Annotated in this window: 48 protein-coding genes (1 of these 48 running past the window's edge); 28 read left to right on the top strand and 20 right to left on the bottom strand. The window is 44.8% G+C overall.

The window, feature by feature from the left end:
• The 10 genes in view from fliD to GWI56_RS12885 are tightly spaced (at most 34 nt apart) and all read left to right on the top strand, a layout consistent with a single transcriptional unit that may run on beyond the window.
• A protein-coding gene (gene fliD, locus GWI56_RS12930; protein WP_198573112.1) for a flagellar filament capping protein FliD crosses the window boundary here: on the top strand, window positions 1–278 show its end. It extends 1,069 nt beyond the left edge of the window; only the last 278 of its 1,347 coding nucleotides appear in the window; its start codon lies off the left edge, out of view; its stop codon occupies window positions 276–278.
• A gap of 13 nt (window positions 279–291) precedes the next feature.
• Window positions 292–672 carry a flagellar export chaperone FliS gene (gene fliS / locus GWI56_RS12925; RefSeq protein WP_113940812.1) on the top strand — a complete coding sequence of 127 codons (381 nt, stop codon included), beginning with the start codon at window positions 292–294 and terminating at the stop codon, window positions 670–672.
• Entirely contained in the window at window positions 641–967 is a 327-nt protein-coding gene (locus GWI56_RS12920; RefSeq protein ID WP_113940811.1) for a hypothetical protein, read from the top strand. Before fliS ends, GWI56_RS12920 begins: the two co-directional genes overlap by 32 nt.
• On the top strand, window positions 957–2,132 hold the full coding sequence (locus tag GWI56_RS12915; RefSeq protein ID WP_198573111.1) for a flagellar hook-length control protein FliK: 1,176 nt from the start codon (window positions 957–959) through the stop codon (window positions 2,130–2,132). The genes GWI56_RS12920 and GWI56_RS12915 overlap by 11 nt, the downstream gene beginning before the upstream one ends.
• A 16-nt stretch (window positions 2,133–2,148) precedes the next feature.
• Window positions 2,149–2,616 (top strand): flagellar basal body-associated FliL family protein, encoded by a 468-nt coding sequence (locus tag GWI56_RS12910; RefSeq protein ID WP_198573110.1) that lies wholly within the window; start codon window positions 2,149–2,151, stop codon window positions 2,614–2,616.
• Window positions 2,617–2,627: 11 nt separating this feature from the next.
• Window positions 2,628–3,344 (top strand): RNA polymerase sigma factor FliA, encoded by a 717-nt coding sequence (locus tag GWI56_RS12905; RefSeq protein WP_113940808.1) that lies wholly within the window; start codon window positions 2,628–2,630, stop codon window positions 3,342–3,344.
• Window positions 3,345–3,367: 23 nt separating this feature from the next.
• A complete protein-coding gene (gene motA / locus GWI56_RS12900; protein WP_113940807.1) occupies window positions 3,368–4,225 on the top strand; it encodes a flagellar motor stator protein MotA in 858 nt (285 codons plus the stop codon).
• Window positions 4,225–5,145, top strand: coding sequence for a flagellar motor protein MotB (locus GWI56_RS12895; RefSeq protein WP_168825863.1), 921 nt, complete (start codon window positions 4,225–4,227; stop codon window positions 5,143–5,145). Before motA ends, GWI56_RS12895 begins: the two co-directional genes overlap by 1 nt.
• Window positions 5,146–5,179: 34 nt before the next feature.
• Window positions 5,180–5,614: a pilus assembly protein PilZ gene (locus tag GWI56_RS12890; protein WP_113940805.1), complete on the top strand. Its 435-nt coding sequence runs from the start codon at window positions 5,180–5,182 to the stop codon at window positions 5,612–5,614.
• Between the two features lie 8 nt (window positions 5,615–5,622).
• A complete protein-coding gene (locus GWI56_RS12885) occupies window positions 5,623–5,910 on the top strand; it encodes a hypothetical protein (RefSeq protein ID WP_113940804.1) in 288 nt (95 codons plus the stop codon).
• A 64-nt stretch (window positions 5,911–5,974) separates the two neighbouring features.
• Here the strand turns inward: GWI56_RS12885 and GWI56_RS12880 are convergent, their stop codons facing one another.
• The 4 genes from GWI56_RS12880 to prmA all read right to left on the bottom strand — a co-directional run bounded on the left by GWI56_RS12880 (window position 5,975) and on the right by prmA (window position 11,676).
• Window positions 5,975–8,989: a UvrD-helicase domain-containing protein gene (locus tag GWI56_RS12880; RefSeq protein WP_198573109.1), complete on the bottom strand. Its 3,015-nt coding sequence runs from the start codon at window positions 8,987–8,989 to the stop codon at window positions 5,975–5,977.
• A 340-nt stretch (window positions 8,990–9,329) separates the two neighbouring features.
• On the bottom strand, window positions 9,330–9,635 hold the full coding sequence (gene fis, locus GWI56_RS12875) for a DNA-binding transcriptional regulator Fis (protein ID WP_006083371.1): 306 nt from the start codon (window positions 9,633–9,635) through the stop codon (window positions 9,330–9,332).
• A gap of 16 nt (window positions 9,636–9,651) precedes the next feature.
• Complete coding sequence (dusB, locus tag GWI56_RS12870; protein WP_105250428.1) at window positions 9,652–10,620, bottom strand: tRNA dihydrouridine synthase DusB; 969 nt, start codon at window positions 10,618–10,620, stop codon at window positions 9,652–9,654.
• 174 nt (window positions 10,621–10,794) lie between these two features.
• Entirely contained in the window at window positions 10,795–11,676 is an 882-nt protein-coding gene (gene prmA, locus GWI56_RS12865; protein ID WP_105250427.1) for a 50S ribosomal protein L11 methyltransferase, read from the bottom strand.
• Between the two features lie 454 nt (window positions 11,677–12,130).
• On the opposite strand from prmA, the gene GWI56_RS12860 reads away from it, so the two are divergent.
• The 4 genes from GWI56_RS12860 (at window position 12,131) to GWI56_RS12845 (ending at window position 16,527) form a co-directional block, all read left to right on the top strand.
• Window positions 12,131–12,853, top strand: coding sequence for a fumarate reductase cytochrome b subunit (locus tag GWI56_RS12860; protein ID WP_198573108.1), 723 nt, complete (start codon window positions 12,131–12,133; stop codon window positions 12,851–12,853).
• 171 nt (window positions 12,854–13,024) lie between these two features.
• Window positions 13,025–13,696, top strand: a complete 672-nt coding sequence (locus GWI56_RS12855) for a fumarate reductase cytochrome b subunit (RefSeq protein ID WP_198573107.1) — start codon at window positions 13,025–13,027, stop codon at window positions 13,694–13,696.
• A 93-nt stretch (window positions 13,697–13,789) separates the two neighbouring features.
• Entirely contained in the window at window positions 13,790–15,796 is a 2,007-nt protein-coding gene (locus GWI56_RS12850) for a fumarate reductase flavoprotein subunit (RefSeq protein ID WP_198573106.1), read from the top strand.
• Window positions 15,796–16,527, top strand: a complete 732-nt coding sequence (locus GWI56_RS12845; RefSeq protein ID WP_113940800.1) for a fumarate reductase iron-sulfur subunit — start codon at window positions 15,796–15,798, stop codon at window positions 16,525–16,527. The genes GWI56_RS12850 and GWI56_RS12845 overlap by 1 nt, the downstream gene beginning before the upstream one ends.
• 50 nt (window positions 16,528–16,577) lie before the next feature.
• Here GWI56_RS12845 and GWI56_RS12840 read toward each other — a convergent pair whose 3' ends face one another.
• Both GWI56_RS12840 and GWI56_RS12835 read right to left on the bottom strand, forming a co-directional pair.
• Window positions 16,578–16,862: a putative quinol monooxygenase gene (locus tag GWI56_RS12840; protein WP_198573105.1), complete on the bottom strand. Its 285-nt coding sequence runs from the start codon at window positions 16,860–16,862 to the stop codon at window positions 16,578–16,580.
• Window positions 16,859–17,881, bottom strand: a complete 1,023-nt coding sequence (locus tag GWI56_RS12835; RefSeq protein WP_198573104.1) for a zinc-binding alcohol dehydrogenase family protein — start codon at window positions 17,879–17,881, stop codon at window positions 16,859–16,861. The genes GWI56_RS12840 and GWI56_RS12835 overlap by 4 nt, the downstream gene beginning before the upstream one ends.
• 134 nt (window positions 17,882–18,015) lie before the next feature.
• On the opposite strand from GWI56_RS12835, the gene GWI56_RS12830 reads away from it, so the two are divergent.
• Window positions 18,016–18,942 (top strand): LysR family transcriptional regulator, encoded by a 927-nt coding sequence (locus GWI56_RS12830; RefSeq protein ID WP_198573103.1) that lies wholly within the window; start codon window positions 18,016–18,018, stop codon window positions 18,940–18,942.
• Window positions 18,943–18,993: 51 nt separating this feature from the next.
• Here the strand turns inward: GWI56_RS12830 and rho are convergent, their stop codons facing one another.
• Window positions 18,994–20,259, bottom strand: a complete 1,266-nt coding sequence (gene rho, locus GWI56_RS12825) for a transcription termination factor Rho (RefSeq protein ID WP_011787892.1) — start codon at window positions 20,257–20,259, stop codon at window positions 18,994–18,996.
• Window positions 20,260–20,468: 209 nt separating this feature from the next.
• Window positions 20,469–20,795 carry a thioredoxin TrxA gene (trxA, locus tag GWI56_RS12820; protein ID WP_105250415.1) on the bottom strand — a complete coding sequence of 109 codons (327 nt, stop codon included), beginning with the start codon at window positions 20,793–20,795 and terminating at the stop codon, window positions 20,469–20,471.
• A 152-nt stretch (window positions 20,796–20,947) separates the two neighbouring features.
• Between trxA and rhlB the strand changes: the two genes are divergently transcribed.
• Together rhlB and GWI56_RS12810 are read left to right on the top strand one after the other, a co-directional pair.
• Window positions 20,948–22,264, top strand: a complete 1,317-nt coding sequence (gene rhlB, locus GWI56_RS12815; RefSeq protein ID WP_063884693.1) for an ATP-dependent RNA helicase RhlB — start codon at window positions 20,948–20,950, stop codon at window positions 22,262–22,264.
• Window positions 22,265–23,191, top strand: coding sequence for an exopolyphosphatase (locus GWI56_RS12810; protein WP_198573102.1), 927 nt, complete (start codon window positions 22,265–22,267; stop codon window positions 23,189–23,191). It begins immediately after the preceding gene.
• Between the two features lie 77 nt (window positions 23,192–23,268).
• Here the strand turns inward: GWI56_RS12810 and GWI56_RS12805 are convergent, their stop codons facing one another.
• The 8 genes from GWI56_RS12805 to pilB form a co-directional block, all read right to left on the bottom strand.
• Window positions 23,269–23,805: a thioredoxin family protein gene (locus tag GWI56_RS12805; RefSeq protein WP_198573101.1), complete on the bottom strand. Its 537-nt coding sequence runs from the start codon at window positions 23,803–23,805 to the stop codon at window positions 23,269–23,271.
• A 230-nt stretch (window positions 23,806–24,035) separates the two neighbouring features.
• Window positions 24,036–24,428 carry an 8-oxo-dGTP diphosphatase MutT gene (gene mutT, locus GWI56_RS12800; protein WP_198573100.1) on the bottom strand — a complete coding sequence of 131 codons (393 nt, stop codon included), beginning with the start codon at window positions 24,426–24,428 and terminating at the stop codon, window positions 24,036–24,038.
• Between the two features lie 79 nt (window positions 24,429–24,507).
• Window positions 24,508–24,717 (bottom strand): DNA gyrase inhibitor YacG, encoded by a 210-nt coding sequence (gene yacG / locus GWI56_RS12795; RefSeq protein WP_006083355.1) that lies wholly within the window; start codon window positions 24,715–24,717, stop codon window positions 24,508–24,510.
• 73 nt (window positions 24,718–24,790) lie between these two features.
• Window positions 24,791–25,525: a cell division protein ZapD gene (zapD, locus tag GWI56_RS12790; RefSeq protein ID WP_198573099.1), complete on the bottom strand. Its 735-nt coding sequence runs from the start codon at window positions 25,523–25,525 to the stop codon at window positions 24,791–24,793.
• Window positions 25,518–26,135 carry a dephospho-CoA kinase gene (coaE, locus tag GWI56_RS12785; RefSeq protein WP_198573098.1) on the bottom strand — a complete coding sequence of 206 codons (618 nt, stop codon included), beginning with the start codon at window positions 26,133–26,135 and terminating at the stop codon, window positions 25,518–25,520. Before coaE ends, zapD begins: the two co-directional genes overlap by 8 nt.
• Window positions 26,136–26,174: 39 nt before the next feature.
• Complete coding sequence (locus GWI56_RS12780; protein WP_198573097.1) at window positions 26,175–27,101, bottom strand: A24 family peptidase; 927 nt, start codon at window positions 27,099–27,101, stop codon at window positions 26,175–26,177.
• A gap of 41 nt (window positions 27,102–27,142) precedes the next feature.
• Window positions 27,143–28,414 carry a type II secretion system F family protein gene (locus GWI56_RS12775; RefSeq protein WP_198573096.1) on the bottom strand — a complete coding sequence of 424 codons (1,272 nt, stop codon included), beginning with the start codon at window positions 28,412–28,414 and terminating at the stop codon, window positions 27,143–27,145.
• A gap of 137 nt (window positions 28,415–28,551) precedes the next feature.
• Window positions 28,552–30,264: a type IV-A pilus assembly ATPase PilB gene (gene pilB / locus GWI56_RS12770; RefSeq protein WP_105250407.1), complete on the bottom strand. Its 1,713-nt coding sequence runs from the start codon at window positions 30,262–30,264 to the stop codon at window positions 28,552–28,554.
• Window positions 30,265–30,693: 429 nt separating this feature from the next.
• On the opposite strand from pilB, the gene GWI56_RS12765 reads away from it, so the two are divergent.
• The gene (locus tag GWI56_RS12765; protein ID WP_198573095.1) at window positions 30,694–32,052 is read left to right on the top strand and encodes an O-antigen ligase family protein; all 1,359 of its coding nucleotides are present in this window, start codon (window positions 30,694–30,696) and stop codon (window positions 32,050–32,052) included.
• A gap of 149 nt (window positions 32,053–32,201) precedes the next feature.
• Here the strand turns inward: GWI56_RS12765 and GWI56_RS21835 are convergent, their stop codons facing one another.
• Entirely contained in the window at window positions 32,202–32,564 is a 363-nt protein-coding gene (locus GWI56_RS21835) for a prepilin-type N-terminal cleavage/methylation domain-containing protein (RefSeq protein WP_198573094.1), read from the bottom strand.
• A gap of 750 nt (window positions 32,565–33,314) precedes the next feature.
• Window positions 33,315–34,196: a carboxylating nicotinate-nucleotide diphosphorylase gene (gene nadC, locus GWI56_RS12755; RefSeq protein ID WP_105250404.1), complete on the bottom strand. Its 882-nt coding sequence runs from the start codon at window positions 34,194–34,196 to the stop codon at window positions 33,315–33,317.
• Window positions 34,197–34,454: 258 nt separating this feature from the next.
• Here nadC and ampD point away from each other — a divergent pair, with 258 nt between their 5' ends.
• The 9 genes from ampD (at window position 34,455) to GWI56_RS12710 (ending at window position 52,722) form a co-directional block, all read left to right on the top strand.
• Window positions 34,455–35,018, top strand: coding sequence for a 1,6-anhydro-N-acetylmuramyl-L-alanine amidase AmpD (gene ampD / locus GWI56_RS12750; protein WP_198573093.1), 564 nt, complete (start codon window positions 34,455–34,457; stop codon window positions 35,016–35,018).
• An 81-nt stretch (window positions 35,019–35,099) separates the two neighbouring features.
• Window positions 35,100–35,951 carry a beta-lactamase regulator AmpE gene (gene ampE, locus GWI56_RS12745; protein ID WP_198573092.1) on the top strand — a complete coding sequence of 284 codons (852 nt, stop codon included), beginning with the start codon at window positions 35,100–35,102 and terminating at the stop codon, window positions 35,949–35,951.
• Between the two features lie 310 nt (window positions 35,952–36,261).
• Window positions 36,262–37,014 carry a pyruvate dehydrogenase complex transcriptional repressor PdhR gene (pdhR, locus tag GWI56_RS12740; RefSeq protein WP_105250401.1) on the top strand — a complete coding sequence of 251 codons (753 nt, stop codon included), beginning with the start codon at window positions 36,262–36,264 and terminating at the stop codon, window positions 37,012–37,014.
• Between the two features lie 81 nt (window positions 37,015–37,095).
• The gene (gene aceE / locus GWI56_RS12735; RefSeq protein ID WP_198573091.1) at window positions 37,096–39,762 is read left to right on the top strand and encodes a pyruvate dehydrogenase (acetyl-transferring), homodimeric type; all 2,667 of its coding nucleotides are present in this window, start codon (window positions 37,096–37,098) and stop codon (window positions 39,760–39,762) included.
• Window positions 39,763–39,774: 12 nt separating this feature from the next.
• The gene (aceF, locus tag GWI56_RS12730) at window positions 39,775–41,766 is read left to right on the top strand and encodes a dihydrolipoyllysine-residue acetyltransferase (protein ID WP_198573090.1); all 1,992 of its coding nucleotides are present in this window, start codon (window positions 39,775–39,777) and stop codon (window positions 41,764–41,766) included.
• A 147-nt stretch (window positions 41,767–41,913) separates the two neighbouring features.
• Complete coding sequence (gene lpdA / locus GWI56_RS12725; RefSeq protein WP_105250398.1) at window positions 41,914–43,341, top strand: dihydrolipoyl dehydrogenase; 1,428 nt, start codon at window positions 41,914–41,916, stop codon at window positions 43,339–43,341.
• 139 nt (window positions 43,342–43,480) lie between these two features.
• Window positions 43,481–47,953 (top strand): EAL domain-containing protein, encoded by a 4,473-nt coding sequence (locus GWI56_RS12720; RefSeq protein ID WP_198573089.1) that lies wholly within the window; start codon window positions 43,481–43,483, stop codon window positions 47,951–47,953.
• 281 nt (window positions 47,954–48,234) lie between these two features.
• A complete protein-coding gene (locus GWI56_RS12715) occupies window positions 48,235–50,451 on the top strand; it encodes a patatin-like phospholipase family protein (protein ID WP_173913156.1) in 2,217 nt (738 codons plus the stop codon).
• Between the two features lie 228 nt (window positions 50,452–50,679).
• Window positions 50,680–52,722: a M13-type metalloendopeptidase gene (locus tag GWI56_RS12710; RefSeq protein ID WP_198573088.1), complete on the top strand. Its 2,043-nt coding sequence runs from the start codon at window positions 50,680–50,682 to the stop codon at window positions 52,720–52,722.
• Window positions 52,723–52,801: 79 nt separating this feature from the next.
• Here GWI56_RS12710 and GWI56_RS12705 read toward each other — a convergent pair whose 3' ends face one another.
• Window positions 52,802–53,143, bottom strand: a complete 342-nt coding sequence (locus GWI56_RS12705; protein ID WP_198573087.1) for a DUF2845 domain-containing protein — start codon at window positions 53,141–53,143, stop codon at window positions 52,802–52,804.
• Between the two features lie 95 nt (window positions 53,144–53,238).
• Window positions 53,239–53,898, bottom strand: a complete 660-nt coding sequence (gene hxpB, locus GWI56_RS12700; RefSeq protein WP_198573086.1) for a hexitol phosphatase HxpB — start codon at window positions 53,896–53,898, stop codon at window positions 53,239–53,241.
• 434 nt (window positions 53,899–54,332) lie between these two features.
• Between hxpB and acnB the strand changes: the two genes are divergently transcribed.
• Window positions 54,333–56,930 carry a bifunctional aconitate hydratase 2/2-methylisocitrate dehydratase gene (acnB, locus tag GWI56_RS12695; protein WP_173496220.1) on the top strand — a complete coding sequence of 866 codons (2,598 nt, stop codon included), beginning with the start codon at window positions 54,333–54,335 and terminating at the stop codon, window positions 56,928–56,930.
• Window positions 56,931–57,671: the final 741 nt, after the last annotated feature.

Here is a 57,671-nt window from a genome sequence, read left to right as displayed (position 1 = left end):
ATAGCTTTAAAAGTGATCCAGAAAAAGTACAAGCCATGTTTACTGGTCCTGACAGTTATATCAAAAGCATAGAAAAGACCCTAAAACCTTTTACACAGTTTAATGGCTATATCGATCAAAAGCAGGAAGCGCTAAATAAGCAGATTAAAAGTGTGAATGACAGTATGGCGCGCCATGATTATCAAATGAATCAAAAGTATCAGATTTATTTAACCCAGTTTACGGCAATGGAATCCACCATTAATCAGTTTAATTCCGCAAGTCAGTTGTTTTCATAGGAAGCAGTAAAAAATGTTAAATGAGTACGATCCATTTAATGCCTACAAGCAAACCGCTTTAGATGCACAAGTAGCGGCAGCAACAACCCATGACATGGTGCGTATGTTACTTGATGGTTTATTGGAAGAACTAGAGCGGACCGCTGGCCATATGGAATACCAAAGGTTTGAGGCGAAAGGAATGAGTATCCATAAGTGCCTTAATATCGTGCATGGCTTGGACTCTATGCTTGACCTTGAAAATGGTGGTGAGGTTGCCGTGAGTTTACATCGTCTCTATGACTTTTGTAGCCGTCAGCTTGTCAGCGCCAGTGTCGAAAACAGTGCTGAAGCGCTAGTTCCAGTGACTCAGGTGATTACTAATGTCAGAGAAGGATGGACAAATCTCAATTAAGCAGTGGGCGCGTTTTGCGAATGCTTTACGCCAATATGCAGATGCTCAGGATTGGGAAAGCGTCCGAAAAGTGAACATCGCTTTGATTAAAGCACTGCAACAGGCTGGTGAGGCTCATGATATTGAGCAGAAATTAGCACGTGCAGAATTAAAGCGGGTTCATTCCCAAGTGCTACAAGAGTTGATCTTGGCTCGTGATGAATTAGCCGCTGAAATGGGCCGCTTTAAGGCGCAACAACCAGGTTTAGCCGCCTATCAATTAACACAAGTAAGTGGAGCTTTGGATGATCTCTGATCTTCTTTCAACTCGTCCTGTTGGCACAAATACCAGCTTGACGACTAAAGTGGCAAGTGCAGTTGATCAAGATAAATCAGAGTCATTTACCCTGTTGGGGTTGCCAGTCGGATTGTCTGCAGCACCTCTCCCGTTAGAGGGAACTCTGTGGACTCAGAATGCCGAACATACTTTAGAAAGAGATACTGATACTCTTTCAAATCAATATGTTAATAGCAATTTATCTGACTCAGTATCTTTTGTTCCTGTTGTACCAGTATTGTCTCAGCCACTGTTAAATACTGAGATTAACTCAGTGCCTATTATTCAAGATGGCTTAGCCGCCACGCCTCAGGCTAGTCTCGTTTCACCGACTGCTGTAGCGCCGTTTGTTCCTGTGATTTTTCCCGCAGAAACGGTTAAAGCGGATCCGATAGGTCGAACTCCTGCGTCTTTAATTGGGCTTTCAGCCACAGATCAAAGAGGAACCCTATTTAGCTCAGGGATGACCTCATCTATGGCTCTTACAGGAAGCCGGACTCAGCCTGCGGGTATGAGTGGTGAACCCTTGAAAATGAGCGGCGCATTTATGCAGGATTCAACGCTGGCACCTTTCTCTGCGAATCTTGACCATTTGAAATCTGACTCGTCAGTGTTTCAGCGTGTGTTGGCAGAACTTAGGGGGCATGAAGTTAAAGATATTAATGCGATAGGATCTCAGCAGGTTGCGGGTACGCAGGCTGCAAGTGTTACTCAATGGGGCCCTGTATCTCTCACTCCCATGGCTTCTTTAGCACAGCACTCTCAGGAGATCCTTACTCCCTTAAGAGAGCATCTTCGTTTCCAAGTCGATCAACATATTAAGAAAGCCGAATTAAGGTTAGATCCGCCAGAACTCGGCAAGATTGAGCTCAATATTCGTTTAGAGGGCGATCGTTTACAGGTGCAAATGCATGCAGTAAATCCGGCAATTCGAGATGCATTACTCAATGGTTTAGATCGTTTGAGAGTGGATTTAGCAATGGATCATGGCGGTCAAATTGATGTTGATATTGGCCAAGGAGAATCGCAACAGCATCAACAGGAAACTGCATTATTCTCCTCGTCGATAGCGGCTGAAACTACAACGGATAATGTAGTCGATGTGATGGCGAGAGAGAAATCCCAATTAGATTTATTGGCTTAAGTGCCGGAGTCGTTTCATGGCAATTTTAAAATCTCGTTTAGTAAAGGTAATTTTAGCGTTACTTGTGCTCATTAGTTCGACCGCAGGTGCATTTTGGATTGGGACAAGTAGTGGAGATTGGAAGCTAGCAGAGCTTTTTGCATCGGAACCTGAAGTCGAACCTGTACCAGTTGCCAAGTTTTACCCGTTAGAAAAGTTTGTGATATCGATTCCTGGGGATAAGTATCCCCATTACATGCTGCTTGAAATGTCATTAAAAAGCCGTAATCCCAATATGAAAACGGTGTTGCTGGAGTCAGATCCACTTATACGAAACGCTATGATGAAGATGTTCTCACGTAAAACATTTGAGCAGTTGAACCACTTAGATCAGCTTGACAGTTTACAATCAGAGGCGTTGATATTGATGGTTAAAGTGCTGTCAGATAACCAATTACCTTCAGATATTGATGAAGTACTCTTTACTCGCATGGTGATCCAGTAAGAGGCCTTATCATGACAGCAGCGGGCCAACTCGCATATCAACAAACCTGTGATTATCCAGTCGAAGAGCGTCAATCTGAACAACAGATTATTCGACAATACTTGCCATTAATCAAACGTATAGTCTCGCAGATGCGCAGTCACTGCGGCGTGATGTTATCCCTCGAGGATATGGAGCAAATTGGCATGATGGCCTTGCTTGAGTCATCACGTCGGTATCCTGGCGAGCTGGATAATGGATTTATTTCCTTCGCTGGGCAACGGATTCGCGGTGCAATACTCGATGAGCTGAGGCGGCAGGATTGGCGTCCTAGACCTGTTCGACAGCAGGCCCATGAGCTTAATGACGTGGTGAGACGTTTGAGTCGAGAGATGGGACGTGAACCAAGCGATCTTGAAGTGGCCAGTGCGCTTGGGCTGAGCGCGGAGGATTATCGGGAACGTTTATACTCGACGCAAGCAGAGTCGATGAAAAGCTTAGATGAGTTGCTATTGGGCGGTGATCATCCAGTAGATAGAAGCAATGATGTTGAGCGGTTAATGCTGAAGCAAACTTTGATCAAAGTTATTTCAAAATTAAATGAAAGAGAACAGCTAATTCTGTCGCTTTACTATCATCATGAGCTGAATTTAAAAGAGATAGCTATGGCATTGGGATTGACTGAAACGCGTATTTGCCAGCTGCATAAATCAGCTATTTCACAGTTAAAAACAATATTGCAGCGCTAAAGTTTAAAAGTGAGAAGATCGTAATGAGTAAACTAGTTGGGCTGTTAATCATTTTAGCTTCTGTGTTTGGTGGATATGTTTGGGCGGGTGGAGCTTTGTCTGCATTATGGCAGCCTGCTGAAATTTTAATCATTATGGGGGCCGGAGTTGGAGCGCTCATTATTGCTAACCCACAATCAGTATTAAAAGAAATGCTTGAGCAGTTAAAAGAATTATTTAATAAGGGCAAGGAAGATCCTGAATTATATCCGCAGCTATTTCCTTTGATGGGCACTTTAATGGCTCAGATCCAATCTCAAGGCTTAAAAGTGCTCGATGAGCATTTAGAAAATCCTCATCAAAGCTCTATTTTCCTAATGTACCCAGCCGTGCTTAATCACCCGAATGTTTTACAGTTCTTAATTGATAACTTACGAGTGCAATCTATTGGGAAAATATCTCCCCATGACTTAGAGCATATCCTAGAAGAAGAAATTCATCGTATAGAAGAGGACAGATTACGGCCATCGGAAGCTTTTAGTAAAGTGGGTGAGGCTATGCCTGGCTTTGGTATTCTAGCTGCTGTACTCGGTATTATCATTACTATGTCTAATATTGATGGCCCAATTACTATGATTGGTGTCAAAGTTGCCGCGGCATTAGTCGGTACATTTATTGGTATTTTCGCGTGTTATTGTTTCTTCGACCCAATGTCAAAGGCATTAGAACATCTGGTTGATCGTAAATCGGCACAGCTTCGGTGCATAGCCGCTATTTTAGTGACCTTTTCAAAAGGTAAACCACCAATGATGGCTATTGATGCGGGACGGAAACAAATACAAAGTGAAAATCGTCCTTCATTTATCGAGTTAGAACGTTGGATGGAAGGGCAGAGAAGCTAATGCTCCATAAAAATGAGCCGATTATTATCAAGCGGCGAAAGCGAGGAAAGCGTAATCATGGTCATGGTGGTGCGTGGAAAGTCGCTTTTGCTGATTTCACGCTTGCTATGATGGCGCTCTTTATGGTGCTGTGGATCATGCAAATCGCTGATCAAAAAGAGCGAACCATGATAGTGCAGTATTTACGTGGAGATATGAATCCCACTGGTCCAATGAATCCATTTGAGCTAAGTCAGTCATCTTCGATTATTGATTTAGAAGGCAATATGTCTATTGCTCCTCCAATAATACCTTCCAATTCTATGCCTAGAGGTTCAGAGTCTGAAGGATTAGAGGAAGGTGCGCTCATCCCCGGGCAATTTGACACACAGGCGCAATTAACTGTGCTCGCCAGAGAATTGAATCGAGTCGTGCAAAGCTCGAGCATGGCTGAAAATATTGCAGTGACAATTGTGCCTCAAGGCATACGCATCTTAATTCACGATAATGTGAATCAATTTATGTTTACGCGGGGCAGTGCACAGATGCAGCCCTATTTTGAAGAATTACTTTTATCTTTAGGGCCGATTTTAAAAAATGTCACCAACAGCATGGTCATTTCGGGTCATACGGATTCAACACCTTATGCGGGCAATTTATTTACCAATTGGGAATTATCGAGTGAAAGAGCACTATTAGCACGTAGAGTTTTAGAGCGTGGCGGGGTTAAACGTGACCAAGTTATCCAAGTTACTGGGATGGCAGATCAGGTTCCTTACATTACTTCGGATACTGCGGCGGCGGCTAATCGTCGGATTGAGGCGCTTATTTTAACCTCCTCTGCTGAACAGTTATTAAGAGGCATGATTGGCGCTCCGATCGATACAGTCCCAAGTGGCGTTACAATCAACGAAATTAAGCGCCAAGCAAACACTCGCTAGTGTTAATACCTGCTCTCATTTGTTAGGGATGACTATGAATCTGTATGAAGAGTTTGTACATTCTGAGGATGAAGTTGAAGCGACTCCTGAGTATCAGATTATTGAATTTGATAATCGTCGAACTCATCAAAGATTTAGCCTGAGAAGAAATAAAAGAGCGCCACTCGCATTTGCATGCGATGGCCTGACAGTAAATTTATCAACAACTCGCTGGTTTGTTATTACGCCGATTGGAACTGCAAATATAAAAGATATTAGCATTGGCGGTGTTGGGATTTTGTGCAATGAACCACTGCCAGTAGGGAGGAGATTCTATATTGAACTTGAGCAAACACGAGTCTTATGTGAGGTAACTCGAGAACACACGATTAAAGGTCGATTGAAGTTCTTAGGCGCTCGCTGGATTTATCGTGATAAAGCTGAAGTCCAGAACTTGATTGATGCAATTAGACTACGGGCGAAAATATAGGATATGCAATGGCTGCATCTTTTCATCGAAACGGCTCGGATAAATTACAGAAGGTCTTTCTGTATCTTATTCTGCTGAATTGGCTATTGCTTATTATTGTTGCACTCAATATGAATACATTACGCTTTAGTCATGGTGTGATGATTTCAATTATGATTTTTATCTATAATTATTTTCTGGCTCATTTATGTTTTATTCGTGCTGCCAGAGCGCAAGATGCTTATCTCATTTACCCAGTGGTTATTGGCGCACTCAGCTCCTTTTTCCTCGTTGTTTATTTCTTCTTTTTACTTTAAATCCCCTGCCTATAAAAATGAGTTGCGACTCATTGTTATAGGCTTTTGTTGAGCATTCTTGCATCTAGCTCACATGCTTTGTGGGCCGCTCGCATGGGAGCGACAACTTGGCCTTGTTTAGAATATTCATGCAGCTGGGTAGGTTTTGCCCGCGGTAATTGCGGCAAGCCCAAAAGGGGCCAAATCGCCCATCCTTTAACAGCATATCGCCACCACAGAGGCTACAAAGTGGCGCTATATGACCACAGTTCTCATTCAAACATACCTTAAAGCCAGCAAAGCGTGTGCGGGTCATTGGGCTAGCACAGAGCTCACAACCTTCTTCCTTGTGATCGCAAAGGGGAAAATGTGAGCAGGAATAAAACGATTTAAATTTTCCCGTTCTAGGCTTAAGCGTTCCCGTGCTACAACGCACGCATTTTATGTCTTCAAATAACCTTTGTACTAAAGAGGTGCTGAACTCATCTTGTTCAATTGCGTAGCCTTTTGTAAGCAGTTCGGTGACGAATGGGCTCACGTCTGTCATATCGGCAATCACAAAGGCGCGGTGTTTTGCCCGCGTTAACGCGACATAAAACAGTCGACGTTCTTCTGCAAATTCAAACGCTTCTGTTTTTGGTAAAAATGCATCTAGTATCGGAGGAGTGACTTTCATTGAAGGGAAGCCATGCATTCCCGTCTTCATCCCCATGATCACCACATAATCGGCTTCTTTCCCTTTCGAAGCATGAAAAGATTGGCACTCGATTTTCAAGTTAGGGTACTTAGCCTCGAGTTGGTTTACTTGGGTTTTATCGGGTAGCTGAAACCAAAAACGTGCCAGTAAATAGACGCTTGCCACGCTGTTAAGTTTGTCACTTCTAGCGCTTATCCTTGCACTAATGGCCATTAATGATTGTTCCAGTGCATTTGGGCTTGGTTCATTTAGGTTTGACTGCTCGTTTTCTCCGCGGCGTAATATTGAGACTGCAGGGTAGGCGACCTGCATGAGGGAGCGAATGTCCTTCCTCAATTGCGTGGGATTCTGGGTGACAAACTGAGTGGCAACTTGCCCAATACTACTGTTAAACCTAAAAGTCAGATCCAAGTAGCTTTGGGCTGTTGGGCCAAAATATTGGCTAAATTGCGTGGTTAAACTTACATCTGCACCGCTAAAACGATAAATTGCCTGCCAGTCATCCCCGACACAAAATAAAGACGCCAACGCTTTAGAATGGGGCGCACAGGAATCCCTCAAGGCACGTACTAAGCGGGCACGTGGTTCTGAAATATCTTGGAACTCATCCACCATAATGAAACGCCACGGGCTAATAAATTGCCCGCGTTGCAGATACGTCAGCGCTTTGCCAATCATGTCCTCAAAATCAATGTCGCCATTTATTGCTAAATGTTGCTCATAGCGCGTGATTATGGGCTCAAGCAGTTCGAATGCCTTGCGGGTCTGCCGAGCATCGGCGGCGCGAGCAAATACCCCCTCAAGTCCATGTTCATCAAGGCAAGCCGCTTTATACAGCCCTATCAGCTGACTAAACATTTTTGCCAATTCGGTCACGCGGCCAAGTTCATGTAGGGTTGCTAGTATGGCTTCATCGGGTAAGGGCGCATATTGTACTTTAAAGACCTGTAAAGCTTGCTCAAGCTTACTGATTAACAAACCTTTTTTATGTTGGTAATAAAATAGCTCAACACACTTAGTGCCATGCTGTTGATGTAGCTGGCGTTTCCATACCATCGATTCCAAGTATTTCTGGTTATCGATATAAGGAGCGGTATGCTGGTGTTCATCAATACCATAGTATTCAAGATAAATTTGGTATTCGGGTAGATAGAAATCGGGTTGATACTGACGAAAATCAATACTGCGCACATCATGCTCGTACTTAGCTTCATAGACATATTCGATGCCATTGCTAAATAGCCAGTTGGCAATGTAGAGCTCACCAAAGCTTTTGACTCGCTCACCTTTAAGACTGCGAATATCGTTATCATTCAAGTATTGAAAATACTCGCCTTCCATATCGAACTCGAACGGGCTTTTTTCAACATAATAGAAACGGCTGAAATATTCGAAAAGTTGTTTACGGTAAGCCTCATCTTCAATCAAAGTCTCAAGGGTATTGTGCACCCACAGCTCTTTGGCTTTGTCATCCTCCGCTAAAGGGGACAAACTCGGTTTTGCTCGCTCAACGTCGGCGATAATTTTTGAGCCTAAACTGTGGAAGGTGCTCGCCTTGATATCATCCGTACCGAGCCTGTTTTTAATCCGCTCATCCATCTCGTCAGCCGCTTTACGGCCATAGGCTAATAGCAATATTTCATCGGCTTTTGCTTGACCACTCTTAAGCAAATATCCTGCTCGACCAACCATCACACTGGTCTTTCCCGTGCCTGCGCCTGCTAATAACAAGTTATTGTTATCATCGATAATACAAGCTCGGCGCTGTTTTTCGGTTAAGGGATTAGATTCTACATGCTCAAAATAGTCAGCAAATTTAATGAGCTGCGACTGAATATAATCTTCACGCAGTTGCTTTATATCGGCGCGAGTCCAGCGGTGGATTTGCTTAAGTCTCGCTAACACTGTGTGTAAATGTGCAGACAATGGCAGGTTTTCACACCAAGGGAACCAACGCTGATATTCGCGCGCGACTCTGGCTTGTATCATTTCTAAACGTGATTCACGTAAATAAGTGTGTGTCAGTGTCTTATCCACTTTCGCCATTAACTCAGCAACGCGCGGCCCATTGGCATTTGCCCAATACTGTGCGATTTGATAGCTAAATTGATGTTGTGCAAAATAGCTGAGAAACGGCAGTTGATAGGCTTTGCCTAATACCGTGAAACCGAGTAGATAACCTAGTGGACTTAAGGTAAAAAATGGTGGGGAATCGAGCTGTTGCCAGGTAAAACATTCGTCAGCTTCTACTTTGTTAGCGCTGCGAGAGTGAGCAAAAAAGCCGCCTTTAGTGCGATTAATGCTAATACCACTCGTGGTGAGTTTTACCGCATCAGCTTTGCCAATAAAGAAACGGCCAAACCAACTGTGTTTGATATCTTGTTCAGAGTGATTCAATGACAATGTAAAACCTACGGCTAAAAAGTTTTAGAATTAACAGACTGATTTTTAAATTCATTATAACTTAAAACCCGATGGCTCGTGTCAAGGTTGTGCTATGGGCTGTATGGATTATTTATTGATTTTGGTCGCTAGAGCAGCTAAGTGCATTGTATTGGTGAATGATGTCTTAGTTGGTGTGAGAGGCGTGGCAAACCAAGCATGATGGTGACTGTGTAACTATGTGCATAAGAAGGGCGCGCATTAGAAAGGTTTACATTAGAAAATGGTGTATCAGAAAGCAAAAAAGCCCGAATCTCTTCAGGCCTTTTCTTTTTCAATACAACAGCTTAATCCTTGCGGATTAATTCATGCCGTATTTTTTCAATTTTTTACGCAGAGTACCACGGTTGATACCTAGCATGTTTGCTGCGCGGGTTTGGTTGCCACGAGTGTGTTGCATGATGATGTCAAGCAGAGGCGCTTCAACTTCGCTTAGCACCATTTCATAAACTTCTTGTGCTTCCTGACCGTCCAACTGTGCGAAGAAGTTAGTTACGGCACGCTTGACGGCGTCACGTAATAACTGGGGCTTGATAGTGCCGTTTGCGGTTTCGATTTTGCCAACGGTAAGCTGGTGAACTTCTGTGTTAGTTGTCTGATCAAACATTCTATTCTGCTCTTTATTAATTCTGTACTAATTCATCAAAATAACATTCCACGAGGGAATACTGTTCTGCAGCGGTTTCCAGCCGATTAAAGTCAGCCCTAAATTGGCGCTGAGCTTCTTGGTCTAGGTACCATCCCATATGTTTTCTGGCGAAGCGGATACCCTTGTATTCACCATATAAGTCATACAGTTTGGTGAGGTGTTCCAGCATCACTTGACGCTGTTCGGCAACCTCAATGGGCGCTAGCTTATTACCCGTTTCCAAGTAGTGCTGGATTTCTCTGAAAATCCAAGGCCGTCCTTGAGCACCCCGTCCTATCATCAAGGCATCGGCACCGGTGTATTCCAGCACAAAGCGGGCTTTCTCCGGACTGTCGATGTCCCCATTGGCGACAACAGGAATCGAGACATTCTGTTTGATTGCTTTGATCGTGTCGTACTCGGCGTTGCCTCTGTACATACATTGTCTCGTGCGGCCGTGAACGGCGAGCGAGGCTATGCCACAATCCTCTGCAATCTGGGCGATTTGAACACCATTCTTGTGCTCTGGCTCCCAGCCGGTGCGAATCTTTAACGTGACAGGCACGTTCACTGCGGCGACCACGGCTTGTAAAATCTCTTTTACCAGCGGTGGATTTTGCATTAGCGCCGAGCCTGCCAGCTTTTTATTCACTTTTTTCGCCGGGCAACCCATGTTGATATCAATGATGTGAGCACCTTGTTCGACATTGAACAAGGCGGCTTGCGCCATTAAATCAGGATCAGCCCCTGCAATTTGCACTGAGCGGATGCCTTCCTCGCCAGAATGCGTCATGCGCTGGCGGCTTTTATCTGTATCCCAAACCTCGGGATTGGATGAAAGCATCTCGGAAACCGCTAAGGCTGCGCCATAACGAAGACAAAGATTGCGGAAGGCTTGATCGGTGACACCTGCCATTGGTGCCACGATCAGCTGATTGTTCAGTTGATAGGGTCCAATCTGCATTTTATGTTTCACCTTAGCTCTTCAAAGGGGCGCTATAGTAGCCCTTTTTGTTGGCCGTGAAAAGGTCAATAAATGACCTAGAGGTAATTTTTTTTCTTGACTTTTAATTGACGAGAAGTCAGAGGCTAAATTGTTGGAAGCCAGCGGTGGCGCATGTTGCGCCACCCTTTAGCGCTATTTACGCTTACCTGTCAAGCGGCTCCAATCTTCTTTGTGAGCCGCTGCGTCCATATCGAACCATTGGCTATAAAAGTCAGAGATTTCTTGGGCTTGTTCTTTGAGGAGGCCGGAAAGGGCAAGTTTGCCACCGGTTTTTACGCGTTCTGCGATTAAAGGCGCTAATTCACGCAGTGGACCGGCAAGAATATTGGCGACCAGTACGTCGGCTTTGAGATCGGCGGGTTGGTCTTCTGGCAAGTACAAGGCTAGCTTGTCGGCGACATCATTGCGCTCGGCGTTGGCACGCGAGGCGTCGATGGCTTGATAGTCGATATCGATACCTGTGACTTTTTTCGCGCCCAGTTTCAGTGCGGCTACGGCTAAGATACCTGAACCACAGCCAAAATCGATCACTTCTTCATCGCTTAAATCTAAGCTGTCTAGCCACTCTAAACACAGTGCTGTCGTGGGATGAGTGCCAGTACCGAAGGCAAGACCCGGATCTAAGATCACATTGACTGCGGTTGGATCAGGGATTTCGCGCCAGCTTGGGCAGATCCATAAACGCGTGCCAAATTGGATGGGGTGGAAGTTATCCATCCATTCGCGTACCCAGTCTTTATCTTCAATTTGTTCGACTTTATGGCTGAAGTTCTCACCGAGGAAAGGCAAGGTTTTCAGCATGGCGATGGTCGGTGTCAGATCGGTTTCTGCATCGAATAAGGCCACTACCACGGTATCGCGCCACAGTGGGGTTTCGCCTAATTTAGGTTCAAAAATAGGGGTATCTTTACCGTCTTCGAAGGTGATAGAGACTGAACCTTCTTCCATGAGCAAGTCGCTGATGGTTTCAGCGTCATCGCTATTGGTGTTTATACGGAGTTGGATCCAAGGCATGGGAGCATCCTGTGACTGAGTGTTCATAAACTAAGGGTTCAAAATATCGCGGTATTGTATACCCAAACTATCCCAAAATGCAGGATGTAGGGGGAATTTAAAGCGCTTTAGGTAAGGTCGTTTGGTTATCACTAGGCTTTAGGTTCGACGACTGGCTATCCTGGTATTACGCTTTTGTCTATACAGACAAGGGGTTAGCTGGCGGGTATGGATTGGTGTTAAAAAACGAATTGTCAGTTTCATTATTTGATATAACACTATGAAAAGTATTGGTTAATTGGTTTTACCTTTGTTTGGTTTTGATACGTTTTTTGTGATCATCTTCTAAGAGTTTAACTCCGTCAGGTGAGTTGGCTCACGCTTTAAATCTGTGACACTCAAGCCTGATTTGAGTTGCTGCTATGGTGTAGTTTGCCAAGAGGTGCCAACGATAAACGACATAGGTTAATTCAAGATGACAAGCATAACTCGAGTTCACAATAGGGTGAGTACACCGCTAGGTCATCCTTGGTCGGCTAAGGCTGATAGGCTGCAGAGTGCGACAGGGATTATGCTTGGCAGCTTTTTACTATTACACATGCATTTTGAATCGAGTATTTTGCTGGGTAAAGAGGCTTTTTATCGGGTCGTTCAGTTGCTTGAAGGTGGAATGTTTAGCTGCACAGGACATGGCTTTCCTATAGTCACTAAAGTGTTTTCAGTGTTTATGCTATTGGTGGTGATAGTACATGCCGCGGTGGCGCTACGGCGTTTTCCGGCGCAGCTAGGGCAATGGCGAGCCCTGCGTTCGCACATGGGGAATATCAAGCATAAGGATACCCATGCGTGGTTTTGGCAACTGATCACTGGCTTTATCTTATTTTTCCTCGTTCCTGTTCACCTCTTCACTATGATTTTGAATCCTGAAATTGGCCCGCATTTATCGGCTGAGCGGGTTTATCACGATAACGCTTGGTTGCTGTATGCGTTGTTACTTCCCGCTGTAGTGGTACACGCCATGATTGGTCTCTATCGCGTAGCGGTAAAGTGGGGCTTAACCACTCAGCGCTCAGGCCTGCGAAAACTTGCTAAGGTGCTGATTATTTATTTGCTATGTCTTGGTACTGCGAGCCTTGTTTCATATCTATTTATCGGTAGCGAACTCGGTATTCCTGTGCAGCCCTTCGTACCTGAGTAGGCTTTAAGCCAGCAGCAGGATTTTGTTTCACTGCTATTATTAAGCATTAGGTTAATTATTCAGCACTCAATTGATCTGGCTCACGTTTTCGTGTGGATGTGTGAGCGATATTAGTTTGCGATAAGACTTAATGAGATTGGCTCGATAAGGTCAACGGCGTGAGGCGATAGGATGGCGATCAAATTAAATATTAAAAAATGGAGTGCTTGGCTGGATTTAAGCCAGAGTTTGTCAGGGGTAATACTCGCAGTCTTTTTGTGGACCCACTTAGTGTTAGTGTCATCGATTTTATTGGGTGCGGATGCCATGAGTTGGGTGGCTCGCACTATGGAGCTGAGTTTTCTGTCGGCTGATGGACACGGTTATCCTTGGGTTGTGACTTGTATTGCCATTGGTATTGCCATTTTGGCGTTAGTGCACGTGTTAGTGGCATTGCAAAAATTACCAATGAGTCTGCGTCAGCAAAGGGCTCTGCACCAACAAATGCAAGTGATCGACCACAGCGATACTCGCTTGTGGCGCTTGCAAGCCATTACCGGTGTAGTGATTTTACTGCTGTTGCCTGTGCATTTGTGGCTTATTGGCTCGTCTCCCGAAACCATTGGCCCTCAGGGAAGCGCCGATCGTATTTGGAATCAAGGTGTCTGGATGGTGTATCTGCCTTTACTGCTCACTGTGGAGTTACATGCAGCAATTGGCATTTACCGTGTGGCTTTGAAATGGGGCGCGGCGCGGGATCTCAACAACCGCAGTCGATTACGTAAGATCAAGACCATAGTGAGTGTGCTATTTGTCACTGTTGGTGTCGCCTCACTTCTGGCATTTTTACCCTACGCGAGTTAATTCCGCTTTTAATCAATGATTAAGTTAATCAGTGAATAGAATGTCGAACATAAAAAAACAGCACAAAACAATAGACCCCATTAAGGAGCAGGCGTGAAACTGATTTATACCGATTCATTGGTGGTAGGAGCTGGGCTCGCGGGCTTAAGGGTCGCTATCGCTTCGAAAGAGCGTGGGCTTGACACTTTAGTTCTGTCACTCATTCCTGCAAAACGTTCCCACTCTGCTGCCGCTCAAGGGGGGATGCAGGCGAGTTTAGGCAATGCCGTTAAGGGAATGGGCGATGATGAGGATGTGCATTTTCAAGATACGGTAAAAGGTTCTGACTGGGGCTGCGATCAAGATGTTGCACGAATGTTTGCCCATTGTGCACCTAAGGCAGTACGTGAGCTGGCCAATTGGGGCGTGCCTTGGTCTCGGGTGACTGCTGGCCCAAGAGAAGTAATAGTCAATGCGCAAAAAGTCACGCTACATGAGGCGCAGGAAGCTCATGGATTGATTAATGCGCGGGACTTTGGCGGGACTAAAAAATGGCGCACTTGTTATACCGCCGACGGTACGGGTCATTCGCTGTTATACGCTATGGATAACAAAGCGATTTCCATGGATATTCCCGTCCATGAACGTATCGAAGCCTTGGCACTTATTCACGATGGTAAGCGTTGCCATGGCGTGATTGCTCGTTGTTTGATTACGGGTGAACTTAGAGCCTATGTGGCTAAGTCCACTACGATAGCCACTGGTGGTTATGGCCGAATTTATGAAGTGTCGACCAATGCGATTATCTGCGAAGGTATTGGCCAAGCGTTGGCATTGGAAACGGGCGTGGCAAGGCTTGGCAATATGGAGGCGGTACAATTCCATCCCACTGCCATTGTTCCCGTGGGCATTTTAACAACGGAAGGGTGTCGTGGTGATGGCGGCTTATTGCGCGATAAAGACGGTTACCGCTTTATGCCTGACTATGAGCCCGATAAAAAGGAGTTGGCATCGCGGGATGTCGTATCGCGTCGCATGACCGAACATATACGTAAAGGTAAGGGCGTCGATAGCCCTTATGGCCCGCATTTGTGGCTAGATATTACCCTTTTAGGTCGCAAGCATATTGAAACGAATCTTAGGGAAGTACAGGAAATTTGTGAGAATTTCCTTGGCATCGATCCCGCTAAAGATTGGATCCCTGTACGCCCAACTCAGCATTATTCTATGGGTGGTATTCGGACTAATGCCACAGGTGAAAGTCCGCAGCTTAAAGGCTTATTTAGCGTAGGTGAGGCGGCTTGTTGGGACATGCACGGCTTTAACCGTTTAGGCGGTAATTCGTTGGCCGAAACCGTGGTTGGCGGCATGATTATTGGTAAATATGTCGCCGATTTTTGTGAGAACAATAGCCTTGAGATCGACACTCAGCTTGCTGAACGGTTTATGCAGCAGGTGCAGAGTGAAATCGATGTGCTGGTCGAGGGTGATGGTCACGAGAGCGCCTTTGAGCTCAAGCGCGAAATGCAGCGCATCATGATGGATTATGTGGGGATTTTCCGTAATGGCCCCGAGCTTGAAAAAGCGGTTGCCGAGCTAAAAGTGTTGCTCGAGCGTTCGCGTAAACTCGGACTTAAGTGTAAAAAGCGTCACGCCAATCCTGAGTTAGTTGAAGCCCTGCGGGTCAAGCGTATGCTAAAAGTGGCGCTAACCGTAGCCTGCGGCGCAGCGGCGCGAACAGAGAGTCGTGGTGCCCATGCTCGCGAGGATTATCCGCAGCGAAATGATCGAGACTGGCTGAATCGCACCTTGGCCAGCTGGCCGGATCCCGATGCACTCGAACCTGTGCTTAACTACGAAGCACTCGATGTGATGAAGATGGAACTCCCGCCGGGTTATCGTGGTTATGGCATCAACAACGCCATAGTGCATCCTGATACCGAAAAGCGTGAACAGCAAATTGCCGAGATTTTAGCTGAGCTAGGTGATGATGCTGACCGTTATCAAAGGCAGCGGGCTCTTATGCCCTTTGAATTACCAGAGAGCTTACAACCTAATAACGAACGTTTAAGTGATACTTTAAAAAGTCCATCTGCCAATGCGTTAGGAGAAAAATCATAATGAGCCAAGGTCGTCAGTTAACCTTTAATATCTTTCGTTATGATCCGCAGGAGCCAAACGATAAGCCGAAAATGGTGCGTTATCAGCTCACCGAAACGCCGGGGATGACGGTATTTATCGCCCTTAATAAACTCAGGGAAGAACAAGACACTTCATTGCAGTTCGACTTTGTCTGTCGTGCTGGTATCTGTGGTAGCTGCGCTATGGTGATCAACGGTTTCCCGACGCTAGCTTGCCGCACCTTAACGGCCAAATATCCTAAGGGCGAAATCACCTTAATGCCGCTGCCAGGTTTTGAGTTGATTGGTGATCTCTCGGTTAACACTGGTAAGTTTATGCGGGAACTGGCCGAACGCTTAAAGCTGTGGTTACACCCTAAGGCCAATGATATAAGCGTGCATCGGCTTGAAGATCCTATGGATCCAGATGAAGCTGCGCGTTTGTATGAGCTAGAGCGCTGCGTTGAATGTGGCGTGTGTGTTTCTGCCTGTGCGACTAAACAAATGCGTGAAACTTTTGTCGGCGCTGTGGGTATGATGAAAATAGCTCGTTTTGAGATGGACAGCCGTGACGCTCGTACTGCCGAGGATTTTTACCATGTGATTGGCAATCAGGATGGTGTGTTTGGCTGCATGACTTTACTCGGCTGCCAAGATAACTGCCCTAAGGATTTGCCACACATGCAGCAAATTGCGTATTTACGCCGTAAGATGGCCATGACTTTGATTTGATAAGTGATAAATGATGAAAAGCGCCAACGTGTTTGGCGCTTTTTTGTTGATTAGCAGGCGTAGCTTTTGTGAATGTTAGCTCGATTGATTATGTCTGCGGTTTGAGCGACGAATGCTTGAAAGTGCGTACTCGCCATATGTTCATCCAGTGCGGCTTGGGATTGCCAAATTTCGTACATCCAGAAGATATTTTCATCATCTAATGAGTGATGTAGTTTGTATTCGATGCAGCCAGCCTCGGTATGAGTGTCTGTCACGAGTTGCTTGAGTATCTTAAATAGCGTATCGCTTTGGCCTTGATTCGCTATGATTTGGGCAAATACTGTTATTTTCATTGGTTAAAACCTTCTAAAACAATTTTACCGATCGCTTTGCCAGACTCTATCTGAGCGTGAGCTTTGATTAAGTTTTGGGCATTAATGGTGCCGTAGTGCTCACCGAACGTACTCTGTAACTCGCCTGTATCGATAAGGGCGCTTAAGCGGTTGAGTAAGTGATGTTGCGCAATCATATCCTCGGTCTGATATAGGCTGCGGGTAAACATCAGTTCCCAGTGTAAGGATAAGCTTTTACGCTTAAGTTTCATCACATCTAATGGCCCCTTAGGATCATCGATTAATGCTAGTTTTCCTTGTGGCTTAAGCACTTGTACTATTTCATCAAAATGCTGATCGGTTTGGGTTAAGCTAATCACATGGGTCACATTAGTAATGCCAATATTGGCAAGTTCCTGTGAAAGTGGCTTGGTGTGGTCGATAACAGCATCGGCACCAAGCTTATGCACCCAAGCGGCGGATTCTGGACGAGATGCAGTGCCTATCACTTCTGCACCTGTGAGTTTTACTGCAAGTTGAGTGATGATTGAACCCACACCGCCGGCCGCACCGATAATTAAAATACGGGCGTCAGTTGCCGAACCATCTTGGGGTAAAGCTAAACGGTCGAATAAAATCTCCCATGCCGTAATCCCCGTTAAAGGTAATGCCGCGGCTTGGGTATAGGTTAAACTTTTAGGTTTATGGCCGACAATTCGCTCATCAACCAATTGATATTCTGCATAACTTCCGCTGCGACTGATATCGCCCGCATACCACACTTCATCGCCAACGTTGAAAAGACTGACTTTCTCACCAACGGCTTTGACGACACCGACCGCATCCCAGCCAATAATTTTGTATTCGCCTGCAGGTGCAGAGCTAGATGCACGGATTTTTGTATCAACCGGATTGACAGAAATGGCTTTGATTTCCACTAAAAGGTCAAAACCTGTCGCAGTTGGCTCGGCTAGCGTGATGTTTTCTAATGCATTGGGCGCTGTGATTGCACCTGCTGTCTGGTAACCAATGGCTTTCATGTTTATTCCTCTGGGTGTACTTGCTGGAGTCGACTTATTTGAGTGTACTTGTATCGTGTAGCCATTGTGTGGAATATTAGCCAAGAGATAAACAGGATAAAGTTTGTAATTTTTTCAAAGGATTTTTGATAATCATGCTAATTAATGATTTAGCTTTGTTCGTGCGAGTCGCTGATTGCGGCAATATATCCGCCGCAGCAGCCGAGATGGATATCTCGGCTGCTTCTGCCAGCGCTGCAATAAAACGGCTTGAGAAACAGCTTGATACTAGTTTATTTATCCGCACGACACGCAGCTTACGTTTGACTGTGCAAGGTGAACGTTATCTTATTCATTGCCGACGTGCGCTAAGCGATTTAGCGCTTGGCGAACAGGCTATCGCCAGTGATAAAGGTAAAATATCTGGCACCTTAAGCCTTTCGGTTTCTTCAGACTTTGGCCGTAATCTGTTTGTGCCTTGGCTCGATGAGTTTTTGCTCGATTTTCCTCAACTGCAAGTGCGCTTGCACCTTGGCGACAATATCAGCAGTTTTTACCACGATAAAATTGATGTCGCCGTGCGCTATGGAAAACCGCAGGATTCTAACCAAGTGGCTTTTCCTATCTGCAGTGTTGATCGTGTCTTGTGCGCCTCACCTGAATATCTCGCCAAGTTTGGTGTGCTTGATTCGTTAGAACAATTAGTTGAGCATAATTGCTTGTTTTATAAGTTAGATGATCGCACCCACGATCAATGGCTATTTAGGCGTGATGGTCAAGAATTCAAAGTGCGTGTCACGGGAAATCGTAGTGCTAATGATGCCGAGATTGCCCGCCGTTGGGCTGTGGCTGGCAAAGGGTTGGTATTTAAGTCGAGTCTAGATCTGGCCGATGACTTAATCTCAGGGCGATTAGTACGTTTGTTGCCTGAGTATAAGGGGGAACCCGTCGATTTATACTTAGTGTGCCCAGGGCGCGAACATGTCACGCCTGTCGTGCTCTTACTGCGGGAAATGCTCCGGCAGCGAACACAGGCTTTGAGTAAAAACTTGAGTAAAATATTAGCAGTGAAAAAATCTTAGATAACAAAAAAGCCGCATAATGCGGCTTTTAGTTTAGAGACTCACTGAGATTTAAGACTTAGTGCGTTTCATGGCGGTAAAGAACTCTTCGTTAGTCTTGGTCATCGCCAATTTATCGATTAAGAATTCCATTGCGCTGACTTCATCCATAGGATTGAGGATCTTACGCAGGATCCACATTTTTTGCAGTTCTTCTTGAGTCGTGAGTTTTTCTTCACGACGGGTACCGCTGCGGTTGAAGTCAATGGCTGGGAACACACGCTTTTCTGCCGCTTTACGTGACAAATGTAGCTCTTGGTTACCTGTACCTTTAAATTCTTCGTAGATCACTTCGTCCATCTTAGAACCCGTATCAACCAAGGCTGTGGCGATAATGGTCAAGCTGCCGCCGTGTTCGATGTTACGTGCCGCACCGAAGAAGCGTTTTGGACGGTGCAGGGCGTTGGCATCTACACCACCAGTTAACACTTTGCCCGATGACGGGATAACAGTGTTATAAGCACGGGCTAAACGAGTAATCGAATCGAGTAAGATAACGACGTCTTTCTTGTGCTCAACCAAACGTTTTGCTTTTTCAATCACCATTTCGGCAACTTGAACGTGGCGGCTGGCTGGCTCATCGAAGGTTGATGCGATAACTTCGCCTTTAACGAGGCGCTGCATCTCTGTTACTTCTTCTGGGCGTTCGTCGATCAGCAGAACCATCAACACCACTTCTGGGTTGTTGTAGCTGATGCTTTGAGCAATACCTTGGAGTAATAGCGTTTTACCGGCCTTTGGTGGTGCAACGATCAAACCACGTTGACCTTTACCAATCGGTGAGCATAAATCTAGAATACGCGCGGTAATATCTTCAGTTGAGCCGTTGCCGCGCTCCATACGCATACGTTCTTCTGCGTGGAGTGGGGTTAAGTTTTCAAAGAGGATTTTATTACGGGAGTTTTCTGGTTTATCGAAGTTAACTTCGTTGACTTTCAATAGAGCAAAATAACGCTCGCCTTCTTTTGGTGGGCGAATTTTACCAAAAATGGTATCACCCGTTCGCATGTTGAAGCGGCGAATTTGGCTTGGTGAGACATAGATGTCATCTGGACCAGCTAAATAAGAACCGTCTGAGCTGCGTAAGAAGCCGAAACCGTCTTGGAGTATTTCTAATACCCCACCACCGAAAATGTCTTCTCCACTTTTTGCGTGGGCTTTAAGGATTGAGAAAATAATGTCCTGCTTGCGAGCGCGGGCCATATTTTCGAGCTTCATATTTTCAGCTAGCGAGACTAGGTCAGAAATCGGCGTGTCTTTTAATTCAGTTAAGTTCATTTTGGGGGTCTTGTGTTACGCGACAAAGCTTACCGCGATCAATCAGTAAGGATGTAATTCAGGATAGTGATTGACGAGCGAGAAGAGGTTATTAGAAAGAATCTGGTTATTAAAGTAGCACTAACAAAGCGGGGCGTCCAGAAATTTAGGGAAATTCCGGCACAATTAATTTATAGCTTGTGCCGGAGGTCACTCATTACGACGTCAAATTAGATTTGAGCGTCGATAAACTCTTTCAATTGCGTTTTTGAGAGTGCGCCAACTTTAGTCGCGGCTAATTCGCCGTTCTTGAATAGCAGTAAAGTTGGGATGCCACGAACGCCATATTTCGCTGGAGAAACATTGTTTTGGTCAACGTTTAATTTAGCGATAGTCAAGCGACCTGCATATTCTTCAGACACATCGTCTAAAATTGGAGCGATCATTTTACAAGGACCACACCACTCGGCCCAGAAGTCTACCAATACTGGCAAATCAGACTTTAATACGTCGTTTTCGAAGCTGTCGTCACTCAGGTATATAATTTTATCGCTCATGATGTTCTCCAGTTTGGGTGCCATTGCTGGTTTGTTAATGGCTTACCATGTATATTGGGGCTGAAAAATAGCTTTTCAAGTTACCTTTTTACAATGTGGCTATTTCAAACGATCGAGTATCTTATTGCAACCTCAACAGGTAAGCTTGCGCTATGAGCGAAACACATCTATCTACCCAAAGGTTTGCCGACCTACCTCTACATCCTGAGGTTAAACAGGCCCTTGCCGAGAACGGCTTCGAATTTTGTACGCCGATCCAGGCGTTATCACTGCCTGTATTACTCCAATCAAAAGATATCGCAGGCCAAGCACAAACGGGCACTGGTAAGACAATGGCCTTTTTGGTCGCCACGTTTAATCATTTATTATCGACTCCCATACCTGAAGGTCGACTGATTAATCAGCCCCGCGCCATCATTATGGCCCCGACTCGCGAACTGGCGATTCAGATTGCCAAAGATGCGATTTTACTCGCCAAGCACACACACTTAAAGGTGGGTATTGTTTATGGCGGTGAAAGTTACGATGTGCAGCGTAAAGTATTAGATCAAGGTGTTGATATCTTGATTGGTACAACGGGTCGAATTATCGACTACGTTCGCCAAGGTATTATTGGCTTGAATTCAATTCAGGCTGTGGTACTTGATGAAGCCGATCGTATGTTTGATCTTGGTTTTATTAAAGATATTCGCTTCTTATTTAGACGTATGCCTGAGGCAAATCAACGTCTTAATATGTTATTTTCGGCAACCTTGTCCATGAAAGTACAAGAGCTGGCTTATGATCATATGAATGAGCCCGTTAAAGTCGAAATCGCCCCCGAAGAAAAAACCTCCAAAAACATCAAAGAAGAAATCTTCTATCCTTCCCAAGAAGAGAAGATGCGTTTGCTGTTGACCTTGATTGAAGAAGATTGGCCAGAAAAAGCCATCGTTTTCTCCAACACTAAGCACAGCTGTGAAACGCTTTGGTCTTGGCTTGAAGGTGATGGACATCGTGTGGGTTTATTAACGGGTGATGTGCCACAGAAAAAGCGTATTCGTATCCTTGAGCAATTTACCAGTGGCCAGCTAGATATATTGGTTGCTACTGATGTTGCGGCTCGTGGTTTACATATTTCTGACGTTTCACACGTGTATAACTATGATTTACCTGATGATTGCGAAGACTATGTTCACCGAATCGGTCGTACGGGTCGTGCGGGTAACAAAGGCATGTCGATAAGCTTTGCCTGTGAAGAGTACGCATTGAACTTGCCTGCAATCGAAAGCTACATCAACCATTCGATTCCAGTAAGTAACTACGATAGTGAAGCTTTACTGGCCGATATTCCTACGCCAGCGAAGATCCACCGTAAACACCCTAGCGGCACTCGAAACTTGCGTGATCGTTCAGGGGCAAGCCGCCCTGGTGCGCAACGCAGTGGTGCTCGCCCTCCTCGTCATGATAGGACACGTAGACATTCGTAAATGCCAACACCCGCTTATGCCGCTATAACATTAGGCTCAAATAGTTTTAATATGCTGATCGCCAAAACGCGTGGTGGTCAGCCGCATATTATTGCGAAATATAAACGCAAGGTGAGGCTCGCCGAAGGCATAGGCAACGATGGCAAATTAAGCCCCGATGTCATGCAGCGCGGCCTCGACTGTTTGAGTATGTTTGCCCAGATGTTGGTGCAACATAAGATTGAAGCAAACCATGTTGCTGTGATTGCAACTGCAACTCTTCGCAGTATTAGCAATGCTGATGAGTTTAATCAGCGTGCATTGCGACTCTTAGGTCATCCGATCGAAATTATCTCTGGAATGCGTGAAGCAGAGCTTATCTATCAAGGTATGGTGGCGACCACTTGTGGTCAAGGCCGTCGCTTGGTTATTGATATCGGTGGGGCGAGTACAGAGTTTATCATTGGCGATGGGCATCAAGTGCTGTTCAAAATCAGTTTACCCTTTGGTAGCGTGACTTATAATCGCCAATTTTTCAGCAGTTTGCCGCTGCAGCAGTTAGATTTCGATGATGCTAAGCAGCAAGTGCTAATCGCATTAGCAGAGCATAGACAAACCCTACGTGATCTTGGTTGGCATTGTGTCGTTGGTGCCTCCGGGGCTGTACAGTCCGTGGTAGAAGTGTTACTACACCGAGGGTTATCTGAAACTATCACACTCGATGTGCTTACTCAGTTGAAGGCTGAGATCCTCGCTCAAGAAGATATTAGCTTAATGGGGATTGTTGGGCTTTGCAGTGAGCGAGCACCGACTTTTGCTGCGGGTGTCGCTATTCTATTGGCTTTGTTTGAGTTGCTGGGGATCGAGCATTTAGCCTTATCTGGCGGCGCATTACGTGAAGGTGTTTTAGTGATGTTAGCTCAGCGGATTATTGACGAAGTCGGCTAATATTTTATTAAAACATGATAAAAACTAAAGGCCGCGATGCGGCCTTTATTGTTTGTATATTCTTTGTACTGTGTCGATTATTTCAATAAATCGGCGAGATCTTTTTCTAAGGAAACTGTTGGGCGCTCTACGATGCGGCCAACTTCTTTACCTTGCTGCAGTACAATAAAGGTTGGAATGCGGATAAAGTCGTATTTTGCGGCTAAGCCTTCGGGATCTTTTTTCGTTCGGTCGACACCAATATAGGTCACTTTAATATTGGGATTAGCGACTTCTTCCATAATACGGATAAATCGCGGCGTTTCCCGGTGACAATCTGGGCACCAAGTACCAATGATCACTACAATTTCTGTTGGTTCAGTGATGCTTTTAAGCGGGGTGATTGCAGTGGTATCGACTTGATAGGTTTTATACCCTTCGGCAAACTCATTGAGATCTGTGACTAAATGTTGTGCATCTACTATGCCAGTTAAAATCACTTCTTGTTTCTCCTCACTGCAGGTCGCAATTAAACCCTGTTGTTGTTCTTCAAATCCACAGCCACCATTGGCTAGTACCTGACAACTAAAAAATAAGGCGGTAGTGGCTAGGAATGCCTTAACGTTATTGTGCATGATGCGCCCTCGAAATCGAAGAGAAAGAATGAAATTCGATTCAAACATTATTCTGGATACGATTAAAGCGATTAATTGATTTGCTGCAAGCAAGATCACGCATTGCTAATATCTATAAGCTTAACGATCACAGAATTGCTTAGTTTGTGGAGTTAAGGCATTGAAAAATTTCATCCCCGAATCGTGATTCGGGGACAGAACACATTGAGAGGATAAGGTAAATTGCTGGATTACTGATCCAGAATTTTTTCAAGAATAGGCTTATTAGCTTCTGGGAAGTCGTAATTGGTTAAGTCGGTTTTAGTGACCCAAGCGATAAGCTGACCTTCAAGGCCTTGAGCTGTGCCGTTAAATTCTGTGACTGAATGGATATCGAGTAGCACTTGTTTATCGGGATAGTCGAAACTCAACGCCATAAATGGCTGACTATCAGTGACATTGAGCGCGACTTCCTCTTTGAGTTCACGGATCAATGCCTGAGTGACAGTTTCGCCTGTCTCAACTTTACCACCAGGAAATTCCCATTTCCCACCTTGATGTAAATGATCTGGGCGTTTTGCCAACAGAATTTCACCGGCCGAGTTAGTAATAATGCCGACGGCAACATGGATGCGTTTAGTCATAATATTTATCGATTAATGAGTGGGTAAAAGTAAGTGCATTAAAGGCTTGAGCTGACTGATTTGTGTATAAACCCACAAATTACTCTTTAAAAAAATCGCCTTCATCGAGATCAAATTCATCAAATGCTTCTGGATCAAATTCGGCTTTGACTGGGATTACGTGTTTTTCTGAAGCCCAATCGCCGAGGTCGATCAACTTACAGCGCTCGCTGCAAAAAGGTTTAAATGCAGATTGTGGCACCCACTCGACAGGGGCTTTGCAGATAGGGCAGTTAACGGTCAATGGCATAATTGTTCTCTTGGTTAACGGCGATAAAGCGGCCGCCAATACGAATGTCTTTCAGGCCATTAGTGTAAAGGCTTCATGCACAGGTAGCCAGTAAGAAATCAATTGAACGGTCGGAGTGGCGTTGTTGTTCAAACTGCACAAAATGGATAGCGAAACGGTTTTTATGGCCGCTAATCGTAGGATAACACCCGTGGGAAGCATCGACTTTAACCCTTACCAAAGCAAGTGCTTGGGCACTATCGCCCTGATAAAAGCCAGCATGGGCAATGGCATTGTCGTAATGGGACGTGCTACGAGTCAGTTGGAGTAATAACGTGATCGGGGTAAGTAAAGGTTCGAAATGTGCTATCCAAGAGCGATAATCGTGCTGTTTTTCTTCCCAAGGTTTAGATAACCAATAATGCAGTTGCGGTAGGTCGAAGTTACAGCAAGCACCTGGCATGCCGAAACGTTGTCGTAGCGCGGAAATAAATTTGTCTTGTTTTAATTGGCTGCCGAAGCGTTCAGGCTTTTGTAACGGTTCGCGGGCTTGGGTGAGGGCGTTGATATAGATATTGATTTGCTGGTGGTCGACGTGATCTAATTCTTGCCATTTGTTCAGTTGCAGCAAGTGCCGCTCAATATCTTTTAATACTTCATTGCGATAATCGCAGCGTTCAGACAATTCACAGAGGGAAAACAGCGGATAAAAACATCTATGTTGGTGGTCATTGCTTAGGTTACTTTGCAGCTGTTTATCGAGGTATTCGAGCCGCAAGTAGCTGCGAATTTTCTCGTTTAGGGGCTGTTCGTAAACTAATTCAGTCATGGGCGTTATGAGTACCAGATAGTTGTAAATAGCGTTGGTGCAATGCTAGCACCTCTCGTTTTAAGGCTGATATCTCTCCCTGATTATCAATAATGTCGTCGGCTCGGGCGAGTTTTTCGCTGCGGCTCAATTGGCTGTTAATGATGTTATTTACTTGAGATGCATCAACATTGTCCCTTTTTATGGTGCGGCTGATTTGCAACTCAGGCGAAATATCCACCACTAAAGTCCGATTGACTAACCTATCTAACCCGTTCTCAAATAGCAAGGGTACGACCATAATTACATAGGCTGAGGTTGCTTTTTCTACCCGCGCTAGCATTTCTTGGCGGATCATGGGGTGCAATAGCTGGTTTAACCATTCACGTTCTTCAGGGTGGCTAAATATCCGTTGCCGCAGTTTGGCGCGATCGAGTTCACCTTCTGGCGTTAACATCTCAATGCCAAAATGGCTAACGATGACCTCAAGCCCTTTTGAACCCTGAGCGACAACGTCGCGGGCAACGATATCGGCGTCGACTAAGGTAATGCCTTCTGCGGCGAATAAATTGGCGACAGTCGTTTTACCGCTACCTATGCCGCCAGTAAGGCCGACGATAAACTTTGACATAACATACTCCGGATAACTCAGTGCTTAATTTGCCTGCTTTTACAGTGTTGATAGGTACCAATCAACAATCTGTTGTCCAAATAGTAAGGCTATCCAGCCTGCGGCAGCAATATAAGGCCCAAATGGGATGGGATTACCTTGCTTGAGGCGTTTACTGACAATCATGGCGATGCCAACCACTGCGCCAACGAGGGACGAAAGTAAAATCACCAGCGGCAGCATTTGCCAGCCGAGCCAAGCACCGAAAACGGCGAGTAGTTTAAAGTCCCCATAGCCCATGCCTTCCTTGCCAGTGAGGACCTTAAATAGCCAAAAAATGGACCACAAGCTTAAATAGCCTGCTGCCGCACCGATAATGGCATCGGTTGGACTCGCAAAGGTATGATTTAGATTGATGATCAAGCCGAGCCAAAGTAACGGTAACGTCATTTGGTCAGGCAGCAGCATCTCATCAAGATCGATACCAGTAAGGGCAATAAGTACAAATGTCAGTATGCTCGCAAAGACAAATTGCCAGCTTGGACCAAAGTGCCACGCTAAAGTCGCAACAAGTAGCCCTGTGATGAATTCAATTATTGGGTAGCGGGCGGAAATGGGAGCGTGACAGGCAGCGCATTTTCCCTTGAGCATTAACCAGCCGAATACAGGTAAATTATGCCAAGGTTTAATCGCCGTTTTGCACTTAGGGCAAGCAGAGCCCGGCACCACAAGATTATATTTTTCGGGGAAGCTATCTATAGGTTTATTGAGTTTATCAATACCGATTTGTGTGACTATCTCTGAGTGGTATTCCTGCAAATACTGATTACATTCTTGCTGCCATTCCCGCTTCATCATCACAGGAAATCTGTGGATCACCACATTTAAAAAACTGCCTATGGTAGCGGCAAAAATAAAGCTTAGCGTAATAAAGAGCCAAGGACTCTGATCAAAAGAGTGGCCCAAAAGAGAGATAAATTCAGTCATTCAATTTCTTATATATTATTTGTGGAAGTGAGGCGTAATAATTAGCCGCCAACAATATTACCCATCTGGAAGATAGGTAAATACATGGCAACAATCAAACCACCCACAACAGTACCGATAACCACCATCATAATAGGTTCTATCAGGCTTGATAAGCCATCAACTGCATCGTCGACCTGCATTTCATAGATGGTTGAGACTTTATTGAGCATGTTATCTAATGAGCCGGATTCTTCACCTATCATTACCATTTGCACTAACATATCAGGGAAGAGCCCAGTGGTTTGCATCGCGACATTCATTTGCATCCCCGCCATCACCTCTTGGCGAATCTTTAAAATGGCTTTGCGATAGACCGCATTACCCGATGCGCCAGCGGCGGACTCTAAGCCATCAATTAACGGCACACCTGCGGCAAAGGTGGTGGCTAAGGTGCGGGCGAAACGTGCCATGGCGCCTTTGTGTAAAATCGGTCCAATGGCTGGGATTTTAAGCACGGCTTCATCGACTCTATCCCGTAAAATTTGCGAGTTTCGGTGCGCCCGTACAAATAAAAATACACCGCCGACAATGGCAGCTAAAAAGATATACCAAGAAGATTGTAAGCCGCGGGAAATATGCAGTACCAGTTGCGTAAAGGCGGGCAGTTCTGCACCAAAGCCTTTAAAAATATCTTCAAACTGTGGCACCACAAAAAGAAGTAACAAAACCGTAACTAAAATAGCGACAATTACAACTGCAGCAGGATAAAACATGGCCTTCTTAATTTTTGATTTGAGCGCTTCCGTTTTTTCTCTGTAGGTTGCGACTCGATCGAAAACCAAATCGAGTGAACCTGAATGCTCACCCGCGGCGACTAAGTCTACATATAGTTCGTCGAAGTAACGTCTATGGGGGCGCATAGCATCGGATAAGGGAATACCCGATTGAATTTCGGTTAAAATAGTACCCAGTAATTCCCGCATTTTAGCTTTTTCATGGCCACGGCCGAGTAGTTCAAATGTCGTTACCAAAGGAACGCCTGCCGCCAACATAGTCGCGACTTGACGGGTCATCATGGCAATATCCATAGGGGTGATATTGGCTTCACCTAACTTAAATAGCGGAGAGGACTGCTTACGAACGCTCTTAGGGTTTACTCCTTGTGATTTAAGCTGGCTACGGATTTCGGCTGCGGTAGCACCTCTAAGCTCTCCTGCCGTTTTTTTTCCATCGCGGTTAACGCCTTTCCATTCGAAGGTATAGATTTTGGGCTGGCTTTTTTGCTCGGCTTTCTTAGTTCGAGACTTTCTTGTTGTCGTTGCCGTAGCCATAAATTATCCCTGTAAATAAATCATTCTAGATTTCTAGTTAACTGAACGCTGTGCTTGCGAAATAGTTTGGACTCTAAGATTCAAATATACGAGTAGTAATACGGTATTGCCTAAATTTTAGATATAAAAGATTGGATTTAGCCAAAACTGGTTACGCGATTGACTTCTGCAATACTAGTTACGCCATGAATTACTTTCAATAATCCTGACTGACGCAAATCCCGCATCCCTTGCGCTTTAGCTTGGGAGGCGATTTGTAAGGAGTTACCGCCTTCCATGATAGTACGCGCTATCTCATCGGACATCTTCATCACTTCGTAAATACCAACCCGGCCTTTGTAGCCAGCAGAGCAATGTTCACAGCCTACAGGTTTAAAGGTGGTAAAACCTTGGGTAATTTGTGTTTGAGAAAAACCTAAACGTAATAGTTCATGCTCAGGGATGATTTCAGCTTGCTTACATTCGGGGCAAAGTCGACGCGCCAAACGCTGGGCAATAATCAGGTTAACTGAGCTGGCGATATTATAACCGGGCACGCCCATATTGATTAAACGGGTCAAGGTTTCGGCGGCCGAGTTTGTGTGTAGGGTCGATAACACTAAGTGACCCGTTTGTGCCGCTTTAATGGCAATTTCGGCGGTTTCAAGATCACGGATTTCACCCACCATCACTACATCGGGGTCTTGGCGCAGGAATGAGCGTAAAGCAGAGGCGAAAGTGAGACCGGCTTTTAAGTTAATGTGAACTTGGTTTACACCCTCAAGGTTTATTTCTACCGGATCTTCGGCGGTAGAAATATTACGCTCTTCAGTATTGAGAATATTTAACCCAGTATAGAGTGAGACGGTTTTACCTGAGCCTGTTGGGCCGGTCACTAAAATCATCCCTTGGGGTTTTGCTAACATCTCAAGGTAAAGTTTTTCTTGGTCGGGCTCGTAGCCGAGCTTTTCAATGCCCAATTGTGCGGAGGAAGAATCCAAGATCCGCATTACAATTTTTTCGCCCCATAAGGTCGGCAGGGTACTTACCCGAAAGTCGATGGACTTAGTGCGGGAAAGTTTCATCTTGATTCGACCGTCTTGCGGCACGCGGCGTTCGGCGATATCAAGTTTCGACATTACTTTTAGGCGCGCAGATAAACGACCTGCAAGGCTTATAGGGGGTTCAGAGACTTCGTGTAAAATACCGTCGATGCGAAAACGAATGCGGTAGCGCTTCTCATAGGGTTCAAAGTGTAAATCCGAGGCTCCTTTACGAATGGCATCGGTTAGAATTTTATTGATATAGATAACAATAGGTGCATCATCGCTGGCCTCGCCTGCGGACTCTTCATTACGTCTGTCAGTGTCGGTAATTTCAATGCTCGCCAGTGCCGCTTCATCCATGCCGCCTAAATCTAGGCCGCTGATGTCTTCTTCGAGGATTTTTTCTAGCGCTTTAGCCAATTTATCTTCTTCAACCAGAATCGCTTCGGCGTGCAGGCCTGCACTAAATTGGAAATCTTCGAGGGCGGCAATATTGGTCGGGTCGGATGTGCCTATATAGAGGCGATTACCCCGTTTAAACAGCGGTAAGCAGCGGTGTTTTTCAATGAGTTTTTTGTTGAGGAAGTCCTCAGGAATGGAAGCAAGATCAAACTCATTGAGATCGAGTAGTGGCGTGCCATATTCCTCATAGCACATCTCTGCAATGGCACGTGCTGAAACCAGTTTACTTTGAACTAAAGTGCTGACTAACGCTTGCTTATTTTGACGGGATTTTGTGATGGCGTTCGCCATCTGCTCTTCATTTAGCAGACCTTTACGGATAAACAGGGTCGATAAACCCAAATGCAGGCCTGTAGATGGCATAGAGACTCCAGTTGTAAACAAGTGTTGAAATAATAACGTCTTTATAGCATTTTGTCATATTTAGTCTAATGAAAAAGCTATCCTTGGAACAAACAAATTTATGTGTGCGGAAGTTCATTGATATAGTGAGGTTTAAAACATTATTTACTTAATTTTCAATTATTTGTTGTTGGTTTTGAACGTTGTGGTCATCGTAAGTCTAGGAGCATACGTATAGCAAGGAACTTCCGAGATGTACCGTATGAAATCAATTTTTATTTTTAGCAGAAAAACATTAAAAATTTTGGATTTTTAAAGTTTTAATAAAAAGAAGAAGTTGCAAACTTTTATAGTCTTAGGTGAACGTTATGGAGGTGACTTAACATAAATTTGTATGATAATTAGTAAATTATAACGTTATAGCCATTAATTATTTGAGGAAGTCTGTATATGCAATTGGGAGCTTATTCTTGGGGACTATTAATTACATTTGCATGTATTTTCCTGCTTGGGACTGTATTTTCTTTTAATTTTTCTTATCTTGTTGGTATCGACAGTGAGTATGATCTAAAGCGTTTTCTTGTTATTGGTTTTATTTGGCTTGCTTCGTTGGGGTTATGTTTTGTTAAGGATGCTGAGTTCATAAGGCTTTCAAGGTTGACCAAGGTGTCTTTAACGATTTTTTTTGTATTGGCTATTGTATCTGCTTTTTTCAGTAAACATCCATTTTGGGGAATGGTTGAAATAACTAATATCGGAATACTAATAATAGCATTTTACTTGTTTGCTTTGAGTATTAATTCGATGAAGCGCAGCATCTTGTATTTTGCCGTTTATGCGGGAGTTTTATTCTTTTCTGTATTGACGTTTGCTAAATATATTTTATTTTTATTCTTTTCTTATGCGGATGCACAAAGCTTCGATATTCATGGCTTGCTTACGGGTTATGTGAATGTCCGCTTTTTTAACCAACTGCAAGTAATGGTGACACCTCTGCTTTTTTTGCCTTTTTTTGTTCAAGGTTTAGCTAAGTTCAAACGAGTATCCATAGTTTTTGTTGCACTACATTGGGCTGTGTTGTTACAGACTGAAGCCCGGGGAGCTATGCTCTCGCTCATGTTAGTGGCAGGCGTGCTGTTGTTTTTTGTAGATGCAAATACCCGCAAACAATTCATTTCGACCATGTTGCAAACCATGTTATTTGGTATCTGCATATGGCTAGTGTTTATCATCATAATTCCATACTGGTTGATGGACAGTGTAAGTTTTCAGATTAGAACTGGGAGTTCTGGAAGGTTAGATTTATGGCTGTATGTTCTTAAATCTATTCCCGAATATTTGTGGTTGGGTTTTGGGCCGATGAGTTTTACTTGGGCTGAAGGTAAACCATTACCACATGCTCATCCACATAACTCTATAATGCAATTACTTTATGAGTACGGCGTTATCAGCAGTATCGTTTGCATAGCTTGGGTATTGAGTCGAATTTATAAGAAATTACGATATTTATATCTAGCAAACGACGTCGAGGTCATTCCTATTATTTATGCTCTGTTATCTGGGCTTTGTTACTCTTTGTTTTGTGGTGTGGTTGTTATGCCTTTTGCGCAATTAATGTTGATATTTGTGGTCGCGATGCAAGTGCAATATGGTACATGTCGTGGCTATAAAGCAAGTGTCGTAGTTAGGATGTTATTGTTTTTAGTCGTGAGTGTTATGGCGTTTGTGTTATTGAACACTTACAAGAATGAAGAGTTGCTCCCTGCCTTATTTCCTAGAATGTGGGTGAATGGATTGATTAGCTATTAAGTTGTAAATATGTTTGATGTTGACAGATGTGTGATACTACAAATTTTCTAAGAAAAATACTTTTTAAGACTGGCTCTGACTATCTATAACCTATAGCATTTTTCTAAAAAAGAACACCTTGCTAACAAGGTGTTCTTTATAAAAAGAAATTAGCTAGCAGCTACACATGAAGCAGTTGCCATAGTACATGTAATATTTTTTACAGGATCTGATTTCGGTACATAAACTCTTGTTGTGTCAGCAGCTGCAGCAACCGGGCCGCTAGCACAAGCTGATGCAGAGTACACTGGTAAAGGGGTGATTCCACCAATAACTGCAGCAGCATATGCTTTTTCGAATGAAGCTGCTTCTGATAAGCATGAGTTAACTTTACCTTTATTCACATAATCCTTATACGCAGGCAGTGCAATTGCTGCCAAAATACCGATAATGGCGACAACGATCATTAGTTCGATCAGAGTAAAACCCTGAGCTTTTTTATTTAATGCTGTGTTTAAATTCATGGCCTTCATTTTTCTCTCCAGCTAACTATTTAGTGACTTACTGTGGTTGAATAGAGTGTTTAACCTAACCGCTGTTTTACTCTATAAATTGTGTTATCTCATCAAACTTTATTACTCATTTATGTCAATAAAATCATTTATATGATCTATGTAACATTAACAGTACACCGATGATCTTGAATGACCCATGTGTAATGACTCATGCTGATTTATCCAAGCCAGCTTTACTAAATTAGCACTAAGTTAATGCTGGGTTAGCGCTTGTTTGAATAAATTGTTTCGGCAACCGCACCTTAGGCTAACGTTTTCAAAAATATGCCTCTCAAAAAACGTGAACTAGGCAATTTTAAAAAGAATCCCAGTGCTGACCTTAGGTGAGGTTGACCAAACGGCCATCTCGCCTTGGTAAAAGTTAGTACAAAGTTAGGTAAAAGGAAACAAAAATTAAGTATAAAGTACTAATAAAGTGTTGTTTTTGTATAAGAGGCTAACTTATCGACATGTTAGGTTATAACAACTTTTTGACAATATCTGTTTAGCTGGCGTGTGTCTCGATGTTGTCAAATTGGTGACATGAAATGGTGACGGGGTGGGGGAATCGTGAGGGTGAATGCTGAGTATGATAGTGCTGGCACGATTTCACATTTGGTTTGGAGGAGTCCTACAAAAACAAATGCATTTCGCCTTAATATTTTATGAGTGGAATGTGCTTACGGTACTTTGCGAGAACATTCCACTACCAGCTAACATCCAGCGGTTTTAAGCTTTTAATCTGAGTGATAAATCTAAGGCGCGAACATGCTTAGTGAGTGCGCCAACTGAGATATAGTCCACCCCTGTTTTGGCGAATTCGGCTAAGGTATCTAAGGTGACATTACCAGAGACTTCGAGCTTAGCGCCGGCGCCTTTAGCTTTATATTGATTGTTCATTTCAACCGCTTCGACCATCTTAGTGATGTCGAAGTTATCTAACATTATGATATCTGTGCCAGAGTCGAGTGCTAAGGCGAGCTCTTCGAGTGACTCCACTTCGACTTCAACGGGTTTATTCGGGTACAAGCTGCGGGCGGTATCTACGGCTTGGCGAATACCGCCACAGGCCATAATGTGGTTTTCTTTAATCAAAAAAGCATCATATAAACCAATACGATGGTTTTTTCCGCCACCGCAGGTGACGGCATATTTTTGTGCCGTGCGTAGGCCTGGAATTGTCTTGCGAGTATCTAACAAACGAGTGTGAGTCCCCGCCAGTTTATCGACATAATGTTTGGTTAAGGTGGCAACACCAGAAAGTGTTTGGATAAAGTTCATTGCCGTGCGTTCGCCAGTGAGAATAGCGCGCGCAGGACCTGATAATTCACATAATAGCTGGTTGGGTAATACTAGATCGCCATCATCCACATGCCAATGTAGTGCGACTTCACCACCGAGTTGGTTAAAAACCTGCTCTGCCCATGCTTTACCACAAAAAACGCCTTCTTCACGGGTGATTAAAGTGGCTTCAGCGTACTTATCGGCGGGGATCAACATTGCTGTGATGTCGCCATAAGCGATAGCTTTGGTTTGATCGTTGATTTCGGTGCCACCTAAGTCTTCACTGAGGGCAGATTTTACTGATTGGCGGATATCGTTTTCTAACATAAGCGGAGTCCTTGCATTACGGCCTACTTGCATTTTAGGTTAAGATTACCACGGCCTTAGGTCTCACGGAACAGGTTGGAAGATTGAGCAAAAGGAGTAAGCTGCAGCCTTATTTAAATTGAGAGTGGATGGTTTGCTCCATGATCTCAATGTTAAAAGATAGCTCAGTCAGTAAGTTCCGTGCGCAGGGTTTCTTCTTTGCTTGGAGGAATACTGTTAGAGTAAGGCGGTATATGTGGCATAGAGGATAAGCTCATCATGCGGTTTGATTCGGGTTGGTGTGATAGTGCGAGGCGTTGTGAGTCGCCACATTTTAATCAACGTCCCTTGAATGAAGTGAGTTTGTTAGTGATCCACAATATTAGTCTGCCCGCAGGCTGCTTTGGATTACCTTACATTGATCAATTATTTCAAGGGTGTTTAGATACTAATGTCGATTCCAGCTTTGCACCGTTGCAGGGGTTGCAAGTGTCGGCGCACTTTTTGATCCGCCGCAATGGCGAGCGTGTCCAATATGTAAGCTGTAATGACAGGGCTTGGCATGCTGGGGTGTCTCGTTATGGTGAGAGAGAGAATTGTAATGATTTTTCCATTGGTATTGAACTGGAAGGCACAGATACTGAGCCTTACACTCCTGAGCAATATCAGTCACTCATCGAGTTAACACATGCCCTACTGGTAGAATATCCATTGTTGAGTATTGAACGGATTGTGGGTCATTGTGATATTGCACCAATGCGGAAAACGGACCCAGGGCAAAGTTTTGATTGGGAAGGATATTTAGGCAAGTTAAAGGAATATACTCAGGCGTTGCGCTCTTAGTTAATCAATTAACTTTTTGGATTTTAGACGTATTCCATATAAACCTAGACTATTTATGGACAAATTATAGAGGTACAGCCCATGGCATTATTTTCACTCTTGGTCGCCATTTTAGTGGAGCGACTTAAATTTCTTCCTTCATCATGGCAATTTGATCGTTTACTGCAATCCTATCAGACAACATTTTTCGGTGATAAAGCGTCACTGACAAGCGTGATGATGGCGTTGGCGTTAGTGCTACCAGCCTTGTTGGTATATGTTTTATCTTGGTTAGTGGCGGGAATGTTTTGGGGCTTATTAAGTTTAGCCCTATGGATTGTTGTGGCAGTGGTTTGTTTTAACCATCAGAAACAGCGTGATATTTTCAAAAAGTATATGCAAGCGGCTTGTCGCTCAGATGTCCAAGCTTGTTACCATTATGCCGCTGAACTCGATTGTAGCGAGTGTTTAGATGCTGTATCCGAGAAAGACCTTGGTGCCAAAGTGGGTCAAAGTGTTGCTTGGATTAACTATCGTTATTATGGTGCCGTGGCGCTGTTTTTCATTTTTTTAGGCCCAGTCGGTGCTGTACTGTATTGCACGGTACGTTTTTATGCTGAAGAGAATGCCCGTAAATCCCTAGAGCTACCCTTAGTCAACGAAGTGATTACGCTACTGGATTGGTTACCGAGCCGAATTTTCGCCTTTGGTTATGCCTTAAGTGGTCAATTTAGTGAAGGTTTAGCGGCATGGCGCCGTAATGGGTTGACCTTAAATGTGAGCGCTCGCACTGTGGTGGCTGAAACAGCATTAGCGGCACAACCTTTACCTGAGGTCGCAAGTGCACCTATATGTGTACAATCAACCTTAGCATTATTAGTGCTCAGTAAACGTAACTTTACACTTATTGTTGCAATACTTTCATTACTGACCATTTTTGGATTGGTGAGCTAAAAGAAGGATGCTTCGCAGCGAGAATCGAGAACGCTTCGCTGCTAGGGCGTCGCTGTGCTCCTTCTAGTCTAGAACCTAGAATCTATCCGCTGCGCTTTTTGTAGCGCCTAGTAGGGCGAAGCCCGTGCTTTTGTCAAATGGTCTGACCCCATAAACATTTTTTTCCGCTATGCTCTCTCTTCGTGAGTGCTTTTGATCGAGATCGCTTTTAAGGAGTGATCTTCAATCTGGACATCAAAACGCTGATTTGATAAAGTGCGCTCACTCAAAAAAATTGGTAAGACCAATTTACAACGGAGCTGAGCGCCTGATGGCCTATAGTAAAATTAATCAGCCAAAAATTTCTGACGTGATCATGGCGCAATTAGAGCAAATGATCTTAGAGGGTAGTTTACAGCCCGGTCAGAAGTTACCGCCTGAACGCGAACTGGCGATCCAGTTTGAAGTGTCTCGACCTTCTTTGCGTGAAGCTATTCAAAAGCTTGAGGCAAAAGGACTGTTAATGCGCCGCCAAGGCGGTGGTACTTATGTCAAAGAACAACTCTGGCAGACCCTTGCCGATCCTATTGTTGAACTGATGAATTCAGATCCAGAGAGTCAGTACGACTTACTGGAGTTCCGCCATGCCACCGAAGGTATGATGGCCTATTTTGCGGCCCTGCGTGGTACCGACGCCGATATGCAAAATATCAAGCGTATGATCCTCGAGGTGGAAGCCGCCACTGATATCGAACAAAAAGCTGCTGCGATTGTGCGTTTTTATCGTGCTGTGGCGGAAGCGTCACATAACGTGGCTATGTTACACCTCGTTCTTAGTTTAACCCCTGTGCTGCATCAAAATGTGGCGCAAAACCTGGAGCTTTTAAGCCGCCGCGAAGAAGCTTCTACTATGGCTAACGATCACAGACGGGCCTTGCTCGCTGCCATCGTTCGTCGTGATCCCGACGCCGCCAGAGAAGCCTCGAATGAACACTTAAGTTACATCGAAGAGGTGATGTTATCTGTGCGGGAAGAAGATAGCCGGTTGCAGCGAAGCTTGCGCCGTTTAAAGAGTGGCGCTTAAGTTCTGTGATTTAGCTGCCTGCTAAATCGGAATATGCCGCAAACACCATTCATTATCATGTATATAGAGAAGGACAGTGTCATGTCTGAAGATATGCTACAAGACGTAGATCCGTTAGAGACTCAGGAATGGGTTGATGCCCTGCAAGCCGTGTTGGAACAGGAAGGCCCAGAGCGCGCGCATTTTTTACTAGAAAAGCTGATCGATAAAGCGCGTCGTAATGGCACTCACTTGCCTTATAACGCCACAACGGCTTACCTGAACACTATCCCTGCGGGTCAAGAGCCGCACATGCCTGGCAACCAAGAGATGGAACGTCGCATTCGCGCCATCATCCGTTGGAACGCTTTAGCTATGGTGCTTCGTGGTTCTAAGAAAGATTTAGAATTAGGCGGCCATATTTCAAGCTTCGCCTCAAGCGCGACTATTTATGACGTATGTTTTAACCACTTCTTCCGCGCACCAAATGAAAAAGACGGTGGCGATTTAGTGTATTTCCAAGGCCATATCGCCCCTGGTATTTATGCGCGTTCATTCTTAGAAGGTCGCTTAAGCGAAGACCAACTGGCTAACTTCCGTCAAGAAGTGGATGGCAAGGGTCTGTCTTCATACCCACATCCAAAACTGATGCCGGATTACTGGCAATTCCCAACGGTTTCTATGGGCTTAGGTCCTATTCAAGCGATTTATCAGGCGCGTTTCCTGAAATATCTGACTGACCGTGGTCTGAAAGATTGTTCAGCACAAACCGTTTACTGTTTCTTAGGTGACGGTGAGTGTGATGAGCCAGAAGCTTTAGGTGCGATAGGTTTAGCGGCTCGTGAAGAATTAGATAACTTAGTCTTCATCGTTAACTGTAACTTACAGCGTCTTGATGGCCCTGTACGTGGTAACGGTAAGATCATCCAAGAACTTGAAGGCGAATTCCGCGGCGCAGGCTGGGAAGTCGTTAAAGTGATTTGGGGTCGTTACTGGGATCCATTATTAGCCCGTGATACAAGCGGTAAGTTACTGCAGTTAATGGAAGAAACCGTTGACGGTGAATACCAAAACTGTAAAGCCAAAGGTGGCGCTTATACTCGCGAACACTTCTTTGGTAAGTATCCTGAAACGGCAGAAATGGTTGCTAACATGTCAGATGATGACATTTGGCGCTTAAACCGTGGCGGTCATGATCCAGTGAAAGTGTACGCTGCCTTAGATCACGCACAAAAAACCAAAGGTCGCCCAACGGTGATTTTAGCTAAAACCGTAAAAGGTTATGGCTTAGGTGATGCGGGTGAAGGTAAAAACATCGCTCACAACGTGAAGAAAATGGGTATCGAGTCTATCCGTTACTTCCGCGATCGTTTCAATATTCCGATCCCAGATGACCAGTTAGAAGATCTGCCTTTCTATCACCCAGGTCCAGATTCTGAAGAAGTGAAGTACATGATGAGCCGTCGTGAAGCGCTGCATGGTAGCGTGCCACAACGTCGTCAAAAGTTCACCGAAGAGATGGAAGTGCCTTCACTGAAGATTTTCGATTCGATTTTACAGGGCTCAAACGGCCGTGAAATTTCATCGACTATGGCATTCGTTCGTGTTCTGACAGCATTGCTGAAAGACAAGAAAATTGGCAAAAACATTGTGCCAATTATTCCTGACGAAGCCCGTACTTTCGGCATGGAAGGTTTGTTCCGTCAAGTGGGTATTTATGCTCACGAAGGCCAAAAATATATTCCGCAGGATTCTGACCAAGTTGCTTACTACCGTGAAGATAAAACCGGCCAAGTATTGCAAGAAGGGATTAACGAACTCGGCGCTATGTCTTCATGGGTATCAGCAGCGACGAGCTACTCAGTCAACGATACACCTATGATCCCGTTCTACATCTACTACTCAATGTTCGGTTTCCAACGTATTGGCGACATGGCTTGGGCAGCGGGTGACATGCGTGCTCGTGGTTTCTTAGTCGGTGGTACTTCCGGTCGTACAACGCTTAACGGCGAAGGTTTACAGCATCAAGATGGTCACAGCCACGTATTGGCGAACACTATCCCTAACTGTATTACTTACGATCCAACATACGGCTACGAAATCGCTGTTGTGGTACAAGATGGTATCCGTCGTATGTACGGCGAGAATCAAGAAGATATCTTCTACTACTTGACCACAATGAACGAAAACTATGAGCAACCAGCCATGCCAGAAGGCGCGGAAGTGGGCATAGTGAAAGGTATCTACAAGTTAGAAACGGTTGCGGGTTCAGGTAAAGGCAAAGTTCAGTTAATGAGCTGTGGCACTATTCTTGAGCAAACTCGTAAAGCGGCGCAAGCACTGGCGAAAGACTTTGGTATTACTGCCGACGTATTTAGCGTGACTAGCTTTAACGAGTTGACTCGCGATGGTCAAGCTGCCGAGCGCTGGAACATGTTGCACCCAACGCAAACGCCAAAACAAGCCTATATCAGCCAAGTGATTGCAAGCGATGCGCCTGCAATCGTCGCGACTGACTATATGAAGATTTACGGCGAACAGTTACGTGCTTATATTCCTACCGATTACAAAGTGTTAGGTACTGACGGTTTCGGTCGTTCAGACAGCCGCGAGAATCTGCGTCACCACTTCGAAGTGGACGCTAAGTTTATCGTTATTGCGGCACTGAAATCACTGGTTGATCGCAAAGAGCTGCCTGTCGATGTGTTAGCAAAAGCCATTAAAGAATATGGTATCGACGCTGACAAGATCAATCCACAGTACGCGTAAGAGGCAATAAAAATGGCTGAATTAAAAGAAGTTTTTGTTCCTGATATCGGCGGCGATGAAGTGCAAGTGATCGAAATTTGTGTGGCTGTGGGTGATACCTTAGCTGCAGAAGAATCGATTCTTACCGTCGAAAGCGACAAGGCGACTATGGATATTCCAGCGCCTTTCGCCGGTGTGTTAGCCGAATTGAAAGTGGCTGTGGGCGATAAAGTATCTGAAGGTACTTTGATTGCTATGATGCAAGCAGCTGCCGCGCCGGCTCCAGTTGCAGCACCCGCTCAGGCGGCACCAGCATCTGCACCAGTTCAAGCGGCTCCTGCCACTGTGGCTGCTGCTCCTGCGACGGGCGCAACCAAAGTGGTTGAAGTGACAGTACCAGATATCGGTGGCGACACTGATGTATCGGTTATCGAAGTCCTGGTTGCTGTCGGTGACAAGATTGAAGTTGATAGCGGTTTAATTACCCTAGAAACAGACAAAGCGACGATGGACGTGCCATCACCTTTCGCGGGTGTGGTTAAAGACGTTAAAGTTGCGGTTGGCGATAAAGTGTCGCAAGGCTCTTTAGTCATCATGCTTGAAGTTGGCGGCGCTGCACCTGCAGCCGCACCAACTGTTGCTGCCCAAGCGGCTCCTGCCGCTACGTTAGCGCCAGTGGCCGCAGCACCTGCTGCACCAGCGGCAAGTGTGGTTGCGGTAAAAGAAATTCAAGTGCCGGATATTGGCGATGCCAGCAATGTCGATGTGATCGAAGTGCTTGTGTCTGTCGGTGATGAAATCACTGCCGACCAAGGTTTGATTACGCTTGAAACTGACAAAGCCACTATGGAAGTGCCTGCGCCATTCGCTGGTAAACTGCTGTCTTTGACTGTTAAAGTGGGTGACAAGGTTTCTCAAGGTAGCGTTATTGCGACGATTGAGACGACTTCTGTTGCAACAGCAAGTGCTCCAGCACCTGCTGCACAAGCGGCGGCACCTGCTCCAGTGAATTCGGTGCCCGTTGCAGCCCCAACACCTGCAAGCCGTCCACCAGTACCCCATCACCCAAGCGCAGGTACACCTGTGTCTACTGGTGCGGTACATGCGTCTCCTGCGGTACGTCGTTTAGCCCGTGAGTTTGGTGTCGACTTGACCCAAGTGACAGGTTCTGGCCGTAAAGGTCGCATCATGAAAGAAGACGTACAGGCGTATGTTAAATACGAACTGTCGCGTCCGAAAGCGACTGCGGCAACTTCTGTTGGTTCAGGTAATGGCGGCGGTCTGCAAGTGATTGCAGCACCTAAAGTTGATTTCAGTAAGTTTGGTGAAGTGGAAGAGATTCCATTAAGCCGTATCCAGAAGATTTCTGGCCCTAACTTACACCGCAACTGGGTGACTATCCCTCACGTGACTCAGTTCGATGAAGCTGATATCACTGAAATGGAAGAGTTCCGCAAGCAGCAAAACGATGTAGCGGCGAAGAAAAAAGCCGATTACAAGATCACGCCTTTAGTGTTTATGCTGAAAGCTGTGGCTAAAACGTTGCAACAGTTCCCTGTGTTCAACTCGAGCTTAAGCTCTGATGGCGAATCACTGATCCAGAAAAAGTATTTCCACATCGGTGTGGCGGTTGATACGCCAAACGGTTTGGTTGTGCCAGTCGTGCGTGACGTGGATAAGAAAGGCATTATCGAGTTATCTCGTGAACTGGCTGATATCTCTATCCGTGCCCGTGATGGCAAGCTGAAATCTGCTGATATGCAAGGTAGCTGTTTCACCATTTCAAGTTTAGGTGGTATTGGCGGTACGGCGTTTACGCCTATCGTGAACTACCCAGACGTGGCGATTTTAGGTGTGTCTAAATCTGAAATTAAGCCTAAGTGGAATGGTAAAGAGTTCGAACCTAAATTGATGTTGCCGCTGTCACTGTCATACGATCACCGCGTGATCGATGGTGCCATGGCTGCACGTTTTAGTGTGACGCTGTCAGGAATTCTGTCCGATATTCGTACTTTGGTTCTGTAAGCATATAAGGCTGCTCATCTTGAGCAGCCTTTTGTTTATTGTGATCAGTATCAAACACAGGTTAAAATGCGCCCACCTTACGCGCTGGCGCATTTTCGGTTGGCAGGATAGCTCCTCCAACGGATTGAATGAGAATTAGAGGAAAACATGAGTAACGAAATCAAAACTCAGGTAGTGGTATTAGGTGCAGGTCCTGCAGGTTATTCTGCGGCTTTCCGTGCTGCTGACTTAGGTCTGGAAACCATCATAGTTGAACGTTTTAGCACTTTAGGTGGCGTGTGTCTTAACGTGGGTTGTATCCCATCTAAAGCCTTACTGCACGTTGCTAAAGTTATCGAAGAAGCCAAAGCGGTTGCCGCTCACGGTGTGGTCTTCGGCGAGCCAACTATCGATTTAGATAAGTTACGTGGCTTTAAAGAAAAAGTCATTGGCCAATTAACTGGCGGATTGGGCGGCATGTCCAAAATGCGTAAAGTTAACGTGGTTAACGGTTTTGGTAAATTCACTGGCCCTAACACGCTAGAAGTGACTGCTGAAGATGGCACTGTGACTAAAGTGACTTTCGAGCAAGCGATCATTGCTGCGGGTTCTCGTCCAATCAAACTGCCATTTATTCCGCATGAAGATCCACGTATTTGGGATTCGACTGACGCATTAGAACTGAAAGAAGTTCCAGGCAAGTTGTTAGTGATGGGTGGCGGTATTATCGGTCTAGAAATGGGTACTGTGTACGCTTCTTTAGGTAGCCAAATCGACGTGGTTGAGATGTTCGACCAAGTGATCCCTGCGGCTGATAAAGATGTGGTTCGCGTATTTACTAAGCAAATCAAGAAGAAGTTCAACCTGATCCTTGAAACTAAAGTCACAGCGGTCGAAGCCCGTGAAGACGGTATTTATGTTTCTATGGAAGGTAAGAGCGCGCCAACTGAAGCTGTTCGTTACGATGCCGTATTAGTGGCTATTGGCCGTGCACCTAATGGCAAGTCGTTAGATGCTGAAAAAGCAGGTGTTAACGTTGATGAGCGTGGCTTTATCAAGGTTGATAAGCAACTGCGTACTAACGTACCGCACATTTATGCTATCGGCGACATCGTTGGTCAACCCATGTTGGCTCACAAAGGCGTGCACGAAGGCCATGTAGCGGCTGAAGTTATCGCTGGCATGAAGCACTACTTCGATCCAAAAGTCATCCCATCAATTGCTTACACTGACCCTGAAGTCGCTTGGGTTGGTTTGACTGAGAAAGAAGCGAAAGAGCAAGGTATTGCTTACGAAACCGCAACTTTCCCATGGGCTGCAAGTGGTCGTGCGATTGCGTCAGATTGTTCTGAAGGTATGACTAAGCTGATTTTCGACAAAGACACTCACCGCGTGATCGGTGGTGCTATTGTGGGTGTTAACGGCGGCGAGCTGTTAGGTGAAATCGGTCTAGCGATTGAAATGGGTTGTGATGCTGAAGATTTAGCATTAACCATTCACGCTCACCCAACACTGCACGAATCAGTAGGCTTAGCGGCTGAAATGTACGAAGGTTCTATTACTGATTTGCCAAACCCAAAGGCAAAGAAAAAGTAATTTAGCTGTCGATTAAAAAAGCGCTCACTTGAGCGCTTTTTTATTGCCTGTATTTTTTTGTAACTTTTATGTAAACAAGCGGATGAATTGAAGGGATTGAGCTGCTACAGTACAGTTATGGTATGCGGTAAGTTGTCACATGCAAACAAAAATAATTAGAACAATTCTGACATGTTTCATCCTTTCACTGATTAGCGTCCATTCGGCTTGGGCGGGCGGCTTTGTGCAGCGTGTTTTTACCGATAGAGACGGTTTAGCTGTCACCAGCATCCGAGGTTTAGCCTTAGATGACTACGGTTTTGTATGGGCAGCGACTGAGCAGGGCTTGTATCGGGTCAGTAATTCTAAGGTGCGGCGCATTGATAAAATTGGCACGGAATCACGGCTTGCGGATGACTTTTTAACGACAGTGGTGAACATCGACCGAGACAAGTTATTGGTCAGCACTAATGCCGCGATTTACCTTTACGATATAGTACAAAATCAATTTACCGCGTTTGGTTCTCCCTATTTATTCCCGCAGTTTCCAGGTGGTGCGCTGATATCGGCAGCCCGCAAGAATAGCAAAACATGGCGATTATTAATTGATAATGGTCAGATCTATGAGTTTTCCCCTTCAAAGTCTGAACTGCGCCTTATTACTCAATTAGCTGTTAATCGTGACCTTCCTTGGCGCAAGTTATTGCTTATGCCCAATGGACACATGTTGGTTGCGGGGCAGTTGCAACTAGAACTTCTCGATAACAAGGGCGAACGGCTGTTCCAATACCCTTGGACCGAATCTATGGGCAGTATTCTCGATATGTTGGAGGATACTCAACATAGGATCTGGATTACGACAGGGCGTGGCGTTTATCAATTAGATCAAATCGCTCATCAAATTACACCTGTGCCAGAATTACCCGATTGGAGCACAGCGATCATTGAAGATGCTAAAGGGTATTTGTGGTTTGCCAGTCGTATTGGCTTGTTAAAATGGTCGCCTGAGACGCGGTTGATTGAGAATTATCAGCAAGAGTTGAAGGCTGAGGCCAACATGGAAACACTGAAAGCCATGTTGTTTGATGATGCAGGCTTGATGTGGGTTGGAGGCTCTGGTGATGGATTGGCATTGTTAGCGTCACCGCCTGATTTCATTCTTGATACTTATGCGGCAGATGAACCCTATCAGCTGAGCGATGCCATGACTTGGTCTGTACATGCCAGTGATGAAGGGGTTTGGCTCGGTTCTTCTAGTTTAGATTTTGTTGCTAAGGGCAGTAAAAAAGCGGTTAACATTCCGATTGAGGGGTTTAATCCCCACGAAAGTATTTATGATATTAGTGAGTTTGAGGACCATTATTTACTGATCTCAACAACCAGTGGTCTTTTTGTTATTGATAAAGAGACCTTGCAAGGCAGCAGTTTTTCTAAATGGACTCACGGTCAGGATGACTTTAAAAATAAGCTCATATATAAAACTTATCGGGATCCCAAACTGAAAGGACGCGTCTGGATTGCGACTACCACGGGACTCTATTTTTGGGAAATGGGACTCTATGAGCCCCAGCCATTTGATATTGATAAGTCATCGAACGAATTTGATGGCCCCAAGCGGCCAGTGATCCGCACGATTTATCGCAGCTCTGACGGTCGTCTTTGGGTTGGCGGTAAAAAAGTCTTTGGTTACATAGACAGTCAAAACGAGTTTCATGATCAACGGCACTTATTTAATGCTTTTGCGGCACAACCAACGATTAGCCATATTGAAGAAATGTCCCCGGGAATTATCTGGTTTGGTTCCTATGAAAAAGGTTTGTTTGAATATCATCAGCAGGCGGAATCGTTAGTTTCACTGACTTCCGAATGGCAATTAAATTGTAGTTCAGTGTTTTTTATTCAAAAGACCCCTAAGTCAAATCTTGTGGGTTGTGCTGATTCTTTGATTCGTCAGGATATTCAAACTGGCAATATCGCCATGTTTAATCAACTCGATGGTTTGATTTCCGATGAAATGAACGAGGGCGCTTATTTTTATTCGCCAAAAACAGGCTTTTACTTAGGAACACCTGAAGGTGTGATGCGACTCGATGTCAATAGGCTGGTCAATCGTATAACCGATGACCATGTGATGCTTGAATCTGTCTCTGTGTACTATAACAACACGACAGAAGTATCCTTGTTGCCGCGTAACCTGATGACTATCAAACCCGATGCGAATATGGTGAGTTTTCAAATCACTAACTTAGATTATCTCGATGATTCGCCAATTCAATTTAAATACCGATTACGTTATCAGGATGAAGATAGCCATTACGTCTTGTTGCAGGGTGAATCTCAGATCAACCTCGCAGGATTAGCTGCGGGTGGCTATGTGCTAGATATTTTGAGTCAAGTTAACGGGATATGGTCAGATAAGCCGTTTTCTTACCCTTTTTATGTTGAGCAGCATTGGTGGTTATCCCAAGGTTTTAAAGGTATTTTGCTGCTGTTATTTTCTATTATTGCTTTAAGTCTTGCTTGGTATCGACAACGACAGATCAATACCTTTAAGCAGATGAATCTGGCATTAACGGAGAGTGAAGACAGGTTAAGGCAGTCTTTGCGCGGCAGTGACTCAGATCTCTGGGAGTGGCATAAAAATACTCAGGCATTTCACCTTGATAATCGCGGTTCGGTGCTTGGTACGCATGCCAATGAGATTGTGGTGAGCTTAGAGGATTTGCCAGTGCACCCGCAGGATAGGGAGAAAGCTCTCGCTCAGTGGGACAACATGATGGCGGGTGAGATTGACCGATTTGAGGCCGAATATCGCTATCAGCGTAAGGACGGTAATTGGGGATGGCTGAGGGTTAGAGGTCGGCCAGTTGCTCGCAATAAGCACTCAAATGAAATTGAACGGGTCGCGGGTATTTATAGCGATATTACTGTGCAACGCCAGCTAGAAGATGAAATTAATTTATTGGCGAAAGCGTTTGGCAATACCTCTGAAGGTGTGTTGATTTTAGATGTCGAAGGCGGTATTCGCGTTGCGAATTACGCTGCGCAACAAATTATTGGTATAGATTCTGACGACTTAGTCGGGCAACCATTTGCACAATTCGTACAGATGAATGACGGATTAGCATCGGAAATCAAGCAACTTCTCCGTGATAGTCAGTCTTGGACCGGAGAGCGGGAGTTAATCCGCGCCAATCAGCAACTTTGTCCAGTGTGGTTAAACGTGTCTGTGATGCAAAGCATTAACGGGAAAGTAACCCACTATGTGGTGGTATTCTCGGATATCACGGAGCGTAAACGTACTGAAGCCGATTTACGCCGTTTGGCTAATTACGATGTGCTTACTGGGTTGCCAAATCGCTCCTTATTTTCTAGCCGTCTATTACAGTCGATTCAAGCTGCGCAGCAAACAGGTGAGAAACTGGCGCTACTGTTTTTAGATCTCGATAGATTTAAGCATGTTAATGATTCCTATGGTCATAGCATGGGCGATGCTCTGCTGGTCGAAGCATCAAGTCGACTGCAATCTTGTATTTCCAGCGAGCATTTACTCTGTCGTTTTGGTGGCGATGAATTTGTGATTTTACTCCGCAATGCAAATAGCATTGACGATATTAACCATGTCGCCGAGCGCCTGTTGGAGCAAATTGTCGCGCCTTTTAAGTTGTATGGTCGGGAATTTTATATTTCTACCAGTATAGGCATCAGTATTTGGCCCGACGATGCGGTGCAGCCTGAGGCTTTTATCAAGAATGCCGATCTTGCTATGTACCATGCCAAAGAAGAAGGGCGAGGCAATTTTCAATATTATTCCTCGGAGCGTAATGCTCAAGCCCTCTATCATTTACGGCTTGAAGCCGATTTACGCAAAGCTATAGAGCGGCAAGAGTTCGAGCTTTATTACCAGCCGCAAATTGATATTTTGCGTAATGATAAGCTCATAGGAATGGAGGCATTAATTCGCTGGAAACATCCGCAAGACGGCTTTATTCGCCCCGATATTTTCATTAAAGTTGCTGAGGCTTGCGGTTTAATTGTTGATATTGACCGCTGGGTATTAAGACAAGCCTGTGTGCAGGGAGCCAATTGGACTAAGCGTTATGGCTCGGGCTTTAAGTTGTCGGTTAATATTTCGGCGGTGCATTTTAGGCAGCCAGATTTTATTGAAGATATCCAAAGAATTTTACAAGAAACCCAAATGCCAACAGCATCTTTAGGATTAGAAATCACCGAAGGCGTATTGATGAAGGAGTTGCATGTCGCTAAAGACCATCTGACTCGATTGAAATCTTTGGGGATCGAGGTTGCCATCGATGACTTTGGTACTGGGTATTCTTCACTGGCTTATTTGCGTAATTTTGAGGTCAATACTCTAAAAATTGATCGCTCCTTTTTGATTGATATCGCCACTAATACCGCAGATCAGGCGATTGTGAGCAGTATTATTGAATTAGCCCGTAACCTTAAATTAAATGTGGTTGCTGAAGGGATTGAGACGGTTGAGCAGTTAGAGCAAGTCTTTAGCCGTGGCTGTTATATTATTCAAGGGTATTATTTTGCTAAACCTATGTGCGTTGATGATTTTGAGCGCTATTTAGAGACAGATAACAAAATCGTCTCTATTGATCATTAAGCTAGAAACATAGTCTATTATTGGCTCGCGAATACTTAATATTTGTACAGCTGATGGGCAATCGTCTGCACGATATAAGCCAGTGAGCTTGAGATGTAAACGTTATCGTCTTCAGTGATGATGGATATTTTGTTTAGCAGTTTATTCAATTAAACTTCATCTGTTTGTATAAAGAGTACACAAACTTATCACTAGTCGGTCCAGATAAAATATGACTGACGGTTAAATCGATAAGTTTGTTAATATAACTCGGATTTTTATCCCATAAAAAGTAGCCTCACATGATGCGTCAACTACTCGCTTCTATTATTTTGTGTTTGTGTGTTACCCCGTCTTTGGCTGCAGAGCGCCTTAAAATTGGTGTCGTACTCAGTGGTGGTGGTGCTAAAGGCGCCGCTCATGTGGGCGTGCTCAAAATATTAGAAGAACATAACATCCCCGTTGATTATATCGCGGGCACCAGCATAGGCGCCTATGTCGCTGGCATGTATTCACTGGGTTACAGTGCGAGTGAAGTGGAAGCTATCATGATGGGGGTCAACTGGGACAGTGGTTACTCGGACACCATACCGCGCAATATTTTGAGTTACAGGGATAAACAGTTACGTGACCGTTACAATATTCCGTTAAACATTGGCTATAACGAAGGCCAAGTGAGGGCGCCAAGTGGTCTGTTACGTGGACAGACTATGTCACAACTTTTACGTCAGTCGACAGATCTGGTACAGCAATTTGGTCATTTTGATGATTTAGCCATTCCCTACCGAGCGGTTGCAACCGACTTAGAAACTAGCTTACCTGTGGTGATTAGTCACGGCAGTATGGTTAAAGCTATGCAAGCGTCTGCAACTGTACCTGGTGCACTTCAGCCCGCACAAATTGAAGGCAAGTTATTGGTCGATGGTGGTATTGCCAACAACATGCCCGTCGATGTGGTTAAAGCCATGGGAGCCGATATTATTATCGCCGTCGATATTGGCTCGCCTCTGGTCAAAAAAGATAAATTAGACAGTACTATTGCAGTGCTCGATCAGCTCTCTAATTTTTTGACCAATGCCAGCACTGAAAAACAAAAACAATTACTGACAGATAAAGATGTATTGATCCGACCCGCGATTGACGCCCTCAGCACCACTGATTTCACTATTATGCCGCTGGCATTAACCCTTGGAAAAGAAGCCGCTAATGGTCAGCTTTATAAGTTGAGCAGTATGAGCGTGAGCCCTGAGGAATATGCCGCCTACGTCGAGGCTAAAAAAGCCAAAGGTAAATTATTAATGGCGGATGTACGTCATCCCATTAATGAAATCGTATTTGAAAACCAATCTAAGGTGAGTTTGAATCTCTTGACGGAAACCTTGAATATTAAACCTGGGCAAGCTGTATCTAAAGACGAGCTTAATGAGGCGTTAAAGCGTATTTACTCCCTCAATAAATTTGAGCGTGTCGATGCTGAATTTGTAGAAGGTGAGGATGGCCGCATACTCACTGTCACTACTAAGGCTAAGTCTTGGGGGCCGAATTATTTCCAACTGGGCTTTAATTGGGAGGATGACTTTAATTCAGAATCTGCCATCAGTTTTGACATGGCTTATACCATGACCGATTTGACCTTTAATGGTGGAGAGTGGCGCAATGAGGTCAAACTCGGCATTGAAAAGTTGTTTGCAACTGAGTTTTATCAGCCTTTAGACAGGGATCAACAGTTCTTTAGCCGTGCCCGCTATCAATACGATACCCGTGATTGGGACTTATACGATAATAACAGTCGTATCTTAACCTTCGACAAGAAAACCCATACTATTGAATTAGGCATAGGTTATAACTACACCTTACAAGGGATGATTGAGTTAGGCTTAGTCGCAGAGAAGGGGTCGATAGTCAATGATGTTTGGCTAACGCAGGACTTAGATTTTAGTTCCTATGGTGCTTACTTTAGGTTCGGTTACGATAGCTTAGATAGCATTAGCTTTCCAACATCAGGTAATCGCGTAACCTTAAACGTTTACGTGCGCAATGAAGATTTCAATGACAGTATCGACGATAATCAAAACCAATTTAGTGTGCAAATAGAGGCCGACTGGAAAGGTGCCTTGAGTGTCGGTAACCACGCTTTTGTTGGTAAGGCATCAATTGCTACCAACAATAATGATGGGGTCAATACGCTGCATTTATCTGAGCTGGGAGGATTCTTAAACCTGTCTGGTTACCATAAAGACTCCATTATGGGCGCACATAAAGTGTTTGGGGCCTTTATTTATCAATATGATCTCGGGCGTGATGCGCTAGGTATGACAGATTATCCTCTATACCTAGGTTGGAGCTTAGAGGCGGGGAATGTCTGGGACGAGCGCACTGATGTCACTCTGACCGATCTGATTTATGCATCGAGTCTTTATATCGGTACTGATACTTCCATGGGACCCGCAGCACTTGGTTTTGGGATCACAGATCTTGGCGATAAGTCCTTCTATTTATTTGTGGGTAAAAACTTCTAGTTTGAGATTGGTGTAAAGAACTTAAGGGCATGACTGAGGTTGTGCCCTTACTTTTTGGTCGATGGAAAAACTATAAGCGTCATCCCTATGGAAGCTATCTTGCCGAAATAGCTAAGAGTGTCGCTAAAGTGTCATATCCTTTTACAAAATCTTACTACTGTGAGGCGTGCCAAGATGCTAAGGTTTTGCGGGAAAAATAATAACTCTCAACGGAAGCTGGGGAAAACAATGAAGAAGATAAGCACACTGGCACTGAGTATCGCCTTGAGTTTAGGTTTAGCGGCTTGTAGTACTGAGCCTAAAACTGAAGCCGTCGCGGTGTCTGGCATTGAATTGCAAAACTTTGATGCCTCAGTTCGCCATCAAGATGATTTCTATTACAGCGTTAATGGAAAATGGTTGGCAAATACGCCTATTCCTGCTGACAAATCTAACTATGGCGCGTTTTCTGTGTTGTACGACCAAAGCCAAGATGCATTGAAGAAAATTATCGACGAAGCGGCCGCTAAAAAGAATCCTGTTGCAGGTTCGAATGAGCAGAAAATCGGTGATTTCAATGCCAGTTTCATGAATACCGATTTGCTTGAAACCTTAGGTGTTACTCCGCTTAAGCCATTGCTGGCCGATATCGCTGGCGCAAAAACGCACGCTGACTTACCCGCTGTTATGGGCAAATTACTGACGACGGGTTCTGGTATTCCTTTTGGTTTTTACGTCAATAATGACGCTAAAAACTCAACTCAGTATGCGGTGTATTTCAGCCAGTCGGGCCTTACGTTGCCTGACCGCGATTATTACCTAAAAGATGATCCTAAGTTTGCCGCTAATCGCCAAGCCATGGCCAAGTATGTGACAGACATACTGACCGAAGCAGGTTACAAGGATGCTAAACGCGCGGCTAAAAACGTCGCCGACATCGAAATGATGATCGCTAAAAGTCAGTGGAGCCGAGTCGAATCCCGTGATGCCAACAAGGCATACAACAAGTTAGATCGTGCTGAACTGCAAAAGTTAACCGGTCAATTCGATTTTAATTCCTTTGCTGCGAGTGCGGGCTTAGGCGATAAAGTGACTGAAGTGATCGTGCGTCAGCCCTCTTATTTTGAAAAACTCGGCGCCAGTTTCGAGACATTCCCTGTATCGGCTTGGCAGGATTATCTTGCGTTCCACTTAGTGGATAGCTACGCCGAGTTACTGAGTAAAAACTTTGTTGATTTGAACTTCGCCTTTAAGAGCAAAACCTTAATGGGTATCGAAGAGCAGCAGCCACGCTGGAAAAAAGCGGTTGATGGCGCCGACCAAGTGATTGGTGAGTTAGTGGGTGAAGAGTACGTTAAGCAATACTTCAAGCCAGAAGCTAAAGCGCGCATGGAAACCATGATCAAAAACTTGATCAAAGGTTTTGAAGTCAGCATTAATGAACTTGAGTGGATGACGCCAGAAACCAAAGTCGCCGCTCAAGAAAAACTGGCTAAATTTACCTATAAAATTGGCTATCCAGATAAATGGAAAGATTACTCAGGTTTAGATATTAAGGCTGACGAGTTAGTCGGTAACTACATGCGTTATGCTCAGTTTGAATATCAAGACATGATCAACAAGCTAGGCAAGCCAATTGATCGTACAGAATGGGGCATGACACCACAAACGGTGAATGCTTATTACAGTCCAGTGAAAAACGAAATTGTGTTCCCTGCAGCGATTCTGCAACCGCCATTCTTTAATATGGATGCCGATGATGCTGTTAACTACGGTGGTATAGGTGCCGTGATCGGCCATGAAATTAGCCATGGTTTTGATGACCAAGGCGCTAAATACGATGGTGATGGCAACCTGCGTGATTGGTGGTCAGATAAAGACAGAGAAGAGTTCCAAAAACGCGGTAAGCAGTTGTCTGCCCAATACTCAGGTTATGAGGCAATGCCCGGCAAGTTTGTTAATGGTGATTTGACCTTAGGGGAAAACATCGGCGACTTAGGTGGTTTAACTGTAGCGGCACGTTCGTATTTGATGAGCCTTAACGGCAAACCTGCACCTGTGCTCGATGGTTTAACGGGCGAGCAACGCTTCTTTGTGGGTTGGTCGCAAGTATGGCGCCGTAATTACCGTGATGAAGAGCTGAGCCGTCGTTTGCTGACAGATCCGCATTCACCGAGCCATTATCGTGCCATGGGTACGCCACGTAACGTGGAAGCCTTCTATAAGGCCTTCGATATGAAAGAAGGCGATAAAATGTATTTAACACCAGATGAGCGTGTGAAAATTTGGTAATATATTCAGTAGATTGAAATAAAAAAGCCAGACAATGTCTGGCTTTTTTATTGATGACAATAATCAATGATGCTGCTGATTAATGTCCATAACCTAAGGATTCAATTTTTGTGACTTTATTATCAGTGGCATACAGGCGACGCATTAAGCGTGTTGGTCCAAAGTCATAGGTCCATTCTTGATACTCAGTTGGCAACTTGCTGGGATCGATCATCCTGTCTCCGTTAGCGTTGAGATAAGTCGCGGGCAGACTGTATTCTCGAATATCACTGGGCGAGCCGCATTTATCCTGCACAGTCGTTAAAGTATCGCCCGTATTGATCACTTGTTGTTTACAGTGCATGGTCTCACCTGCGCTAGCGGGTAAACAGGTGGACATGAGTATTAAGCCCATGGGCAGTATTAAGGATAGGTACTTCACATTGAATTCCTTCTGGTGCATACACCATTCTGTCATTTATCCGTAGGGCAAAGACTAAGCTTATCTGCCCTGCAGAAACTCGGTGTGTTGTGACGTTATTTTGCCAAAATTGTTGTTAATGCCAACAAACTCTCGGCCTGATGATGGGCGATAATCCACTTAGCATCGCCTCTTTGTTCTGGCGCAGGGATCGCGACCGTTTGCATGTTGGCTGCTCTGGCGGCAATTAAGCCGTTAAAGGAATCTTCGATGGCAAGACAACAACGGGGATCAACATCTAACGCTTTAGCGCAATTCAAATAAACTTCTGGGTGGGGTTTGCCATAGATTAGGTGTTCAGCCGATTCTATCGCCATAAACTTTTCACTGAGATCTAACTTCGTTAATACTGCTTGGATAATGGTGTTTGGGGATGAAGTCGCTAAGCCGATTTTAAGGCCAAACGCTTGGCAGTGGTCAATCGTTTCGTAAACGCCCAGCATAGCTTCGCCGCTAACCAGAATTTCATTTGCAACTTTATCAACAATCGTTTGGCTGACCTTGGCATTATCATAGTGTGGCCAAGGTGCCTTGTGGTACCAATAATCGACGCATTGATCGATGCGTAAGCCCGTGGTTTGTTGAATCGTTTCTATCGTCACTGGCACGCCGAGTGCGGATAACACTTCATACTCGACTCGCTGCCATAGGGGTTCTGAATCGATTAAAACGCCATCCATATCAAAAATAACGGCTTGAATGCTAAGGGATGTCATTGGTACTCCGATGGACTAAGGAAATAACTGAGATATGCAGTAAATTAAGCCTGAGTGTAAGTTCTCGCACTGCATCTTAAAAGCCAAAATGCAGCAAGATGAGAAAAATTTATACCTATTTGCTCTCTGACACGGAAAATTGCTTGTTCGATTTAAAATTAATAAAACATTGTTAACTATTTGTATTGTATGGTTTTTTGTCTGTTTTCAAACTATTGTCTAATTTCACTTGTTTTAATCTTCCCGTAAGTTGGCATTCGCCGCCGGATTTAGTCCTTATTTCGCTTTTTGCCGAGTGTGACCTGATTCATACTTTTGCAAAGGTGTAGTATACTGCAGGCCGGAAATACGGGTCGATCATGTCGGACTGTCAGCTTCAATTAAGAAGACGTGCAGTTTCGTTGTTAGAGCGCCAAACAAAGAGGAATGTTGCCGTGCTAGAAGCATATCGTAAACACGTCGCAGAACGTGCTGCAGAGGGCGTAGTCCCTAAGCCATTAGATGCACATCAAGTGGCTGAACTGGTTAAGTTAATTCAAAACCCACCCGCAGGTGAAGAGGCTTTCGTTCTCGACCTGCTTGAAAATCGAATTCCCCCAGGTGTTGATGAAGCCGCTTATGTTAAAGCTGCTTTTTTAGATGCGGTTGCCAAAGGCACTGAAAAATCACCGATTCTGTCTGCTGAGCGTGCTACTGAGTTGTTAGGCACAATGCAAGGCGGCTACAACATCGAACCTCTGATCGCGCAGTTGGATAACCCAGCGTTAGCACCTTTAGCCGTTAAAGCGTTATCTCACACTCTGCTGATGTTTGATTCTTTCCACGATGTGGTTGAGAAGATGGAAGCGGGCAATGAGTTTGCTAAGCAAGTGGTTGAAGCGTGGGCGAATGCAGATTGGTATTTAAGCCGTCCAAAACTGGCCGACAAAGTCACTCTGACAGTATTTAAAGTTTCTGGTGAAACCAACACCGATGACTTGTCACCTGCACCAGATGCATGGTCACGTCCTGATATCCCATTGCACGCGTTAGCTATGCTGAAAAACGCCCGTGATGGTATCGAGCCTGATGTTGCTGGTGCCGTTGGCCCAGTGAAAAAAATTGAAGCATTAAAAGCACAAGGTCATCCATTAGTATATGTGGGTGACGTTGTGGGTACGGGTTCATCACGTAAATCTGCGACTAACTCAGTACTATGGTTTATGGGCGATGATATTCCATTCGTACCTAACAAGCGCGCCGGCGGTTTCTGCCTTGGCGGTAAAATTGCACCGATTTTCTTCAACACTATGGAAGATGCGGGTGCACTGCCAATCGAGCTTGACGTAAACAAGATGGAAATGGGCGATGTGATTGACATCTACCCATACGCCGGTGTGGTTAAGCGTCACGATAGCGACGAAGTAATTTCAGAATTCAGCTTAAAAACGGAAGTCTTGTTAGACGAAGTTCGTGCTGGTGGTCGTATTCCATTGATCATCGGTCGTGGTTTAACTGACAAAGCCCGTGACGTATTAGGCTTAGGGTTATCTGACGTCTTTGTACGTTCTCAAGATGTCGCTGATACCGGTAAAGGTTATACGCTTGCGCAGAAGATGGTCGGTAAAGCTTGTGGCGTAGCGGGTGTGCGTCCTGGTCAATACTGCGAACCTAAGATGACGTCTGTCGGTTCACAAGACACGACTGGTCCTATGACCCGTGATGAGCTGAAAGATTTAGCTTGTTTAGGTTTTAGTGCTGATTTGACTATGCAGTCATTCTGTCACACTGCGGCTTATCCAAAGCCAGTTGATGTGAACACACATCATACTCTGCCAGATTTCATCATGAACCGCGGCGGTGTATCACTGCGTCCAGGTGATGGTGTTATCCACTCATGGTTAAACCGTATGCTGCTACCAGATACAGTTGGTACGGGTGGTGACTCACATACGCGTTTCCCAATTGGTATTTCATTCCCAGCGGGTTCTGGCTTAGTAGCGTTTGCTGCTGCGACTGGCGTTATGCCACTCGACATGCCTGAATCCGTATTAGTGCGCTTCAAGGGCAAAATGCAACCGGGTATCACACTGCGTGATCTGGTTCATGCTATCCCATTAAAAGCCATTGAACTGGGCATGCTGACCGTTGAGAAGAAAGGTAAAGTAAACATCTTCTCTGGTCGCGTACTGGAAATCGAAGGCTTAGAATCACTGAAAGTTGAACAAGCTTTCGAACTGTCTGATGCTTCAGCTGAGCGCTCTGCTGCCGGTTGTACCATCAAGTTAGACAAAGAACCTATCATTGAATACCTGAACTCAAACATCATCATGCTCAAGTGGATGATCGCTGAAGGTTATGGCGATCGTCGTACGATTGAACGTCGTATCAAAGGCATGCAAGAGTGGTTAGCCAATCCTGAGCTGATGAGTGCTGATAAAGATGCTGAGTACGCTGCAGTAATCGAAATCGACTTAAATGACATCAAAGAGCCAATCCTGTGTGCGCCAAACGATCCTGATGATGCCGTTTTACTGTCATCTGTTGCGCAAACTAAGATTGACGAAGTGTTCGTAGGTTCTTGTATGACCAACATCGGTCACTTCCGCGCAACCGGTAAGATGCTAGACAAGTTTGCTAAAACCCTGCCAACACGTCTGTGGATTGCACCACCGACTAAGATGGATAGAGATCAGCTGACTGAAGAAGGCTACTACGCGATTTTTGGTCGTGTAGGCGCGCGCATCGAGATCCCAGGTTGTTCACTGTGTATGGGTAACCAAGCACGTGTAGCTGAAGGTTCAACTGTGGTATCGACTTCTACCCGTAACTTCCCTAACCGTTTAGGTACAGGTGCTAACGTTTACTTAGCCTCTGCTGAACTGGCTGCGGTTGCTGCGCTGTTAGGTCGTCTGCCGTCACCTGAAGAATATCAAGAATACGCTAAAGAGTTAGACGCAACTGCAGCTGACACATACCGTTACTTGAACTTTGATCAAATCGAGTCTTACACAAAAAAAGCATCGGAAGTGATCTTCCAGACAGCTGTGTAATCGATTGCCGTTAAGGTAACTTGATGTAAAAAGCCAGCGTAAGCTGGCTTTTTTGTGGGTTTGTTTTATTTCTACATCTATATGCACCAATGAACCCTATCATAGTCATGCTGTAGTTCTTAAATCACAAACTCGCTACTTACTAATGGTCACGCGTTGTCGCCATTAAAAAATCAATTTAAGCCGATCCGTCGGTCAATCTCACGCTTAGCCCCGTTTAATCTTCTTTTTAAAAGACGAAAGTCTTCTATTTTCATAACTATCAACAAATCATCTGATGGCTTTTGGCTATACATAATGCGAAACAGAGGCGCAGCCTTGACTGAGTTGTGGATAACTTTGGGGGTAAGTGGTGGGTATGATGTGACTAGATTAGATAATTAGAATTAACTGCAAATTTCCTTAAAATAGGGGTTGCACAAAAAGTTTCACTGCCTATAATGCGCATCCACTGACACGGCAGACAGCGTTAAGCAGCCTGATGCGACAGTTCATCAATAAGTTTACTGATTGATAAGTGTTGAGAAAGTTTGCAAAAACTCCTTGACGCGAAACGGGAAATGCGTAGAATACGCAGCCCTAGCCAACTGGAAGCGTTCGGCGCTCAGTCTGGTACTCACCTTCTCTTACGAGGTTGAGTTGCTCTTTAACAAGATAAAACAAGAAATCTGTGTGGACACTCACAGGTGTTGAGTTAATCGAAACTGCTTAACCTTCGGGTTGGCAGTCAAAAATTTAAAT

The organism is Shewanella sp. DW31 (assembly GCF_015767295.1).
Classification (GTDB): domain Bacteria; phylum Pseudomonadota; class Gammaproteobacteria; order Enterobacterales; family Shewanellaceae; genus Shewanella; species Shewanella oncorhynchi.
Note: the sequence above shows the minus strand (reverse complement) of the source record. Positions and strands in the feature narration are given on the sequence as shown.

What these genes read in the sequence shown, in the direction of transcription:
- GWI56_RS12805 (WP_198573101.1), bottom strand. Translation starts at nt 23,805, where the DNA reads ATGCACAATAACGTTAAGGCATTCCTAGCCACTACCGCCTTATTTTTT.
- GWI56_RS12715 (WP_173913156.1), top strand. Translation starts at nt 48,235, where the DNA reads ATGATGCGTCAACTACTCGCTTCTATTATTTTGTGTTTGTGTGTTACC.
- GWI56_RS12920 (WP_113940811.1), top strand. Translation starts at nt 641, where the DNA reads ATGTCAGAGAAGGATGGACAAATCTCAATTAAGCAGTGGGCGCGTTTT.
- zapD (WP_198573099.1), bottom strand. Translation starts at nt 25,525, where the DNA reads ATGACTGAATTAGTTTACGAACAGCCCCTAAACGAGAAAATTCGCAGC.
- GWI56_RS12780 (WP_198573097.1), bottom strand. Translation starts at nt 27,101, where the DNA reads ATGACTGAATTTATCTCTCTTTTGGGCCACTCTTTTGATCAGAGTCCT.
- ampD (WP_198573093.1), top strand. Translation starts at nt 34,455, where the DNA reads ATGCGGTTTGATTCGGGTTGGTGTGATAGTGCGAGGCGTTGTGAGTCG.
- GWI56_RS21835 (WP_198573094.1), bottom strand. Translation starts at nt 32,564, where the DNA reads ATGAAGGCCATGAATTTAAACACAGCATTAAATAAAAAAGCTCAGGGT.
- GWI56_RS12835 (WP_198573104.1), bottom strand. Translation starts at nt 17,881, where the DNA reads ATGAAAGCCATTGGTTACCAGACAGCAGGTGCAATCACAGCGCCCAAT.
- pdhR (WP_105250401.1), top strand. Translation starts at nt 36,262, where the DNA reads ATGGCCTATAGTAAAATTAATCAGCCAAAAATTTCTGACGTGATCATG.
- dusB (WP_105250428.1), bottom strand. Translation starts at nt 10,620, where the DNA reads ATGCAGATTGGACCCTATCAACTGAACAATCAGCTGATCGTGGCACCA.
- aceE (WP_198573091.1), top strand. Translation starts at nt 37,096, where the DNA reads ATGTCTGAAGATATGCTACAAGACGTAGATCCGTTAGAGACTCAGGAA.
- GWI56_RS12890 (WP_113940805.1), top strand. Translation starts at nt 5,180, where the DNA reads ATGAATCTGTATGAAGAGTTTGTACATTCTGAGGATGAAGTTGAAGCG.
- GWI56_RS12905 (WP_113940808.1), top strand. Translation starts at nt 2,628, where the DNA reads ATGACAGCAGCGGGCCAACTCGCATATCAACAAACCTGTGATTATCCA.
- mutT (WP_198573100.1), bottom strand. Translation starts at nt 24,428, where the DNA reads ATGACTAAACGCATCCATGTTGCCGTCGGCATTATTACTAACTCGGCC.
- GWI56_RS12840 (WP_198573105.1), bottom strand. Translation starts at nt 16,862, where the DNA reads ATGAAAATAACAGTATTTGCCCAAATCATAGCGAATCAAGGCCAAAGC.
- GWI56_RS12810 (WP_198573102.1), top strand. Translation starts at nt 22,265, where the DNA reads ATGCCAACACCCGCTTATGCCGCTATAACATTAGGCTCAAATAGTTTT.
- aceF (WP_198573090.1), top strand. Translation starts at nt 39,775, where the DNA reads ATGGCTGAATTAAAAGAAGTTTTTGTTCCTGATATCGGCGGCGATGAA.
- coaE (WP_198573098.1), bottom strand. Translation starts at nt 26,135, where the DNA reads ATGTCAAAGTTTATCGTCGGCCTTACTGGCGGCATAGGTAGCGGTAAA.
- GWI56_RS12845 (WP_113940800.1), top strand. Translation starts at nt 15,796, where the DNA reads ATGAGCCAAGGTCGTCAGTTAACCTTTAATATCTTTCGTTATGATCCG.
- lpdA (WP_105250398.1), top strand. Translation starts at nt 41,914, where the DNA reads ATGAGTAACGAAATCAAAACTCAGGTAGTGGTATTAGGTGCAGGTCCT.
- hxpB (WP_198573086.1), bottom strand. Translation starts at nt 53,898, where the DNA reads ATGACATCCCTTAGCATTCAAGCCGTTATTTTTGATATGGATGGCGTT.
- GWI56_RS12710 (WP_198573088.1), top strand. Translation starts at nt 50,680, where the DNA reads ATGAAGAAGATAAGCACACTGGCACTGAGTATCGCCTTGAGTTTAGGT.
- rho (WP_011787892.1), bottom strand. Translation starts at nt 20,259, where the DNA reads ATGAACTTAACTGAATTAAAAGACACGCCGATTTCTGACCTAGTCTCG.
- rhlB (WP_063884693.1), top strand. Translation starts at nt 20,948, where the DNA reads ATGAGCGAAACACATCTATCTACCCAAAGGTTTGCCGACCTACCTCTA.
- GWI56_RS12855 (WP_198573107.1), top strand. Translation starts at nt 13,025, where the DNA reads ATGGCGATCAAATTAAATATTAAAAAATGGAGTGCTTGGCTGGATTTA.
- GWI56_RS12720 (WP_198573089.1), top strand. Translation starts at nt 43,481, where the DNA reads ATGCAAACAAAAATAATTAGAACAATTCTGACATGTTTCATCCTTTCA.
- GWI56_RS12895 (WP_168825863.1), top strand. Translation starts at nt 4,225, where the DNA reads ATGCTCCATAAAAATGAGCCGATTATTATCAAGCGGCGAAAGCGAGGA.
- GWI56_RS12830 (WP_198573103.1), top strand. Translation starts at nt 18,016, where the DNA reads ATGCTAATTAATGATTTAGCTTTGTTCGTGCGAGTCGCTGATTGCGGC.
- trxA (WP_105250415.1), bottom strand. Translation starts at nt 20,795, where the DNA reads ATGAGCGATAAAATTATATACCTGAGTGACGACAGCTTCGAAAACGAC.
- prmA (WP_105250427.1), bottom strand. Translation starts at nt 11,676, where the DNA reads ATGCCTTGGATCCAACTCCGTATAAACACCAATAGCGATGACGCTGAA.
- GWI56_RS12860 (WP_198573108.1), top strand. Translation starts at nt 12,131, where the DNA reads ATGACAAGCATAACTCGAGTTCACAATAGGGTGAGTACACCGCTAGGT.
- GWI56_RS12765 (WP_198573095.1), top strand. Translation starts at nt 30,694, where the DNA reads ATGCAATTGGGAGCTTATTCTTGGGGACTATTAATTACATTTGCATGT.
- fliS (WP_113940812.1), top strand. Translation starts at nt 292, where the DNA reads ATGTTAAATGAGTACGATCCATTTAATGCCTACAAGCAAACCGCTTTA.
- motA (WP_113940807.1), top strand. Translation starts at nt 3,368, where the DNA reads ATGAGTAAACTAGTTGGGCTGTTAATCATTTTAGCTTCTGTGTTTGGT.
- ampE (WP_198573092.1), top strand. Translation starts at nt 35,100, where the DNA reads ATGGCATTATTTTCACTCTTGGTCGCCATTTTAGTGGAGCGACTTAAA.
- GWI56_RS12910 (WP_198573110.1), top strand. Translation starts at nt 2,149, where the DNA reads ATGGCAATTTTAAAATCTCGTTTAGTAAAGGTAATTTTAGCGTTACTT.
- pilB (WP_105250407.1), bottom strand. Translation starts at nt 30,264, where the DNA reads ATGCCATCTACAGGCCTGCATTTGGGTTTATCGACCCTGTTTATCCGT.
- GWI56_RS12775 (WP_198573096.1), bottom strand. Translation starts at nt 28,414, where the DNA reads ATGGCTACGGCAACGACAACAAGAAAGTCTCGAACTAAGAAAGCCGAG.
- yacG (WP_006083355.1), bottom strand. Translation starts at nt 24,717, where the DNA reads ATGCCATTGACCGTTAACTGCCCTATCTGCAAAGCCCCTGTCGAGTGG.
- nadC (WP_105250404.1), bottom strand. Translation starts at nt 34,196, where the DNA reads ATGTTAGAAAACGATATCCGCCAATCAGTAAAATCTGCCCTCAGTGAA.
- fis (WP_006083371.1), bottom strand. Translation starts at nt 9,635, where the DNA reads ATGTTTGATCAGACAACTAACACAGAAGTTCACCAGCTTACCGTTGGC.
- GWI56_RS12915 (WP_198573111.1), top strand. Translation starts at nt 957, where the DNA reads ATGATCTCTGATCTTCTTTCAACTCGTCCTGTTGGCACAAATACCAGC.
- GWI56_RS12885 (WP_113940804.1), top strand. Translation starts at nt 5,623, where the DNA reads ATGGCTGCATCTTTTCATCGAAACGGCTCGGATAAATTACAGAAGGTC.